The sequence below is a fragment of the Methyloversatilis discipulorum genome (assembly GCF_018780585.1).
In the GTDB taxonomy this organism is placed as follows: Bacteria; Pseudomonadota; Gammaproteobacteria; order Burkholderiales; family Rhodocyclaceae; genus Methyloversatilis; species Methyloversatilis discipulorum_B.
Genome location: NZ_JADMJL010000046.1, coordinates 1 through 57671, shown reverse-complemented (window position 1 = coordinate 57671; position 57671 = coordinate 1). Strand labels below are relative to the sequence as shown.

Here is a 57671-nt window from a genome sequence, read left to right as displayed (position 1 = left end):
ATCTCGTCCACGGTCACCATCCGCCCGGACGGCAAGATCACCGGCACCCTGTTCGAGGATCTGCCGGCTGCCGGCCGCGACCCCACGACGCTGGCGCGCGAGATCGAGCAGGTGCTGTCGAAGTACATCCGTGACCCCATCGTGACGGTCATCGTGGCCGGCGGCATCGGTCCCTACAGCGAGCAGATCCGCGTCATCGGCGAGGCGGCCAAGCCGCAGGCGCTGGCCTACAAGCAGAAGATGACGCTGCTGGACGTGATGATCGCGGTTGGCGGCATCACCGAATTCGCCGACGGCAACGCGGCCACCATCCTGCGCACTTCCGAGGGCGACAAGCAGTACAACGTGCGCCTCAAGGATCTGGTCCGCCGCGGCGACGTGACGGCCAATGTCGACGTCAAGCCGGGCGACATTCTCATCATTCCGCAGAGCTGGTTCTGAGCAGCTCAGTCATGAGGCGTCCGCCGGAAGGATCGTGTAGCTGTGGATGATTTTCTGCGCCAGTTTTCTGGCTATCTCAGGTCGGCGTGGGGCTATCGCTGGATAGGCCTGCTGGTCGCCTGGGTGGTCGGCATCATCGGCATGGGCGTGGTGCTCGTGCTGCCGGACCAGTACCAGGCGTCGGCGAAGATCTATGTCGACACCCAGTCCATCCTGCGTCCGCTGATGTCGGGTCTGGCCGTACAGCCCAATCTCGACCAGCAGATCAACATGCTGAGCCGCACGCTGATCAGCCGGCCGAACATCGAGAAGCTGATCCGCATGGCTGACCTCGATCTCGAGGCCAAGACCAAGACCGAGCGCGAAAAGCTGATCGACGATCTGATCGCCAGCGTGAAGCTCACCAGTTCCGGCCGCGACAACCTCTACATCGTGTCCTATCGCGATCAGAAGCCGGCGCGGGCTCAGAAGGTGGTGCAGGCCATGGTGACGCTGTTCGTCGAATCGGGCCTCGGCAGCAAGCGACAGGATGCGGACCAGGCGCGCAAGTTCATCGAGGAGCAGATCAAGGCCTACGAGGCCAAGCTTCTGGAGGCGGAAAACCGGCTGAAGGAGTTCAAGCTCAAGAACCTCGAACGACCGGGCGGTGGGCAGAAGGACTACTTCGGCAGCCTGGGCGAGGTGCAGGCCCAGCTCAACCAGGCGCAGCTCGACCTGCGCGAGGCGACCAATTCGCGCGACGCGCTGAAGCGCCAGCTGCTGGGCGAGGAACCGACCATCAGTGCCGACAGCTCGGCGATGACCTTCGCGCCGTCCGGCCCCGGTGGCCCGTCGACCGCCGAGATCGACATGCGCATCTCCGGCATGAAGAACGAGGTCGAAGGCTTGCTGCAGCGCTATACCGACAAGCACCCGGACATTCTCCAGCTGCGAGCGCGGATCCGTAACCTCGAGGAAGAGCGCAAGCAGATCATCGAGAAGCACGCGGCCGAAGCGGCCAAGGAGGCGGAAGGCAAGCCGGCGGATGCCAAGCCCGAGGCGAAGCCGGTGGCCGGCGGCGCGCAGATGCCCAATCCGGTCTACCAGCAGATCAAGGTCGCACTGGCATCGGCCGAGGCCTCGGTCGCGTCGCTGAGTGCGCGCGTCGGCGAGTATCAGACGCGTCTCGACGCATTGAAGCAGTCGTCGCGACTGGTGCCGGAACTGGAGGCGGAGTTCAGCCAGCTCAACCGCGACTACGAAGTGCATCGGACCAACTACAACAACCTGGTGTCGCGCCGCGAATCGGCCTCGATTTCGGAAGAGATGGACGCGACCGGGGTGGCGGAATTCCGTCTGATCGAGCCGCCGCGCGTCGATCCCAAGCCGGCGGCCCCCAATCGGCTCATCCTGCTGACCGTGGTGCTGGCAGCGGCCATCGTCGTCGGTGGTGCGGCATCGTTCGCCGTATCGCAACTGCGACCGGTGTTCCACGACGGCCGGATGCTGGCCGAAGTGGCCGGCGTACCGGTGCTGGGTTCGGTGTCCATGCTGCTCGCGAACGAGCGCAAGCGTTACGAGCGTCGCCGCAGCGTCGTGTTCTTCGGCGGTCTTGGCGGGCTGGTGGCCGCCTATGTGGCGATGCTGGCTTTCGTGTCGCTCGTGATGCGCAGCGCCTGAGGATAGATCATGAGCATCATCGAACAAGCAATCGAACGAATGGCCCACCTCAAGCGGGCGGGCGTCGATATCGGCGAGGAACCGGCAGCGGCGCCCGAGGCGCCGCCGGCGGCTGCGCCTGCTGTCGCGCCCGCGCCCGCGCCTGCTCCCGCGCCCGCGCCTGCGGCGGTACCTGTCGCCGCGGTGCCGCCGGCGGGTGAAGCCGCCGCGCCGGTGCAGGTGGTGGGCGGAGCCCCCATTGATTCATCCCGCTACGTCGAACTCGATCTGGCGCGACTCGACGGGATGGGTCTGGTCGTGCCGTCGGCACCGCGTTCGCAGATCGCCGAAGAATTCCGCGTGATCAAGCGCCCCATTTTGGCCAACGCCCACGGCAAGGGCGCGGCGCCGGTCGACAACGGCAACCTCATCATGGTGACCAGTTCGGTGCCGGGTGAGGGCAAGAGCTTCAATTCGATCAACCTCGCGATGAGCATCGCGATGGAACTTGACAACCGTGTCCTGCTGGTCGATGCCGACGTGGCACGCCCCTCCATCCTGAACCTGCTCGGCTTGCCGCCGGCCAAGGGGCTGATGGACGTGCTGCTCGACGAGGATGTCGGTCTGCCCGACGTCCTGCTCCGTACCAACGTCGAGAAACTCACGCTGCTGCCGGCCGGCATGCCGCACAAGAACGCCACCGAACTGCTGGCCAGCGGTGCGATGCGTTCGCTGCTGGTCGAACTGGCGCACCGCTATCCGGACCGCATCATCATTTTCGATTCGCCGCCGCTGATGGTGACGACCGAGGCGCCGGTGCTTGCGCAATCGATGGGGCAACTGGTCATGGTGGTCGAGGCCGGGCGCACCACGCACGCGATGGTGAAGCAGGCGCTGGCCAAGGTACAGGGCTGCCCGGTCAAGATGCTGGTGTTGAACAAGGCGCGCTATGCCCGTACCGATGGCTACTACGGTTACTACGGTTACGGTTACGGCTACGGCTCCGAAACCGGTTATCGCGACGCGGCCAAGGCGGGTTGAATGAGGACAGGACGACCGATGCTTCGCCCGATCTCCCTGGCCATCCTGGGCATCGCCAGCGGTTTCGGTTCGGCGCATGCCGAAGGCTGGCGCCTGTCGACCAGCGCGTCGGTACAGATGATCGTGTCCGACAACATCAACTTCTCGCCGGTTGCGCCGTCGAGCGACGTGCTGACCGAAGTCACGCCGACCGTCGATCTGCGACGCAGCAGTCCGCGCCTGAAGCTCAATGCCAATTACTCGCCGCGGATGATGTATTACGCGGACGACACCTTCCCGTCGCGCATCGCGAACAACATGAGCGCGAACGGGTCGTTCGAGGTCGTCGACGACCTCTTCTTCCTCGACGCCAAGGCGAGTCAGACGCAGCGTCGGCGATCGGTGTTCAACGCCCAGCCCAACCTGCTGAACAGCACGCTGGGCGATTCGACCGAGACGCGGGTGTTCTCGTTGTCGCCGTCGATGCGCGGCACGGTCCGGCTCGGCGACATCGCGACATGGAAATCCAGCTACACCATCGCGCGCAGTGAATCGTCGCGCCGCGAGGGCGCACTGACCACCCGCACGTTCTCCGGCACGCTGCAGGGCGCTCCGGCGACGCTGAGCTGGAAGGGCGTGCTCAGTTCGCGCGTGACCGACTCGGGCAATGCCAACAACAGCGAACGCGAGAGCATCGTCGGTTCGCTGATCTACAAACCGGATGTCCAGATCGAACTGACCGGCCGCTACGGCTACGAAAAGTCGACGATAGGCAATCGGCGGGACGGCGCCACCTATGGCGGCGGCCTGGACTGGCGTCCGTCGCAGCGCACGGCTCTGTCGCTCGATTACGACGAGCGGCCGTACGGCAGTACCGCCAACTACAAGCTGTCGCATCGTCTGCCCAGGACAGCTTTCAACGCGGCCTACACGCGCAACATCGTGAGCCGGATCGACACCTTGCTCGAAGGTTCGGGTCTGGAAGATCTTTACGAGACGCTGGCCTTCGTCGAGCCCTACGCGAGCATCGCCGATCCGGAAGAGCGGCGCGATGCGATCCGTGCCGATGCGCTGGCCGGGCGTATCCCGGGCTACGGTTCGCTCGATTCGCCCATCCTGACCGACCGCGAATACCGGCGCTCGCGCTGGTCGCTCGGCGTGGTGCATACCGGTGCCCGCAACACGCTGTCGTTCACGATGTACCAGTCGACCAACGACAGCGGAATCGGCTCCGTCGGCGGATCCCTGGTCGGCGATTTTGCCGAGGCTTCGGTCATTGTCCAGAAAGGCTGGACCATCGGTCTGTCGCACCGGCTCTCGCCAGTCAGCTCGCTGAACTTTTCGCTGACCTCGTTCGACACCAGTGGGCGTGTGACCTCCCGCACGACGACCGAGCGCAACGTCTTCAATGCGACTTATTCCACGGCGCTCGGTGCCTACACCAGCGGCTCCATTGGTCTGCGCATGATGCGTGGCACAGTCGCCGCCGGCGATGTAGACGAAAATGCACTGATCGCCACGGTGAGTACGCGCTTCTTCTGACGCGGGCGCCGTGATGCGCAGGCTGCCGAACCGTGCAGCGCCACCGAAGCCCTGAGGGGCGGGTACCCAACGATCGAGATCCATGTACGAGTCTTTCTACGGTCTTTCCGGCAAGCCTTTCCAGCTCAATCCCGATCCGTCGTTCTTCTTCGGCAGCAAGGGCCACCGGCGCGCGCTCGCCTACCTCGAGTACGGTCTGCATCAGAGCGAAGGCTTCATCGTCATCACCGGCGAGATCGGCGCCGGCAAGACCACGCTGGTGCGCAGCCTGCTGCAGAAGCTTGATTCGAAGAAGGTGGTGGCGGCGCAGCTGGTCAGCACCCACCTCGACGCCGAAGACACGCTGCGCCTGGTCGCTGCTGCCTTCGGCCTGCCGAACAAGCAGCTGAAGAAGGCCGACCTGCTGCTGTCGATCGAAATGTTCCTGCTGTCGCTGACGGCTGCTGGCAAGCGCGCACTGCTCATCGTCGATGAGGCGCAGAACCTGACACCGCGCGCGGTCGAGGAACTGCGCATGCTGTCGAACTTCCAGCTCGGCGAGCACGCGTTGCTGCAGAGCTTCCTGGTCGGTCAGCCGGAATTCCGTGAAACGATGCAGAGCCCGCACATGGAGCAGCTGCGTCAGCGGGTGATCGCGTCCTACCACCTCGGGCCGATGGACGCGGCCGAAACCGAGGCCTATATCGAGCACCGCCTGAAGCACGTTGGCTGGCGCGGGTCCCCCGCCTTCCAGGCGGGGGCGCACGAAGCGATCTTCAAGGCGACCGAGGGCGTGCCGCGACGCATCAATACGCTATGCGACCGCCTGATGCTGGCCGGCTTCCTCGGCGGAGCGACAGCCTTCACCGCGCAGGACGTCGCCGGCGTGGTCAGCGAAATCAAGGACGAAGCGGGCGACGCCGCGGCTGCCGCCGCGATGGCCAAGCGGCCGGACGGCCCGATGCCGTCCGACACGGCGGCGCACGCCGCTTTCAACGGCGCCGGGCTGCGCGGTTCGCCGGCGCTGTTCGATCTCGACATGTCGCAGTTCCGACTCGACGCCGACTCGGCGCAGCGGGTGCGCGACTACGTGAACGCGCATCAGGCGGGCAATCTCGAAGAACGCCTGTCACGGATGGAGCGTACGCTCGAACAGACACTGGCCCTGCTGTATGAAATCGCCGAGCGCTCGACCGAGCAGGCGGACAAGGAGGCGGAATGAGCGCTGCCCAGGTAATCGCTCCGGTGCTGTGCGTCGTCGGCGCGCGGCCGAACTACATGAAGATGGCGCCCATCCTGCGCGCCTTCGACGAGCACGTGCCGACGATTCCGTGGGTGCTGGTGCATACCGGCCAGCACTACGATCACGCGATGAACGAGCGACTGTTCAGCGGGCTTCGTCTGCCGACGCCACACCACAATCTCGAAGTCGGCTCCGGTACGCACGCGGTGCAGACCGCCGAGATCATGAAACGCTTCGAACCGCTGGTCGATGACCTCAAGCCGTCCTGCGTGCTGGTCGTGGGCGACGTCAATTCGACGCTGGCCTGCGCGCTGGTCGCGGTGAAAAAGCACGTGCCGGTGGTGCATGTCGAAGCCGGACTGCGTAGCGGCGACCGCGCGATGCCGGAGGAAATCAACCGCATCCTCGTCGATCGCATTTCCGACCGTCTGTACACGACCGAGCGCAGCGCGCTCGGCAATCTGACTGGCGAAGGCGTCGACGCCTCGTGGGTGCATTTCGCCGGCAACGTGATGATCGATTCGCTGCTGTCCAGCCGCGCGCTGGCGGTGCCGCCGGCGAAGACGCTGGCCGAGCACGACATCGACCCGGCGCTGATCGCCGACGGCCGCTACGGTGTCGTGACGCTGCATCGTCCGAGCAATGTGGACGATCCCGAACAACTGAAGCGTCTGGCCGCGATGCTGACGCAGGCGGCGGCACGGCTGCCGCTGCTGTTCGCGATCCATCCGCGCACGCGCGGCAATCTGGAGAAGTTCGGCCTCGGTGCGCTGCTCGACAATCCGCGCATCGCATTGCTGCCGCCGCTCGGCTATCTCGAAATGCTCGGCCTGATGAGTGGTGCGACCGTCATGATCACCGACTCCGGCGGTCTGCAGGAAGAGACGACGGCGCTGTCGGTGCCCTGCCTGACCTTGCGCGAGAACACCGAGCGGCCGATCACGGTGGAGCAGGGCACGAACACCGTCATCGGCGCCGACGAGGCGCTGTTCGTGCGCAGCCTCGACGACATCCTCGCCACCGGCGGCAAGCGCGGTCGCGTGCCCGAATACTGGGACGGCAATGCCGCACAGCGCATCGCCGCCGACCTGCACGACTGGCTGCTGCAGCGGAGCGCGCACTGACATGAGCGCCCGGACCGATATCCGCAACGCCTTCACCGTCGACGTCGAGGATTACTTCCAGGTGTCGGCGCTGGCGCCCTATATCGAGCGCAGCCGCTGGGATTCGATCGAATGCCGCGTCGAGCGCAATGTCGAGCGCATCCTTGCGCTGCTGGCTGACAGCGGCAACCGGGCCACCTTTTTCACGCTGGGCTGGATCGCCGAGCGTCATCCGGACATGGTCAGGCGCATCGCCGCTGCCGGGCACGAGATTGCCAGCCACGGCACCGCCCATCTGCGTGCGACCGAACAGTCGCCGGCCGAATTTCTCGACGACATTACGCGCGCCAAGAAGGTGCTGGAAGACATCACCGGTGTCGAGGTGCGCGGCTACCGTGCGCCCAGTTTCTCGATCGGCCACACCAATCCGTGGGCGCTCGACTGCGTCGCGCAGGCGGGCTACCGCTACAGCTCCAGCATCTATCCGGTCAAGCACGACCACTACGGCATGCCGGACGCGCCGCGTTTCCCGTTCGCGTCGCGCGACGGTCTGATGGAAGTGCCGGTCACCACCGTGCGCATGGGCAGCCGCAACCTGCCGGCCGGCGGCGGCGGCTACTTCCGCCTGCTGCCCTATGCCACCTCGCGCTGGCTGCTGAGCCAGGTGAACAAGCGCGACGGCAAGCCGGCGATGTTCTACTGCCATCCGTGGGAAATCGACGCCGACCAGCCCCGCGTGCAGGGCGTCGATGCCAAGTCGCGCTTCCGCCACTACATCAACCTGCACCGCACCGAAGGCCGTCTTGCCCGCCTGATGCGTGATTTCCGCTGGGGCCGGATGGACGAAGTGTTTCCGGAGATCGCCCGTGCGGCCTGAGGCGGAGTTCATGACTGCAGTCACCGTGCGCGCACCGGCTGACGCCGATCGCGCGAACTGGAATGCCTTCGTCGAAGCCTGCCCGACGGCGAGCTTCTTTCACCTGTTCGAGTGGCGCGACATCATGCGCGACGTGTTCGGTCACGCCACGCACTACCTGCTGGCTGAGCGTGGCGGTCGCATCTGCGGCGTGCTGCCGCTGGCCCAGGTGAAGAGCCGGCTGTTCGGCCACTCGCTGGTATCGCTGCCCTTCGGGGTCTATGGCGGTGTCGCGGCGGACGACGACGAAGCGGCGCTGGCGCTCGAAGCCGAAGCGCAGCGCATCGCGCAGTCGCTCGGCGTCGATCACCTCGAATTCCGCAACGTCGAGGCGCGCCATTCCGACTGGCCGACCGAAGACCTGTACGTCACCTTCCGCAAGCAGATTTCGCCGGACGTCGAAGAGAACATGAAAGCCATCCCGCGCAAGCAGCGCGCGATGGTGCGCAAGGGCATCAACAACGGCCTGAAGGCGGTGTTCGACGCCGACAACAGCCGTTTCTTCGAGCTGTATTCGGACAACGTGCATCGCCACGGCACGCCGGCGATGTCGCGCCGCTATTTCGACACGCTGCGCCGCACCTTCGGCGAGCGCTGTTCGGTCATGACGGTCGAAGGCCCGGACGGCGCGCTGCTCAGCAGCGTCATGAGCTTCTATTTCCGCGACGAAATCCTGCCCTACTACGCCGGCGATGCGGTGGCGGCGCGCGACCTCGCGGCAAACGACTTCAAGTACTGGGAACTGATGCGCCACGCCTGCGAGCGCGGCATCCGCGTGTTCGACTACGGCCGCAGCAAGCAGGGCACCGGTTCCTATTCGTTCAAGAAGAACTGGGGCTTCGAACCGACGCCGCTGCATTACGAGTACTGCCTGTACAAGCGCGACAGCCTGCCGCGCAACAACCCGTCGAACCCGAAGTACAGGCTGATGATCGAAGTGTGGCGCCGCATGCCGCGCAGCTTCGCGAACACGATCGGGCCCTTCATCGTCCGCAATCTGGGCTGACCGGCGTGGAGCCGCTGCTCTTCCTCGCCCATCGGCTGCCCTTTCCGCCCAACAAGGGCGACAAGATCCGCTCCTTCCACCTGCTGAAGCATCTGGCGCGTCGCCATGCGCTGCACGTCGGCACCTTCGTCGACGACCCGGCCGACCTGCCTCACCTGCCCGAACTGGCGGCGATGTGCGTGCAACTGCACACCGAAACCATCGCCCCGCGCAGCCGCAAACTGCTGTCGCTGCGCGCGCTGGCGACCGGCGAAGCGCTCAGCGTCGTCTACTACCGGTCGGCAGCGATGCAGCGCTGGGTCGATGACACCATCGCTCGTCACGACATCACCAAGGCCGTCGTGTTCTGCTCGACCATGGCGCAGTACCTCGACCGCCACCCGCATGTGCACCGTATCGTCGATCTGGTCGATGTCGATTCGGCCAAGTGGTCCGAGTACGCGCCGCGTCACCGCTGGCCCATGTCCTGGCTGTACCGGCGCGAAGCAGGCACGCTGCTCGATTTCGAAGCGGGCGTGGTTGCCGCCGCCGACCGCAGCCTGCTGGTCACGCCCGCCGAGGTGGCGCTGTTCGAATCGCTGGCGCCCACGCTGAAGGGGCGCGTCGAGGCGCTGCCCAACGGCGTCGATGTCGACTTCTTCAACCCGGCGAACGCCGGCGCGAACCCCTATGCCTCGGGCGTGAAGCCGGTCGTGTTCACCGGTGCGATGGATTACTGGCCCAATATCGACGCCGCCTGCTGGTTCGCCAATGAAGTGATGCCGCGTATCCGCGCCGTCGAACCGGCCGCGCATTTCTTCGTCGTCGGCATGAATCCGGCGCCTGCCGTGCGCGAACTGGAGAAGACCGGCTTCGTCACGGTGACCGGTCGGGTTGACGACGTGCGCCCCTGGGTCGCGCACGCCGCCTGCGCGGTGGCGCCGCTACGCGTAGCACGCGGCATCCAGAACAAGGTGCTGGAAGCGATGGCGCTGGCACGGCCGGTGGTTGTCTGGCATACGCTGTCGGCCAGCCTCGACGCACAGCCGGGGCGCGATTTCCTCGCCGCCGACGCGGCCAGCTACGCCGAGTGCGTGCTGGCATTGTTCGATCCTGCTTACGCGCAGGCGATCGGCCAGGCGGCGCGTGCCCGGATCGAACTGGTCTACCGCTGGGACAGCGCGCTGGCTGCGCTCGATGCCTGGCTCGATGCGCCTGCTCCGGCGCGTTCAACCCCACACGGAAGCACACCCGATGTACAACCCGACGTCCTCCATGCCCGCGGCTGATACCGGACGCAGTGCTGCGTCCTGGCGGACGGCCGGGCCGGTATTCCTGCTGCTGTTCGCACTGCTGCTGTGGCTCTACTGGGGCACCGCCGCGTCGATGGCGGAAATCTGGTGGCGTTCGGAAACCTTCGCGCACGGCCTCATCGTGCCGCCCATCTTCCTCTGGCTGGTGTGGCGCAAGCGGGCGGCGCTCGCGGCGCACGTGCCGCAACCCTGCGCGTGGGGGCTGGCCGCGCTGGCCGTTTCTCTGGCCGGCTGGCTGGTGGCCGACGTCGCCGGCGTGCAGGTGGTGCGCCAGCTGGCCTTCGTCGCCAGCATTCCGTCGCTGGTCGTCGCCGTGCTCGGCTGGCGCGTCGCCTGGGTCATCGCCTACCCGCTGGCCTTCCTTTTCCTCGGTGTACCGATGGGAGAGGGCCTGATGGTGCCGCTGATGAACTACACGGCCGACTTCACCGTCGCGTCGCTGCAACTGCTCGGCTTCCCGGTCTATCGCGAAGGCACTTTCTTCGAACTGCCGTCCGGCAGCTGGTCGGTGATCGAGGCCTGCAGCGGGCTGCGTTACCTGATCGCGTCGCTGACCGTCGGTGCCCTGTTCGCTTACCTGAGCTATCGCACGCTGTGGCGCCGTGCCGCCTTCATCCTTGCCTCCTTCGTCGTGCCCATCGTCGCCAATGGTTTCCGCGCGCTGATGATCGTGCTGCTCGCGCACTACTCGGACATGAAGCTGGCGACCGGTGTCGACCACATCATCTACGGCTGGGTGTTCTTCGGCGTCATCATGCTGCTGCTGTTCTGGGTCGGTTCGTTCTGGCAGGAGAAGGAAGCCGACGATGTCGCGCCCGGCGCCGGCTCGATCGCGTTGCGGCCGGTCCCGATGCTGCGCACCGCGCTGACGGCGGCTTCGGCGGCGCTCGTGTTGCTGCTGCCTCCGCTCTATGCGGCGCAACTGGCGCAGCGCGAACTGCCGGCATCACCACAACTGGCGCTGCCGGCCGAACCCGGCGACGGCTGGGCGCTCGATGCCGGACCGGCGCTGACCGACTGGCGGCCCACCTTCCAGAACCCGGACCGCGAGCGCACCGTGCAGTACCGTCGCGGCGACGAGGTCGTGGCCGTTCATCTGGCCTGGTACGGCCGCCAGCGACAGGACGCCGAACTGATCAATTCGCGCAACTTCATGATCCGGCAGGAGCACGACGTGTGGTCCAACGTCGGCGAGCGCGTGGTCGATACGCCGGCGCATCCGGTGCGGGAGACGCGCCTGCGCTCGACCGCGCTGCGCCTGCTCATTCACGACTGGTTCGTCGTCGGCGGTGAGCCCACCGTCAGCAGCGTGCGCGCCAAACTCATGTTCGCCCGATCGCTGCTGCTGGACGGCGAGGACAGCGGCTACGCCGTGGTGCTGTGGACGCCGCAGCAGGGTGAGGATCCGGCGGCACGCGCGCGACTGACGGCCTTCGCCGCCGTGATCGAACCGCACCTGGGCAAGGCGACTGCGCCGTGAAGCGCGTCGTTCACGTGGTGCATCACTTCGGCACCGGCGGCATGGAGAACGGGATGGTGAACCTGTTCAACAACTTTCCGCCGGGCGATTTCGAGCACCACGTGGTCTGTCTGCAGGGCCACTCGCACTTCGTCGAGCGCATCCGCGACGGCCGGGTCACCTTCCACGACGTGAAGAAGGCGCCGGGCAAGGACCCGGCGCACTACCTGCGACTGTGGAGGATGCTGCGCGCGCTGCGTCCCGACATCCTGCACACGCGCAATCTGTCGGCGCTGGAAGCGGTGCTGATCGGCTGGCTGGCCGGCGTGCCGGTGCGCATCCACGGCGAGCACGGGCGCGACGTGTTCGACCTCGACGGCAGCAATACGCGCTATAACCGGCTGCGCCGGCTGGTGCGCCCTTTCGTCCACCGCTATCTGACGGTCAGCCGCGACCTGCAGAACTGGTTGCGCGACGCCATCGGCGTCGATGCGGCGCGCGTCACGCAGATCTACAACGGCGTGGACAAGCAACGCTTCACGCCGCGGACCGACGCGAGCCGCAGCGTGCTGCCGGAGTCCTTCCGTGGCAACGCCTTCGTGATCGGAAGTGTCGGTCGCATGGTCGGTGTGAAGGATTACCCGACGCTGGTGCGCGCCTTCATTGACGCCGCGCGGCGGCCGGGCGGCGAGCGCCTGCGCCTGGTTATCGTCGGCGACGGCGGCGAACGCGCCGGCTGTCAGGCGCTGCTGGACGACGCCGGTCTGGCCGATCGCGCCTGGCTGACCGGCGAGCGCAAGGACATTCCCGAACTGATGCAGGCTTTCGATCTGTTCGTGCTGCCGTCGCTGGGCGAAGGTATTTCCAACACCATCCTCGAAGCGATGGCCTGCGGACTGCCCGTTGTGTCCACCGCGGTCGGCGGCACGCCGGAACTGGTGGACGATGGCATCAATGGAAGGCTGTTCATGCCCGGCGACGTCGCGGCGCTGTCGGCCTGCGTGCAGGAATACGCATCCGATGCGGCGCTGCGGGATGCGCACGGAAGTGCATCACGGCAGAAAATCGAGGCCTCCTTTAGCATCGAAGCCATGGTTGCCGCGTATCGCGACGCCTATCTTGCGCTGTCCGCGAAGCAAGGTCGCCCCGGCAGCTCCACCACCTGACAGGATTTCCCGCATGTGCGGTTTCGTTGGCATTTTCGACACGCGCAACCGGCGTGATGTAGGTCGCGACGTGCTGCACCGGATGAACGAGGCGCAGCATCACCGCGGTCCCGACGAGGGCGATCTGCACCTCGAACCCGGCGTCGGTCTCGGTCACCGCCGGCTGTCCATCATCGACGTGGCGAGCGGTCAGCAGCCGCTGGCCAATGAGGACGGTTCGGTCATCGTCGTGTTCAACGGCGAGATCTACAACTTCCAGTCGCTGATTCCGGAACTGACCGCGCTGGGCCACACCTTCCGCACGCGCAGCGATACCGAAGTGATCGTGCACGCCTGGGAGCAGTGGGGCGAAGCCTGCGTCGAGCGCTTCCGCGGCATGTTCGCGTTCGCCCTGTTCGATCGCAATCAGGACGTGCTTTTCCTGGCGCGCGACCGTCTGGGCGTGAAGCCGCTCTTCTATTCGCTGCTGCCCGACGGCCAGCTCATCTTCGGTTCCGAGCTGAAGGCGCTGACCGCGCACGGCGGCCTGAACCTCGATCTCGACCCGCTGGCGGTCGAAGAGTATTTCGCGCTTGGCTATGTGGCCGACCCGCGCACCATCTACCGCCACGCTTTCAAGCTGGAGCCGGCGCACAGCCTGCGCATCCGCCGCGGTGAAACACCGCCGGCGCCGCGTCGTTACTGGGACGTCGACTTCGGCCACGTCGAGGCGATCGACGAAGTGCAGGCCGAAGAGGAGCTGATTCGCCGGCTGCGCGAATCGGTCAGCCTGCGCATGATTTCCGAGGTGCCGCTGGGCGCCTTCCTGTCCGGCGGCGTCGATTCGTCGGCGGTGGTGGCGATGATGGCGCAGTCCTCCGACTCGCCGGTGAATACCTGTGCCATCGCCTTCGACGATCCGGCTTTCGACGAATCGAAGTTTGCGCAGCAGGTGGCCGACCGCTACCGCACCAACCACCGCGTCGAAATGGTGGCCTCCGACGATTTCGACCTGATCGATACGCTGGCCTGGCTGTACGACGAGCCCTACGCCGACAGCTCGGCGCTGCCGACTTACCGTGTGTGCCAGCTGGCGCGCAAGCACGTGACGGTGGCGCTGTCCGGTGACGGCGGCGACGAAAGCTTCGGCGGCTATCGCCGCTACCGCATGCACCTGATGGAAGAGCGTCTGCGGTCGCGCCTGCCGCTGGGCGTGCGCAAGCCGCTGTTCGGTACGCTGGGCCAGATCTACCCGAAGGCCGACTGGGCGCCGCGAGTGTTCCGCGCCAAGAGCACGTTCGAATCGCTGGCGCGCACCTCGGTGGAAGCCTATTTCCACTCGGTGTCCATCCTGCGCGACCCGATGCGCGCCCAGTTGTTCAGCCCGCGGATGAAGGCCGCACTGGGCGGCTACAACGCGGTCGAGGTGTTCCACCGCCACGCCGCACGCCATACCTCGGACGAGCCGCTGTCGCTGGTGCAGTACCTCGACCTGAACACCTATCTGGTCGGCGACATCAACACCAAGGTCGATCGCGCCAGCATGGCGCACTCGCTGGAAGTGCGCGAACCGCTGATGGACCACCCGCTGGTCGAGTGGCTGGCCACGTTGCCGGCCTCGCTGAAGATACGCGGGCAGGAAGGCAAGTACCTGCTGAAGAAATCGCTCGAACCGCATCTGCCGCACGACATCATGTACCGGCCGAAGATGGGCTTTTCGGTGCCGCTGGCGCGCTGGTTCCGCGGCCCGCTGAAGCAGCGCGTGCGTGACGCGGTGCTCGGCAGCCGTCTGGCCGACACCGGCTGGTTCAACCGCCCCTATCTCGAACACCTGGTCGACGCGCACCAGTCCGGCCTGCGCGACTACAGCGCGTCGCTGTGGACCCTGCTCATGTTCGACGCCTTCCTGCGCAACCAGGAAGCGTCGGCCATCCGTGCCGCCGCCTGAAAGAGACACCGATACCGATGCGCATCCTGCACGTACTGGATCACTCGATTCCGCTGCACAGCGGCTACACCTTCCGCACCGCCGCCATCCTGCGCGAGCAGCGCAAGCTCGGCTGGGACACGCACCACGTCACCAGCGTCAAGCACACCGCGCCCGGCCCGCTGGTCGAGGAGGTCGATGGCCTCACCTTCCACCGCACGCGGTGGACGCCCGGCACCATCGACCGCGTACCGGTGCTGCGCGAGCGGGCGCAGATGCGTGCGCTCGAAGCGCGACTGTTCGAGGTCGCGCGCGAGCTGAAGCCGGACGTGCTGCACGCGCATTCGCCGGTGCTGAACGCCTTTCCAGCGCTGAACGTCGGGCGCCGGCTGGGCATTCCCGTCGTCTACGAAATCCGTGCCTTCTGGGAGGACGCCGCAGTCGATCACGGCACCACCACCGAAGGCAGCCTGCGCTACCGCGCCACCCGCGCGATGGAAACGCGCGCGGTACAGCAGGTCGATGCCGTCACCACGATCTGCGAAGGTCTGCGTCGCGATCTGGTGGCGCGCGGCGTGCCGGAGTCCAAGATCACCGTCATCCCCAACGCAGTCGACATCGACAACTTCGCTTTCGGCGTCCCCGGCGACGACGCGCTGCGCGCCGAACTGGGGCTGACCGGCAAGCGGGTACTCGGCTTCATCGGCTCCTTCTACGCCTACGAGGGTCTGGACCTGCTGCTGCGCGCGCTGCCGGCCATCCTGCAGCAGGCGCCGGACATCGCGCTGCTGCTGACCGGCGGTGGGCCGCAGGAGGAGAACCTGAAGAAGCTGACGCAGGAACTCGGCCTGCAGGCGCACGTGAAGTTCACGGGTCGCGTGCCGCACGCGCACGTGCAGCGCTACTACAGCCTGGTCGACGTGCTGGTCTATCCGCGTCATTCGATGCGGCTGACCGATCTGGTGACGCCGCTCAAGCCGCTGGAAGCGATGGCGCAGGGCCTGCTGCTGGTCGCGTCCGACGTCGGTGGTCACAAGGAGCTGATCCGCGACGGCGAGACCGGCATGCTGTTCCGTGCCGGCGACGCCGAAGATCTGGCGCGCAGCGTGCTGCGCCTGCTGGCCATGCAGGACCGCTGGCCGCAACTGCGCGAAGCGGGGCGGCGCTATGTCGAAACCGAGCGCAACTGGACGAACTCTGTCGCGCGCTATCGCGACGTCTATGGCCGGCTGACCGGCCGCGCGGCTGCATGACGCAGCGTGGGCCGCACATCGTCGTATTCTCGACGTTGTTCCCGAACGGTGCGCAGCCGCAGGCCGGCGTGTTCATCCGCGAGCGCATGTTCCGTGTCGGCGCCGAACTGCCGATGACCGTGGTTGCACCGGTGCCCTGGTTTCCGTTCCAGTCGCTGCTGCGCCTGATCCGGCCGCACTTCCGTCCGGACGTCCCGCGCGTCGAGGTGCAGCAGGGCGTGACCGTGCTGCATCCGCGTTTCCTGTCGGTGCCCGGACTGTTCAAGCGTCTCGACGGCGTACTGCTGGCGCTCGGCGCACGCGGCACGCTGGCGCGCCTGAAGCGTGAGGGCCGTCTGGACGTGCTCGACGCCCACTTCGCCTATCCCGACGGCTATGCGGCCAGTCTGCTGGCGCGCTGGCTGCAGGTGCCGTTCACGATCACGCTGCGCGGCACCGAAGCCCGCCACGCGCGCACGCCCGGCCTGCGCGAACGTCTGCTCGCTGCACTTGAACGGGCCGATCGCGTGTTTTCGGTGTCCTCTTCGCTGGCCGACATCGCCGCCGGCCTCGGCATCGCCCGCGACAAGCTGCAGGTCGTGGGCAATGGCGTCGATACGCGCAAGTTCCATCCGGTCGACCGTGACGCGGCGCGGCGCGCGCTGGACATTCCGGCCGACGCCACGGTGCTGATCAGCGTCGGCGGCCTGACCGAGCGCAAGGGCTTTCACCGCGTGATCGAACTGCTGCCGGTGCTGCGCCACGAAGTGCCGGAGCTCCTGTTCCTGATCGTCGGCGGCGCCAGCGCCGAAGGGGACTGGGGGCCGCAGCTCAGGCAACAGGTGCGCGAACTCGGGCTGGAGGACTGCGTGCGCTTTCTCGGCACCCTGCCGCCGGAGGCGCTCAAGCAGCCGCTGTCGGCGGCCGATGTGTTCGTACTGGCGACGCGCAACGAAGGCTGGGCCAATGTTTTTCTCGAAGCGATGGCCTGCCGGCTGCCGGTCGTGACGACCGATGTCGGCGGCAACCGCGAAGTCGTCTGCCGCGACGAGCTGGGTACCGTCGTACCGTTCGGCGACGCCGCCGCGCTGCAGACGGCGCTGTCCGCCGCGCTCGCGCGCGACTGGGACCGGGATGCCATCCTGGCCTACGCGCGGGACAATGAATGGGATGGACGCGTGGCCGCACTGGTCACCGCGTTCAGGGCGCTGGGCCGCAGCGGAGCGGTCGCCGCCACCGAAGAAGGAGTCAGACGAGTTGGCTGAAGCATCGAAATGGGCGCATGTGCGCGAGCAGATCGAGTACCGGACCCTGCTCGCGTCCAAGTGGTGCGTGCAGCGCCTGCCGCGTGCCGCAGGGGCACGCCGTCACGTGTTTGTCGCCGGCATGCAGCGTTCGGGCACCAATATGCTGATGGACCTGATCGAGCGCAGCATGCTGACCGACGTCTACCACGAGCGCGACCCGCGCGCCTTCGACAACTACATGATGCGCGAGCTGCCGGTGATCCGCCGGCTGGTGGAACAGTCGCGTGCGCCGCACTTCGTCATCAAGTGCCTGTGCGAACTCGATCGCCTGCCGGCGCTGATGAGCGAGTTCCAGCCGTCGAAGGCGCTGTGGATCGTGCGCGAGTACCGCGATGCGGTGAATTCCGCGCTGGTGTCCTTCGGCCGCTTCTCGCAGCAGATCGACCGCATCGTGCGTGGCAAGGCCGATGGCGAGTGGTTTGCTGGCGGCATGTCCGACGACACGCTGCGCCTGGTGCGCGAACTGTGGCGGCCGGACATGAACGAGGCGACCGCTGCCGCGCTGATCTGGTATTTCCGCAACCTGCTGTTCTTCCAGATGAAGCTGGATCGTAATCCGCGGGTGAAGCTGCTGTCCTACGAATCGCTGGTGACCCACCCGGTCGAGGAGTGCGAAGCGGCCTTCCGCTTCATCGACCTGCCGTTCACGCCCTTCATCACGCGCAAGGTGTTCGCCAGCTCGATCAGCAAGAAGGCGCCGCCGCCGGTCGAACCGGCGGTTGCGCAGCTGTGCGACGAACTGATGGCGCGCTTCGCCGCCGTGCGGGGGACGCATGCCTGATCTGCGTACCCGTCTGGTATCCGGCCTTGTCTTTCCGTTGCAGGAGCGGCTGAAGAAGCACAGCACGGTGGCCGACCGGCGTGCGATGGAGGACAGCCAGTGGTGGCCGCGCGAGCGGCTGGAAGCGCTGCGCGTGCAGCGGCTGCGTGCGTTGCTGACGCATGCGGCGGCACACGTTCCGTACTACCGCGATCTGTTCGCGCGCATCGGCTTCGATCCGGCTGCAGTGTCCAGCCTGACCGACCTGCAGCGGCTGCCCTTCCTCGACAAGCCGCTGATCCGCGCCCACACCGACGCATTGAAGGCGGATGATGCACGCGGGCTGGCGCGCTTCAACACCGGCGGGTCGAGCGGTGTGCCGCTCATCTTCTACATCGGCCTCGAACGCGTCAGTCGTGACGTTGCCGCCAAGTGGCGTGCCACCCGCTGGTGGGGCGTCGATATCGGCGATCCGGAGATCGTGCTGTGGGGCAGCCCGATCGAACTGGGTGCGCAGGACCGCGTGCGCCTGCTGCGCGATCGCCTGATGCGCACCCGGCTGCTGCCGGCTTTCGAAATGTCCGACGCGAAGGTCGACAGTTTCATCGACGAAATCCGTGCGCTGCGGCCGAAGATGCTGTTCGGCTACCCGTCGGCGTTCGCCCACATCGCCCGCCATGCGCAGCGGCAGGGCGTGCGCATGGACGACCTCGGCATCAAGGTGGTGTTCGTCACGTCCGAACGTCTGTACGACCACCAGCGCACGCTGATCGAACAGAGTTTCGGTGCACCGGTCGCCAACGGTTATGGCGGGCGCGACGCCGGTTTCATCGCGCACCAGTGCCCGTCTGGCTCGCTGCACATCACCGCCGAGGACGTGATCGTCGAAATCGTCGATCGCGAAGGTCGGGTGCTGCCGCCGGGAGAGTCCGGCGAGATTGTCGTCACCCATCTGGCCACCCGTGACTTCCCCTTCGTGCGCTACCGCACCGGCGACGTCGGCGTCGTGGCGGCGCCGGACGACGCGCCCTGCGCCTGCGGTCGCACGCTGCCGGTGCTGAAGGAAGTGCAGGGCCGCAGCACCGATTTCATCGTCGCCCGGGATGGCACGGTGATGCACGGCCTGGCGCTGATCTACATCGTGCGCGACATGCCCGGCGTGGCCGGCTTCCGCATCGAGCAGGAAAGCCTGGATCTCACCCGGGTCAAGGTGATGACCGAGCCCGGCTTCCCGGCCGACGGCGATGCACGCATCCGCGCCGGCATGAAGGCGCGCCTCGGCGAATCGGTCGAGATCGTGGTCGAGCACGTCGCGCAGATCGCGGCCGAAGGCTCGGGCAAGTTCCGCTACGTCGTCAGCAAGGTGGCTGCATGATCGAGGTGACGCGTCGTGCGTGACATCGTCGTCACCATCGCCGTATTCGGCATGTTGCCCTTCATCCTGCGTACGCCCTGGATAGGCATCCTGGTGTTCACCTGGCTCAGCCTGATGAACCCGCACCGGCTGGCCTACGGTTTTTCGCTGAGCTTTCCGTTCGCGATGATCGTTGCGCTGACCACGCTGGTGGCGCTGCTGTTCTCGAAGGAGATCAAGAAGATCATCTGGACGCGCGAGAGCATCATCCTTGCGCTGTTCGTGATCTGGATGTGCATAACGACGACACAGGCGATCTACCCGGCCGACGCGCAGATCCAGCTGGACAAGGTGCTGAAGATCCAGCTGATGATTTTCGTGGCCCTGATGATCATGCGCAGTTTCGACCGCATCGAGGCGCTCCTCTGGGTGTCGGCCGCGTCGATCGGCTTCTACGGCTTCAAGGGCGGCATCTTCACCATCCTGCGCGGCGGTGTGTTCCGCGTGCAGGGACCGCCCGGCACCTTCATCGGTGGCAATAACGAGATCGGTCTGGCGCTGGCGATGACTGTTCCGCTGCTTTACTTCATGCGGTCGCGGGCGGCCAATCCGCTGCTCAGGCTCTTCCTGACCACCTGGGTGGTGCTGACCGCCTTTGCGGCGATCGGTACGCAGTCGCGGGGCGCAATGCTGGGCATGGCATCGATGACCGTGTTCATCTGGCTTAACAGTCGCAAGAAGATACAAACCGCCATCCTGCTCGCGGTGACCGGCTACGCGATCGCCAACTTCATGCCGCAGTCCTGGTACGACCGCATGAGTACCATCGAGACGCACGAGGAGGACAAGTCCGCTCAGGGGCGCGTCAATGCCTGGTGGACCAGCTTCAACATGGCGAACGACCGCATCTTCGGCGGCGGGTTCGAGTGCTGGAAGCGTCAGGTATTCGCGATGTATGCACCCGATCCGACAAACGTGCGCGACGTGCACAGCGTCGTGTTCGAAGTACTCGGCGAACACGGTTACATCGGGCTCGGCCTGTTCTTTGCCCTCGGCCTGTGCACCTGGCTCAGCGCTGGCTGGAGCGCCCGCCGGGCGCGCAAGATGCCCGACATCGCCTGGGTGGCGGACATGATGCGCATGGTCCAGGTGAGCCTCATCGCCTACGCGACCGCTGGCCTTTTCCTCGGGCTGGCCTATTTCGACTACTACTACACGCTGATCGTAGTCGTTGTCGCGACGACCTGGCTGATCCGCCAGCGCATCGCAGGCCTGCCGGACGCCGACTGGGCCCGCGCGCGGCCGGCCGGTCTGTTCGCCGGTGGCCGCATTCCACGACTGTGGCCCTGGAAGCCCAGACCGCAACCGGCCCAGCCCGCGGCTCCTGGGTGAGAACGGGAGACCTGGCATGGATTTGATGGAGGCATGGCGCACCCTGCGCCGACGTCTGAACAGACGCGCGATCGGAGAAGCGCAGCTGACGAAGCGCTATCAGAAGGTGCACGGTCGTCCCTTCGACCCGGCACGCGTCGAGCGCTTCACCGAAAAGGTGCTGCAGCGAATGCTCGCCGTGAACAGGCGCGGCAATGCACTTTATTCACGCCTCAGCGACAAGTACGCGGTGCGCGACTATGTGCGCGAGAAGGTTGGCGAAGCGCATCTGGTCGATCTGATCTGGTCGGGCACCGACCCGCGGCGCATTCCTTTCGACCGACTGCCGCCGAAGTGCGTCATCAAGACGAACAATGGCTCCGGCGGCAACATCCTGATCGACGGCGCATTCGACCGCGATGAGGTCATCGCGCGGCTGACGGAGTGGCTGGGCAAGGACTACTACTGGATCGACCACGAATATCACTACGCGAAGATCAAGCCGCGCGTCGTGATCGAGGCCTATCTCGACGATGGTCAGGAGAACGGCCCGCTGGATTACAAGCTGTGGTGTTTCGACGGCGTGCCGCAGCTCGTGCAGGTCGACGACTGCCGGCACGGCATCAACGCCTTCTACGATCGCGACTGGACATTGCTGCCCTTCCGCTACCGCGACAACCAGAAGGATTTCGACATGCCGCGCCCGGCCAATCTCGACCGGCTACTCGAAGTCGGCGCCCGTCTGTCCGAGGGCTTCGATTTCGTCCGCGTCGATCTGTACAACGTGCACGGACAGGTCTATTTCGGCGAAATGACCTTCACGCCCTTGGGCGGGCGCATGCGCTTCCGCCCGGACGAATGGGACCTGACCGTCGGGCGCTTCTGGCAACAGGCGAACTAATCAGCGGCGCAGTATCAGCGTCTCAATATCAGCGTTTAAGGTCGTGCGTATGCTCGACCGTCTGCCGCATCACCGCCGCCCACGAGAAATCCCGATGTGCCCGCGTTTCCGCACGGGCGGCGCAGGCCGCGCCGAAACCGGTCGACGGATCGAGCAGCGTGAACAGCGCTTCGGTCACCGCAGGCAGTGAATTGCCGTCGCAGCGCAGTCCGGTTTCGCCGTCGAGCACGGCCGAGCCGGTGCCGCCGGCCATGCCGGTCAGCGAGGTGCGGCCGCAGGCCGCCGCCTCGATATAGACCATGCCGAAACCTTCGGTGTCGGCGCCGATGTCGCGGTTGGGCATCGCGAACAGATCGCTCGCCGCGTACCACAGCGGCAGATCGTCGGCGCTGACGCCGCCGAGCAGGTGGATGCGTTCCGGCATTTCCGACGCGGCACGGATGCCGGCCAGGTACTCCGCGTCCTCACCCTTGCCGATCACCGCGTGGTGCACGTCCAGCCCGCGGCGCACCAGCTCCGGCACCGACTGCATCACGTAATCGAAACCCTTGCGCCGCGACAGCCGGCCGACCGACAGGATGAGCTTGGCCTCCGGCTTCACGCCGAGCGAGGCGCGCAGCTTCGAGCCATCCAGTCCCGGGCGGAAGCGCTCGGTGTCCACGCCGGGATTGATGATGACCACACGTTCCGGCTGCACGCCCATGTCGAGCAGCAGACCGCGCGTGAATTCGCTGTTGGCGATCACCAGCTGCGCGCCGCAATAGGCCTCGCGCATCGCCTTGACCCGACGCGGCTGGCGCCACGTCGTGATTTCCTCGCCGTGCGCGTAGATGACGACAGGCAGGCGCAGCAATCGGCCGGCGCGCACGGCGACCAGGCCTTCGGGCAGCACGCGGCCGGCGTGGATCTGGGTCACCGGATGGCGCCAGCCCACGCTCAGCGTCTTCAGGAAGAACTCGAGATAGACCGGCAGCGACTCCGGACGCAGCCATGGATAGCGCTTGAGCCCGAGACGATGGATGGTGTTCGGGCTGGCGCGGTCGTGCTCTTCGGCACCCGGCACGTCGGCGGTCAGGATGTGCGTGCCGGCGCCGCCCATGCGGCGGTACACCTCGTCGAACCACACCGCCGTCCCGCCCTTGGTGGGCTGGAACAGTTCGGTGATGACCAGGAATCGGGCGTCGGGCGTGTTCATCGCCTCACCCGTCCAGTCGCGCATTCGGATGCGCGGCCAGCCAGTGTTCGAGCATCATCAGCACCCAGATCATCACGCCATAGTAGGAGGCGTGTTCGCTGCGGTGGCGCTCCAGCAGATGCTTGACGAAATCGGGCTGCACGACGCCGCGCTGCGCCAGCGCGTCGAGCGCGTCGTGTGCCATGCGGCTGAGCTGCGGGTCCTGCTGCATCCACAGGCCGAAGGGCAGGCCGAAGCCGTGCTTGGACTTGGTGATCGTCGCCTGCGGCAGAAAGTCCTTCAGTGCGTCCTTGAAGAACCAGCGCAGCTGGCCATCGCGCACCTTGTAGTCGGCCGGCAGCATGGCCGAGAAGTCCATCAGCCGCTCGTCGAGAAGCGGGTAATGAACCTCGATGTCGGCCAGTTCACACATGCGCGACACCTTGCGCAGGTCGCTGTCGGCGAGCGTCTGCTTCAGGTCCAGATGCATCATGCGGTTGACCATGGCCTGCGACCGCGTGCGCCCGTACACCTCGCGCGCGATCGCGCGCGGGTGATCCGGGTCGATGCCGCGCAGCAGCCGCTCGGGCAGGATGCGCGATGCGCCCTCACGTTCGACGTGGTTGAACACCTCCATCCGGTCCGGCAGCGGAATGCTCGCGCGCTGCACGTAGTTGCGGCCCTTGCGCAGCACGCCGACCGCCAGCGCATCGGGCAGCTGGCCGAGCACGCCGTTCAGTACTGCGCGCAGCGGTGCCGGCACACGGCCGTAGCGCTCGAACACTTCCTGATCGGCATAGCGCGCGTTGCCGCCGAAGATTTCGTCCCCCCCGTCGCCGGCCAGCATCAGCGTGCGGCCGTCGGCGCGCGCCATGCGGGCGCAGAAATAGGTCGGCACCGCCGAGGCGTTACCGAAGGGTTCGTCGTAGATGGCTGCGATCTTCGGGATCGCTTCGGCAACATCGGCCGGGGTGACGTAGTACTCGTGGGCGGTGCAGCCGAAATGACCGGCGGCGATGCGCGCGAACTCCATTTCGTCGAAGCCGTCTGCGTCGAAGCCGATGGAATAGGTGTCGGGGCCGCGACCGGTCACACGGGCCATCATGCCGGCGACGGTCGAGCTGTCGGTGCCGCCGCTGAGGAAGGCGCCGACGCTGTCGCGGGTGGTCGCGTCGCGCACCGACGATTCGAGCAGCTCGCGGAACTGCGCCGCGTAGCGGGAATAGTCGTCGGGCGTATCGTCGGCGTAGGGCATGCTCCAGTAGAAGCCGGTGCGCAGTGCGCCGTCGCGCAGATGCACGTATTGCGCCGGCAGCAGCTTGAATACGTCGCGGTAGATGGTGGCCGGTGCCGGCACCATGTGGCAGTAGAGGTAGTCGTACAGCGACTGCGGATCGATCGCCGGGCGCACTGCCGGGTGCGCGGTCACCGCGTCGGTGGTCGCGCCGAACACCAGCGTGCTGCCGCGCAGCGCGTAGCACAGCTCCTGCGCGCCGACGCGATCGATGGCGAGCAGTGCTTCGTGCCGTGCGCCGTCGACCAGGGCGAGCGAGAAGCGTCCGCGCAGCGATTCGAGCAATGCCGGGCCGCGCTCGCGCCAGGCCTGCAGCAGCGACTGCGCCATGCCGGTGTGTGCGGCGCGCTCGGCCAGGTCGGCGTCCGTCCACGACGGCTTGCCGGCCAGTGCCAGCAGCAGGTCTCCGTCCTTGCATACTTCCGTATCGCCGGGGCGGGCGCGCACCGCCACCGCGGCGCGGCCACCGAGACGGAACTGCACGCCGGCATCGGACAGGCCGCCAAGCCGCTCGGCCATGTTGCCGATCAGCCCGGTGCGATCGTCGAGTGGTGCATTGGGCGGATTCGGGCCGTCAAGCCAGCCGCAGATCTTGCTCATCGTTCTTCCTTTTCAGTGCGGACGCACTCGCTGGTGCCCCTTGCGCGGTACGTCTTCATCGTTGTGCTCCAACCAGGCGGTCGTACAGCCGGCTGTAGCCCTGTGCGACGCTGTGCAGCGAGAACTGCTCCTCGGCGATGCGCCGGCCGTTCTCGCCCAGCGCGCGTCCGGCCGGTGACAGGCCGCTGCACACGGCCAGTGCCAGCGCCTGCGGGTCGTCCGGCGAATACGTATAGCCGGTGCGGCCGTGCTGCACCAGATCGCGGGTGCCGCTCACGTCGGCCGCGACGCAGGGCAGACCGCTGGCCATCGCCTCCAGCACCACGTTGGGCAGGCCTTCGCGGTGCGAAGGCAGCACCAGAAGGTCGGCTGCGCGCAGATAGCGCTCCACGTCGGCACTGCGCGGCCGCAGCATGAAACGCTGTGGCGCCTGCCGGCCGAGCGCGTTCAGGCGGGCGATCAGTTCGCCGTTCGGGTCCTCGCGACTCTGCGGGCCGACGGCGACCAGCAGGGCGCCGGTGCCGAAGGCGTCCTGATGCACCCACTGTGTGGCCAGCCATTCGATATTCTTGCGCGCGTCCATTACACCGGCGTACAGCGCCACCGGCACGTCGGCCGGCAGTCCGAGTTCACTGCGCAGCGCCGCGCGGGCGGCGGCGTCGGCGGGGTGAAAGAGCGCGGTATCGACACCATTCGGCAGATAGTGGATGCGTTCGGCCGGCAGTCCGCAGTCGTTGAACTCGCGCACCAGATCGCGGCTGATCGCGACGCAGGCGTCGACCTGGCGCAGTAGCGCACGGTGCAGCCGACCGCTCAGCGTGCGGCCGATGTCGTGCAGGTCGTCGTTGGCCAGGCTGGCCTTGACGATGGACTTCAGACCGGCGGCGCGTGCCAGCGGTCCGACGATGGCATTCGTGTAATAGGCGCCGTGGCTGTGCAGCACGTCGAAGTCGTGACGGCGCCGCCAGACGTAGGCGCACAGATTGGCCCACAGCCGCAGTTCGCGATGCTTGGCACCGCGTCCGGCGTAAAGACGCGTGACCGGAAAGCCATCCACCGTGTCGTGCTCGGGCAGATCGCGCCAGCGCACCGTCACGAATTCGACATGATGGCCGAGCCTCCGCAACTGTCGCGCCAGCATCAGCGCCTGCTGCGCAGCGCCACTGAACTCGGGCGGGAAATAGGTCGAGTACATGAGCACGCGCAGCGGCCGCGCCGCAGCCAGACTGGCGGGCGTGAGGTCCTGCTGGGACGGTGTGCTCGATGCGCTGTGCAGGCTCATGCGGGCCGGAGGCGGTCGGGTGCGTAATGGGCGACTACTGTAGCCGAGCCTGCGCCCCTGCGACGAGGGAAGATGCCGCACTGCAGGGTGTTCGCCCGGTCAGCTGTCGTGCCGCGCCCGCCACGCCGCGAGGTTGATCAGCCCCCATACGCGGTGGGCAGCGCGCGTGTCTCCGGCGATGAAGCGATCTCGCCAGCGGACCACTTCCGCCGGATCGAGACCGGTTCGCTCGATGGCGGCAGTGTCGCCCAGGTGGCGTCGCACCAGTCTATGGTCGTGGCCGCGCAACAGCGCGACGAGGTCGATATTGAAGCCGCGCTTCGGTGTATCCCAGATGGCTTCGGGCACATGCCGCGCCAGCAGGTCGCGCAGCAGGCGCTTTTCGCGTCCGGCCTGCCAGCACCACGCTTCCGGCATCGCCTGCAGCAGGCGGCTGACGTCGGCGGCGCCAAAAGGGTGTTCGATGCGCAAGCCGGTCGCCAGCGCGGCCTGGCGGATGCGGTCGTCCGGCTGCGCCTCGCCCTGCAGCACCGACAGGCGCTGCAGATGCGAACGGCCGGCCAGCGCCGCGTGCTCACGATAAAAGCGGGTGCCCGACAGATCGGCTGCGCGACCGGTCAGGCGGGCGATGTCGGTGGCGTTGAAGCCGTTCCAGCGGATGAACAGGTCCTGCGCCACGTCGAAGCGGAACATCCGCGCGTAGCCGCCGATCAGCGGCAGTGCCTGCAAGGTGCCGGCGATGGCGCGGCGCAGCGGCGCCGGGATGCGGGCCACGTGATCGTGCGCGATGCGCCGCCAGCGCGCCGGCATCAGTCCGGCCAGCGCCTCGGCACCCGTGCCGTCCAGCGCGCGGTCGGACTGCTGCGCGCACGCCTCGTACAGCAGCCGCGTCGGCATGCCGGCCGGGTCGCAGTAGGGCTGTTCGGCGTGCGCGTGCGCCCGCTCGAACACGGCTTCCAGCGCGTCGAGATCGGGGCGCAGCACATGGTGGCGCAGGCCGAGGTGGGCGGCGATGCGCGCCGCGGTGGCGGATTCGTCCAGTGTCGCGTCGTCGAAGCCGACCGACCACGCTTCGATCGCGTGACCGCCGTCCTTCGCCAGCGCACACAGCAGGGCCGAATCGACGCCGCCGCTGAGGAAGGCGGCCGGCGCGTGCGCGCCGTCCAGCCGGCGCGCGATGGCGGCCAGCAGGCGGGCATGGACTTCGTCGCAGGCTGCGTCATAGTCGGCCGGCAAGGGCGGCGCTGCCGCATGCGGCAGCGCACGCACGCCGCTGCTGTCGAACACCAGCGCGGCGCCGGCTTCGAGCGCGTAAACGCCGTCGTGGATGGTGTTCGGTGCAGCGATGTCGAGGAAGCGCAGGAACTCGTCGAGCCCGCGTGCCGAGATGCCGGGCCGGGTCGGCAACTGTGCGAGCAGGGTGTCGAGCCCCGTGGCGAAATGCAGGCAGCCCTGCGCGTCGCGGTGCCAGAACAGCGATACCGAGCCGGCCGGGTCGCGCGCCAGCAGCAGGCGGCGTTGCGCGCTGTCGCAGGCGGCCAGCGCGTAGCGGCCATCGGCGTCCGGCGCGACGCCGTCACGCAGCGGGTCGTTCAGCGTTTCGCCGCGGAACAGCTCGCCGGCGAGATGCAGATCGGCCGCTGCCGCTGGCGGCCGGAACCATCCCGGCGATAGCGTCAGTTGGCCGCTGCGTGGATCGAAATGTCCGTGCGCCGTCGCGTTCATGTCGATACCGCCCTGAGCCACTGACGCAGCGCGGTCAGCGGGTGACCGGCAGACAGGGATTGCCGCGCCAGCGAGCGCAGTTCGCGCCGGCGCAGCGCGTCGATGCGCGCCGCAAGGTGCTGCGCCTGGGGCCACTGCGCGAGGCGGCCAAGCACGTCGATGTAGGCGCGCTGCATCGCCGTGGTGTCGCGCGACAGATTGCTGTCATGACGGCGGCGCAGCAGCGCCAGGCCCGGATGCCACAGCAGCGGAAAACGCGCGGCGCAGCGCAGCCACAGGTCGAGATCCTCGACCAGTGCGAGCGAGGTGTCGAAACCGCGAAGTGCCTCGAAGGCGTCGCGACGCATCACGACGCCGCCGGTGGTGACGAAGTCGGCATCGAGCAGCTTGTCCAGCGGATCGACGACGCGATTGGCGTCGCCGAAGAAGTCCGCACCCAGGCCGCCCTGTTCGAACAGCGTTCGTGCGTGCGGCCGAGTCGTGCCGTCGCCGACGTCGTCGAACTGACGGCAATCGCCGAACACCATCGCCGCATCGGGCGTCGCCTCCAGCAGCGCGAGCCGCGCGGGCAGACTGTTGGCCGGCCACAGGTCGTCGGCGTCGAGGAAGGCGATGAATTCGCCGCGGCCCGCGGCCACACCGGCATTGCGCGCGGCGGCGGGTCCGGGCGCCGGGCTGTCGATGACGCGCGCGCCGGCCGCGCGGGCGATGTCCGCGGTGTCGTCGCTGCAGTGGTTGGCGACGACGACGATGTCCGGTGCCGACGAGAGTGGCTGGGACTGCACGCTGGCGATCGCGTCGGCGATCCAGCGGGCCGCGTTGTGCGCCGGGATGACGACGCTCAGCATCGCTGCGTCAGACCGGGCGGCCGGTCAGCATGGCCAGCGCCAATGACAGGATGAGGCGGCCGCGCGCCAGCGGCGCCAGCGCGAAGGCCTGCGCAAGATCGCGCAGCGCGGCCGCGCGCTCACCGTCGCGGTAGCGCCACTTGGCGTAGTCGGCCAGCACGCCGGCCATGGCGGTGCGCCAGAACGCGCCACGGTCCGGGGGTGGCAGCAGATCTCGGTTCTTGTTCATCACCTGCAGCGCGCTGTTGCGCATCACTTCGCGATTGCGACTCATGCTGCCCGGTGCCCGCAGGATGCACACCTGTGCCTCACGCACGCAGCCGAAACGGGTGATGGCGGCGAGGCGCATCCACATGTCAATGTCTTCGAGGCTGCGCAAGGTGGTGTCGAAACCTCCGGTCTGCGCGAACAGCGTGCGCCGCGCCATCACGGCGGAGCCGCTGCCGGCGACGGTGGCGTTGGTGGCGAAGATGTCGCGCAGGATGTCGCCGTACGCGCCGCTGTCTTCCCAGGTGCCGACCTGCCTGCCTTCTGGATCGACGATCAGCGCCGCGGTTGAGCAGAAACCGATGTCGGTCTGCGCGTCGACCAAGTCCAGCTGCGCGGCGAGCTTGCCCGGTAGCCACCAGTCGTCGGCGTCGAGAAAGGCCACCCAGTCGCCGGTCGCGGCGGCGATGCCGGCGTTGCGCGCGGCGGACAGCCCGGCGTTCTGCTGTGTCACGACGCGGATGCGATCGCCGTAGCTGGCCAGTACTGCAGCGGTGTCGTCGGTCGAGCCGTCATTGACGACAATCAGCTCGAAGTCACGAGCGGTCTGCGCCAGCACCGAGTCGATGGCGCGGGCGACACACCAGGCCGCGTTGTACGCGGGGACAACGACGCTGACGCGCGGGCCGCTCATGCGCCGGTGTCGTAGCCGAGACGGGTCTGCATCGGCGCGATGCGGTCGAGGATGCGCTCGATCAGTTCCGGGTTCTGCTGCTTCCACTTTGCCTTCGCCGGCTTGCCCTTGACGATGCTGGTCGGGCGCTGGTCCAGCGTGCGGCAGCGCTGTTCGATGTCCGGCGTGAAGTCGAGGTCGAGCCGCGCATAGACGTCGCGGAACATGTCGACCGGCCGCTCGAACAGGTCCTCGTAGCGCAGGTGTATCCAGCGGTCGGCCGGCAGCGCGGCGGCGGCGTCGAGCGCCAGCTGGTTGGCGCTGATCCACTGGAAGGCGCACACCTCCTCGATCGGCGCGTGGTTGTAGGCCTGCCAGCCGGGGGCGAGGAAGAAGGCCCAGTCGGTGTACTCGCCGCCGTTGATCGCCACCGGCTCCGGGAAGTCGCCGAGGAACTGCGACAGATGGAAGTCGCCGTCGGTGCGGCCGAGGCGCCAGCCGTCGATCATCGAACTGATGTTGTCGCGGCCGTCGCGCTGGATGAAGACGAACTTCGCCTCCGGGAACAGCGCGTGCAGATAGCCGATGCGCATCACGTTGATGCAGGTCTTGTCGAGCACGCGGCCGCCGCCGAGCCGGCGGTAGAAGAAGCGCAGCGCGGCGTCGCGGTGTTCCGGCTTCGCGTGTTCGGCGCCGGCGGCTTCCGAATGCCAGCCGTTGTTGAGCGGACCGTACAGCTCGTTCCAGAACTGCGGGATTTCGAAACCGAGGTTCACCAGCTGTTTCGACGCGCCGATGGTTTCGAAGGTGACCGTGGTGCCGGAACGCGAACAGCCGACCAGGAAGACCGGCGGCTGCGGCGTCGGGCGGGTCAGATCCCACCACAGGCCGCGCGCATCACGCTGCAGTTCGACGATGTTCTTGGCGACGATGTCCGGATCGCGCAGCTTGGCCAGTTTGTTCAGCATCGAGGTCCGTTCAGCGATTCTTCAGTGCGCCGTGCAGCTCGCCCAGGGAGGCGGCCAGGCGCACGAGGTAGTGGCGGCGGCGGTTGGCCGTCAGCGACGTGGCGGCCGAGCCGAAATAGCCGAGGGCCTTGCGCACCATGTAGGCGGCCGGGCGCACGCCATCGACCTGGGCGACCGAGGACGAGCGGATGAAAGCCTTGCGCACGACGTAGCCGGTGCGCAGCCGTGCGCCATCGACGAAGTGATACTGCACCATGTCGGGTGCGTAGATCAGGCGTGCGCCGAGAGCGAGGCCGCGCTTGACCCATTCGATGTCCTCTGCGCCGCCGAGGTTGTGCCCCTGCGGGCCCAGTTCGGTCGAGAAGCTGCCGATGCGTGCGAGCCAGGCGCTGCGTACGGCGAGATTGCCGCCGCCGGGAATCGCCTTGCCGATGGGGACTTCGATACAGTCGTCGCCGAGATCGAAGCGCGGCACCGGCAACGGATAGACACGGTAGGGACCGGTGTCACGCGCCCAGTCCGGCTCGCTGCCATCCCAGTCGGGCAGGATGCGGCCGCACAGCAGGTCCGCTTCCGGGTGGCGGTCGAAGGCGGCGCAGACGGCTTCGATATACCCGGCGTCCACCCGGTGGTCGTCGTCGACGAAGGTGACGCAGTCGGTGGTGATGCCGGGCAGTGCGCGGTTCAGTGCATTCGACTTTCCCGGGCGGGGCTCGTGGTCGAAGTCCAGTGGGATGCCGTGTTGACGCTTTGCCAGCCAGTCCAGGGTGTCGTCGGAACAGGCGTTGGCCATGACGCGTATGCGCACGTCCCAGTTCGCCGGGAGGCGGCAGGCATCGAGCGACGCCAGTGCCCGCGACAGCAGTTCACGCCTGTCGTGGGTGCAGATCAGTACCGTCAGCGTGTGCATTGCAATGGCGGGCAGGTCAGGCGACCGCGCCCGGCGCCGTCGTCGCGCTGCGGCCACGCCGGCGGTAACCGCGCAGCGCGCCAAAGGTGTGGGCCACATTCATGCCCTGGCGCAGCGTGCCGCGCTGACCGGTCAGCATCATCTTCAGCCATTGGCCGGTATGCGACACCAGCTGACGCACGAGGAAGGGCGGCACGCCGAGCAGCTCGCGCCCGGCACGCGGCATCCGGTGCTCGCCGAAGCGCAGGCCGCCACGGTAGTGCAGGCGCATGAAGTAACTGCGCTTCAGGCGCCAGGTCTCGACGAAATGGTCGACCACCATGTCCGGCCGGTAGCGCAGCCTGAGTTTACGTTCGAGCAGGGCGCGGAACATGATGGCGTCCGAGCCGCCACCGATCACGTTGCCGATCCGGTCGAAGCGCTTGTCGAAGCGCAGCGTCGGGTCGTCACGGAAGATGCGCATGTCGTAGGCAACGTTGGCGGTCCACACCGGTGTCGTATCGTCCTTGATCCAGAACGCGTCCGGGCCATGGTTCACTTCTGCCAGAAAGCCGAGCAGGTCGTCCTCAAGCCAGTGCGGACGCTGCCCCGGCGCGAAGCTCACCTCGACGCGGCCGCCTGCGCACTGCGCACCTTCGACGGCGATTGCATGGTGAGCCGCAGCGACCAGCCCCGGATGCGGCAGTTCGTCGTCGTCCATGAAGATGAGGATGTTGCTGTCCATCGCTTCGGCGAGTGCGCGGTTGCGCGCAGGCACGATGCCCTGCGTCGATTCGGTCACGTAGCGCAAGGGCGCACCGGGCTGGGCTGCCAGCTTCTCCAGCACGGCCAGCGTGTCGTCGCTGCTGTTGTTGTTCACCACCAGGATTTCGAACGGAACGTCTGCCTGCTGGGCGCGCATCGCGGCGACCAGCGCATCGAGGCGATCGGCGCGGTTGTAGGTGCAGAAGGCGAAGCTGATCATGCAGTCATCCCTGTTGTTTGCCCGCCCGGTCGCCGCGCATGGCGCGCAGCAGCGCGCGATGCAGGGGCAGCGGCAGCAGCGCCGGCAGCATGTAGAGCCAGTCCTTCGGGCGGCCGTAGCCGCTGGCCATGACTGCCCTGAACAACGAGCGGGCAGTCTCCGTGTCGCCCTTCCAGTAACTGACGTAGCCGCGGTGCAGCAGCTCGCCGCTGGTCAAGGCCCGGACGCGCCGTCGGCCGAGCCGTTGCGCGATGTCCGGGTGCGCAGCGAGAAACTTGCGCTGCGCACGCAGGTGGTTGAAGGCGATGCGCGAGCGGTTCTTGGTGATCTGCTCGCCGTCGTGGAAGTGGTAGAAGGCCAGCACCTCCGGCACACGGACCAGAGGCATTACGCTGCCCAGGCGCAGCCAAAGGTCGTAATCCATGCACGAACTGAGCGCGGTGTCGAAGGCGCCGTGGCGGCGGATGGCCGCCATGCCGAGCATGGCGCCATGGATGGGCCAGCGGCAGCCGCCGAGCAGTTTCTCGATCTTGTCCGGCGTTTCGTATTCGGGCGGCACGAAGGGCTTGCTGCCCTCGCGGCCGACGCCGATGTTCTGCCAGCCGCAGTAGGCGAGCGCTTCGTCCTCGCGGCCGGCCAGCGCAGCCGACATGCGTTCGAGAAATTCCGGGCGCCAGGTGTCGTCGGAATCGAGAAAGGCCAGCAGACGGCCGCGCGCCTGCGCCAGCCCGGTATTGCGCGCCGCGGCGGCGCCGGCGTTTGCCTGTTGCAGCGGCACGATGCGCGGGTCGGCGGCGGCCAGCGCCTGCATCAGCTGCCAGGAGTCGTCGCGCGAGCCGTCGTCGACGATGATCAGTTCCCAGTCGCCGCGCGTCTGCGCCTGTACGCTGGCCACGCTCTGCGCGAGGTGGCGGGCGCCGTTGTAGCACGGCATGACGATGGAGATGGCAGGCGTCACGCCGCGTTGCTCCGCAGGACTGGAGGCGGCAGGGTTGCGGAAGGGGCGAAGGACGGTCGGACGGCGGCGGTCACGGTAGGTGGGCGGATGCGCGAAACTCTTGAGCGTCCCGGAATGCTAGCAGCGCTTGCCGATAACGGCTCTGGTATACGTCACGGCCCGCGGCGGTGACGTCGACGCCCCAGGCAGGCGCCCGGTCCGACATCAGTTGTGCCGCCATGTCCCGATTCACCGCCACCGCATAGTGCGAACCGTCGTAGGTGTTGTCGGTTCGCGCCGTCTGCTCGCCGGGCAGCGAGAAGTCGATCAGGCGCGGGAAGTGCCGGGCGGTCGCGTACAGCGCGTCGAGATAGCCGTCGAGCAGGCCGTGGCGCTCCATTTCGTCGATGCGCCAGGCACTGACCGGCGGCACGTAGGCGAGTACGCGGGCGTCCGGAAAGCGCTTCGTCAGTTCGCCATACAGACGCGCGTTGGCGCTGTCGAACGGAATCGACTGGCGGCGCCGGGCGTCGTTGCGCTGCAGGCCTTCCGCGCTGCGGAAGCGCGCCGGGTCGAAGGCGGGGGCGTCGGCGCGGATGACACAGTCGAAGTTGCGGTCGTAATAGCGCGGCGTGCCGGGCTGGGTCAGCGCCTGCCAGGACAGCGCAAGGCTGCCGGCCGACAGGTAGTCCACCAGCACGCCGGGCGGTGGGCGCAACTCACGGACGAAGTCCGGAATCGACGGCGGATCGCGCCCTTCGCGCAGGAAGTTGAAGCCATCGACGCCAACAACCACCAGTTTCGGTCGCATGCCGAGGTGGCGCAGGTAGTCGGCGTAGGCGACGAATTCCTCGATCTGCCCGCTGGCGAAGGACAGGTTGAAGCAGCGGTGCGGCGCGAAGGCGTCACCCGGCATCAGCGTGCCGCGCGAACTGCCGAAGATCACGCAGTCGTAATCGGCCATCCGGCGCTGCAGCAGGTTGATCTTGGACAGGCGCTCGTTGAAGTGCGGATTGACGCCGCTGAAGCGGTTGCCGCCGAAATGCCACAGCGGATCGACCACTGCGTTGACCGCGAAAGCGATGGCGCAGACCGCCGCCGCACTGAGTGCCGTCAGGGCCATGTAGCGGCGGAAGGAGACGACCGGTCGGCTCATGTGCGTCAGAACTGGAAGTAGAGAAACTCGCTGACGCGGTTCAGATGCAGCAGCGCGAAACCGAAGGCGCAGCCGGCGCAGATCGCCGTCAGCCGGGTCGGTCGCCAGGCCAGCCTCGACGCCTGTACGCGTTCGAGCGCGGGCTCGAAGCGCGCCATGATCTGCTGCGAATTCGGTGCCAGCCAGACGATGGCAAGCAGGCCGGCGATCCAGAGAGGCGCGCGACCGGACGGGTCGAAGGCGGTGACCGGCACCCCCTGTGTCGCGCTCAGACCGACCGCGTTCAGCGCGGCGGTGACTTGCCAGGCCAGCGGCCAGTTGGCCGGCACCTGCAATGCGGCCTGGCCGCGCATCGCGTCGATCAGCCGCCAGGCGGCGTCGAAGTCGCTGGCGCGGAAGAACACCCAGGCCAGCACCACGGCGACGAAGGTGAGCGCCGCGCCGGCGAGGCGCTCGGCGCTGCCGGCCGGGCGCACAACGACGCGCGCACGCAGCGCGCGCCAGCCATGGTTCACGCACAGATAGGCCCCGTGCAGCGCACCCCAGACGACGAAGGTCCAGCCGGCCCCGTGCCACAGGCCGCCCAGCACCATGGTGAGCAGCAGGTTGATGTAGCGGCGCAGCGGCCCGCGCCGGTTGCCGCCCAGCGCGAAGTACAGGTAATCGCGCAGGAAGCGCGACAGCGTCATGTGCCAGCGCCGCCAGAACTCGATCATGTTGGCCGCCTTGTAAGGCGAATCGAAATTCAGCGGCAGGCGCACGCCGAACATGCGCGACAGGCCGATCGCCATGTCGGAGTATCCGGAAAAGTCGAAGTAGAGCTGCAGCGTGTAGGCCAGTGCACCACACCAGGCCTCGATGATGCCGGGCTGCACGCCATTGCCAGCGGCCGAGAACACAGGAGCGACGAAGACCGCGACGCCGTCGGCCAGCACCACCTTCTTGAACAGCCCGATGACGAACATCGTGCCGCCGACGGCGACGTTCTCCCAGCTGAAGCGGTAGGTCGCCGCGGCGGCGAACTGCGGCATCATTTCCTTGTGATGCAGCACCGGCCCGGCGATCAGGTGCGGGAACCAGGTCACGAACAGGCCGTAGTGGATCGGGTTGCGTTCCTTCACTTCGCCGCGGAAGGCGTCGACCAGGAAGGCGATCTGAGTGAAGGTGAAGAAGGACACGCCCAGCGGCAGCACGATGTGTTCGAGCTGCCAGCCGAAGTCGCCGACCGCGTTCGCGCTGTTCACGACGAAGTTCGCGTACTTGAACCAGCCCAGCAGCGCCAGGTCGGCGACGATGCCCAGCCACAGCAGACGCTTTGCGCGTGCCAACGCGCCGGCCGCGTGCGCCGACGAAATCGCTGAACCGACCGTGAAATTGAAGGCGATCGAGGCGAGCAGCAGCAGGACGTGTATCGGCTCCCACCAGCCGTAGAAGGCGAGCGAGGCGATGAACAGCCAGCCCGCGGCGATGCGGCGGTTTGCGCGTGCAAGCAGGAAGAAATCGGAGAAGCTCAACGGCAGGAACACAAGCAGGAATTCCCACGCGTTGAACAGCATCCCGGCTCAGCCTTTTCTATGCAGAAGCCGGCGCATCGTCGCCGGCCAGCCTACGTCGTTGGCGCCGGCCGCCAGCTTGCGCATGAAGCTGCCGCTGTTGTCCGAGTTGTACAGCGTCAGGCGGCGCAGGCTGTAGGGGTCGCCGTCGCGCAGCGCCCAGCCGGTGCGCGTGGTGCAGGCGCCGGCATAACCCGCGTCGCGTACGGCCGCGGCACAGCGTGCGTCCCAGGCGCCGTAGGGGTAGGCGAAGCTGCGCACCTGCGCGCCGGTGATGTCTTCCAGCGCTGCGCGTGAATTGCGCAACTCGTTCGCCAATGCGTCGTCGTCGAGCGCCGGCAGGCGGACGTGATTCACCGTGTGCGAGCCGATCTCGATGCCCGATTCCGCGAGAGCACGCAATTGCGCGCGGTCGAGCAGCGTCAGCGGAGGGCGGTTCGTCGAGCTCCAGCCTGGCGCTTCACCGATCGAACCGGTCACGATGAAGCAGGTGGCACGCATCTGCCGTTCGCGCAGCAGATCGAAGGCGGCCAGATTGTCCGCATAGCCGTCGTCGAAGGTGATGACGGCGACCCGGCCCTGCCAGCGCAATGGCTCGGCCAGCAGTTCGCCCATGGTCGGCGTCGCCCAGCCACCTGCCTGCAGGATGTCCATCTGCGCGCGGAACTGCTGCATCGACACCGCCCACGGCCAGTCCGGCCGGCCGCTTCCCGCAGCCACCGAGTGGTACATCAGCATGACGGGGCCGTGCCCGCCGGCCCGGCGCAGCAGCAGGCGCGAGACCGGATCGCTCATTTGCGCGGCTCCGCACGCAGGAAGGGGATCTTCGCCTTCCATTTCTGCCGCTCGCCGGCAAGCGCTCCGATCGGCAGGAAGAGAAAGCACAAGCCGTAGACGGCCGCGCTGCAGCCGCCGACGACGATCAGGTGCAGCAGTTCCGGCAGATTGCGCGCGTAGTGCTCGAGCGGCAGTGCAACGGCGACCATCAGGACGGCCAGCAGCAGCGCCGGCGTCAGCGCGCCGAACAGTTCGCGCCAGCGGGTGCCGAGGCAGCGCGAAGCCAGCCAGTACATATGCGTGGCGTTATAGACGGCGACCGCGATCAGCGCCGCCGCGACGCCGTTCAGTCCGTACTCGAGGCCAGCCAGCGTGGCGCCGCCGGTCAGCAGCAGCAGCGCGATCTGCACCTTCAGTTCGCGGTGCAGCCAGTTGCGTGCGGCCAGTACCGCCCCGCACAGGTTGGCGATCATCAGGAAGGGGCTGGCGATGGCCAGCAGCGACAGCGGCCCGGCGGCTTCGATCCAGCGCGCGCCGTACAGCACGTTCATCATCGGCGCCGACAGCAGGTGCAGCAGCACATAGAACGGCGCCGCGTACACGGCGACCAGCCGGATGCTGTGCAGGAACATGTGACGCGACTTCGCGTCGTCGTGCTGCTCCCGCGCCAGAGCGCGGAACAGCACCTGATAGACCGAGCCGACGATGAACATATTGGGCATGCGCACCAGGCTGTCGGACTTGTTGAACAGACCGACCGCGCTCATGCCGAGCGTGCGGCCGAGCACGAAGTTCGACGCCTGGTTGCGCAGATACACGACGATGTCGTTCACCGACACCAGAAAACCGTAGCGCGCCAGTTCTCGACCGCGTGCGAACTCGAAGCTCAGGCCGGGCCGCCAGCGCGCAATGAATGCCAGGGCGGTGGCATTGGCGATCGATCCCGCCATGCCGCCGAGCACCAGGCTCCACACGCTCCAGCCGGCAAAGGCCAGCCCGATGCTGGTGCCACTGGCCACGAACAGCGTGATGACGCGGGCGACGGTCTGCGCCTTGAAGCGCATTTCCCGGTGCAGGATGCTGTTCGGCAGATTGACCAGCGGTCGCGTGATGAAGGTGAGCGCCGACACGCGCAGCAGCTGCTCGTACAGCGGCGTGTCGTACCAGCGGGCGAACCATGGGGCGGCGCAGAAGAACACCGCGTAGATGGCGATACCGATCAGCAGCTGCAGCGTGAACACCACGTCGTAGTCGTGCTTCGTGGCCTCCTTGGCGCGCACCAGCGCCTGACCCATGCCGCCGCCGGAGACGAAGCCGGCCAGACCGGTAAACACCTGTATCGTCACCAGCATGCCGAATTCGGCCGGCGCGAGCAGGCGCGCCAGCACGATGCCGAAGGCGAAGGTGAGTATCTGGATGCTGGTGTTGCCCAGGAAGAGCCAACCGACGCTGTGTCTGAAGCTGTGACTGGCGGCCATGCGGGCGAATGAAGGGGCAGGTTCCGGAAGATCCGCCTCTGCGGCGGGAGTGATCGCGAAAGTATCGCATCAGACAGGGCCGATGCCTTGCACACCCTGTCACGCCGTGGCGCAGGCCAGCGTTGCCGGTCTGAAGCCAAGCGTTAGCTGCGTCGCTGTTCGCGGGACGCTTCGCGTGCTCTACTGTTCGACCTTCTGACCCACCGGAGAGACCTTGCATGCTTTCGTCGATCCTGCGATCCCCATCCTCCCGCAGCAGGCACCTCCTCGTCTGCATGCTCCCGCTGTTCGTGTTCGCTGCAGATGTCTCAGCGCGCAGAAATGAGACCACCAACTGGACGGAGCAGGACTTTGCGCTGTATCCGCCGTTCTGTCGCGCACGCATCGAACGCGAGCCGAAGGAACTTGTGGATTACTGGACGCAGCGACTGGGCCCCAAGAACTACCTGCACATCCACCACTTCTGTTTCGGGCTGAAGGCGCTGAATCTGGCTTACGCGAATCTGAACAACAAGCAGCAGCGCGAGTTCATGGCCAATGCGGTGGTCGGCAACTTCAACTACATCATCGACAGCACGGAAAGAACCTTCTATCTGCGACCGGACGCCTACGTGAATCTCGGCCGCGGCCACCAGCTCCGCGGGGAGTACGACATTGCACGGCAGAAGTTCTACGAGGCGCTCAAGCTCAATCCCAAGCTGGTCGACGCCTGGGTCGCGATGAGCGACATGTACTACCAGGCGGGCAAGAAGTCGGATGCGCTGTCGGTGCTCATGCAGGCGAGTGAGTACTGCGGCGAGAACAAGAAGATAGACCTGCGCATCGCCGAGATGCGTGCCGCGGGAATCAAGCCGGCGGCGATCGAGGTGGTGCCCGTTCCCAAGCCCAAGCCGGCGGAAGCGCCGCCGGCCGCAGAGGGCGCAGCGGCTCCGGAAGCGGCGCCGGCCGCCGAGTCGGCGTCCGCAGCGGAGCCGGGCGCGACGACGACTGCTCCCGCGGCTGAGCCGGCGCCTGCAGCAGCCGAGTAAGCGTTCTCAGTCGGCGCGCAGCCGCCTGAGCAGCAGCGCCAGATGGCCTGCCCGCGGTGCCAGGCGCAGCGAACGGAGGAAATCTCGCCAGAATCCGGGCGCGGCACCCTGCGTCGCCCAGCAGCGGTCGAACAGGGCGTTGCCCAGCGCACGCCCGAGCAGCCGGCGATGTTCGGCTTGCAACACCGGCTGCAGCCGCTCGAACAGCGCGCGTTTCATTTCCACGTCGTGCTCGTGCATGCGGCTGGCCAGCGCGGCCTGTGAGAAATAGCTCTGACCGTCACGCCGCCACTGGTAGAGCGGCCGATCGACCAGCACGCAGCGCAGCCCACGTGCTGCCGCCTCGAGCGCCCAGGCCGATTCGGGCCAGTGGTCGTTGCACATTGGGCTGACCGCATCCAGGGCGGTGCGCCGGAAAACCGGATGCTGGAATGCAGCCGGCACGCCGAGCAGCAGCGCCGCAAACAAGCGACCATCGAAGGTGATGACGCATTCGTCGTCTCCGGCGCGGGCGCTCGCGAGGCGCAGCGTTCGTCGTGTCGCGCTCCGCTGTCGCAGATTGACGTCTTCTGCCTCGTCGCCGAACGCGTCTACGCCGATAAAGGCCACGTCGGCGTTGCGCAGCGCCTGTGTGGCGGCGGACAGGGCTTCCGGCGCCAGCCTGTCGTCGTCGTCCAGCTGGGCGATCAGTTCTCCGCGGGCAGCGGCGAAGCCGCTGTTGCGCGCAGCAGCGACGCCGCGCGGCTGGTCGTGGCGGACCAGACGCAGCCGCCCGTTGACGACGGCTTCCAGCGCAGAGGCATCGATCGGCGGTGTCGAGCCGTCGTCGACCACCACCACCTCCCAGTCAGTGCAGGTCTGCGCGGCGATCGAGGCGAGCGCTTCGCACAGCAGCGCGGGCCGGTTGTGCGTCGGCACCACCACCGACACGCGCGGTGCCGTGCTGTCCGTGATCGCGCTCATGTCCGCCAGGCCGCGACACGATGGCGCAGCGCCTGCCGCCACTCGCCACGCTGTCGCGCCAGCATCGCGGTGCCGATGTAGGCGTCGCGCAGGGCACGCCGGGCGGCCGGCAGTGCCCCGGTCATGTCTGCTGCGCGCAGATGGGCGCACAGTTCCTGCAGCGCCTGGATGTCGCCGCGCGCCTGCTCGTAGCGGTCGCCCGAGGTGTTGTTGGCGTGCTGGCGGTAGCTCACCAGCGTTTCCGCCTGATAGAGGATGGGGGCGTGTGCGGCCGTGCGCAGCCACAGGCTGTAGTCGTCGGCCCAGAAGCCGCGCTGTGGCAGGAAGCCGCCGGCCGCCTCGTAGGCGCTGCGGCGGACCATCACCAGCGAGGCACTGAGAATGAAGTTGCCGCGCAGCAGCCCGTCGAGGATGCGGCCGCTGCCGCGCAGGCCGTAGCCCGAGCCGGTGGCGGCCAGCAGCTTGCCGTCGGCGTCGATGCGCCGGTGATCGCAGTAGGTGGCGCCGGCTTCCGGAAAGCGCTGCATCAGGTCGACCTGGCGCGCCAGCTTGTCGACGTCCCACACGTCGTCCTGGTCGATGAAGGCGATCAGTTCGCCGCCGGCAGCGTTGGCGCCGGTGCGACGTGCGTGCGCCTGGCCGTGATTGGTCTGCGACACGAGCGTGATCCGGTCGCCGTAGCGCTGCAGCAGCGCAGCGCTGCCATCGGTCGAGCCGTCATCGACGACGACGACGCGCGCAGGCGGCAAAGTCTGGGCGAGCACCGAATCGAGGGCTTCGGCCAGATGTGCTGCGCCGTTGAACACCGGCATGACGACGCTGATCGACGGCGCAGCCATGGTGGCTCAGCGTTGCGGTCGCGCCACGAAGGCGAACTGCTGCGGCTTGAATTCGGCCAGCCAGCGATCGAACAGGCGGAAGGCGAGGCGGCGCAGCGGTGACGGCGACCACCACGATTCGTTGATGCCTTCGACCGCGTCGATCCGGTAGCCGCAGTCCTCGATCATGCGCAGCGCGCTCTTGCGGGTGAAAAAGCGCAGGTGGGTGCGGTCGCGCACGCCGCGGCCTTCGTAGCGGAAGTCGCGTTCGAGCAGCATGTGCGCGACGTTATCGACGTGCAGCAGATTGGGCAACGAAATGATGACGACGCCGTCCGGCGCCAGCCAGCGCTGCGCCAGTTCCAGCGTCTGCCACGGCGCTTCCATGTGCTCGAGCACGTCGTTGAACACGATGGCGTCGAAGTGGGCGTCCGGCAGCGCGCAGCCGGCCGCCATCGGCTCGACGAGCACACGGTCGAGCCGGGTCGCTGCCAGCGCCGCGGCGTCGGCGGCCGGCTCGATGCCCCATACCTCGATGTCGCGCACCTGTTTCAGCGCGTGGCCGAAGGCGCCGGTGTGGCAGCCGACGTCGAGCAGCCGGCGCGCGCCGGCGGGCACGAAGCGCTGCATTTCGCTGCGCGGGGAATCGGGGTAGCGCTGGATGTCGCTCACGGATCAGAAGTCGAAATAGATGAAACGCTGCGTACTGCCGCCGAAAATTACCACACACAGTATCGCGGCCGCATAGACGCCACCGCGCAGCAGCGGGGTCACCCGCGACCAGCGGTCGAGGCCGCTGGCGCAGGCGCTGACGATGCGCGACTCCAGCAGCACCAGCACGCAGGTGAGCGCGGTCAGCAGCCAGACATAGCTGCGCACCACCGGCGGACTGGCGTCGCTGCCGGCCAGCCCGGCCATGCGCGCGCAGATGTCGAAGGCTTGTGTGGTCGATGCGGCGCGGAAGAACACCCAGGTGACCCAGACCACGGCCATGCTGCAGCCCCAGGCGAGCACGGCGTAGGCGATCTGCCCGGCCGGCGCCCGCGGCTTCGGCAGCCAGGGCTGGACGACGCGGTGCGCCACCAGCCAGGCGCCGTGCAGGAAACCCCAGATCACGAAGGTCCAGGCGGCACCGTGCCACAGGCCGCCGAGCACCATGGTGATCATCAGGTTGGCCAGCGTGCGTGCGTAGCCGGCGCGGTTGCCGCCGAGCGACACATAGAGGTAGTCGCGCAGCCAGCGCGACAGCGTGATGTGCCAGCGCTGCCAGAATTCCTGCGGGCTGCGGCTGATGTAGGGGTAGCGGAAATTGCGCGGCAGATCGACGCCGAAGCCGCGCGCCAGACCGATCGCCATTTCGCTGTAGCCGGAGAAGTCGAAGTAGATCTGCAGCGCGAAGGCGGTCACCGCCAGCCAGGCGGTAGCGGTATCCAGCCGCGATGGATCGGCCCACAGTTCGTCGGCGAGGCCGGCGAAGTTGTCGGCAAATAGGATCTTCTTGATCAGCCCGCCCATGAAGATGAGCGCACCGACCTTGAGGTCACGCGCCTGCAGCGGCCCGAGGCGCTCCAGCTGCTCGACCAGTTCGGAGGCGCGCAGGATGGGACCGGCCACCATGTGCGGGAAGAAGCTGATGTAAAGCCACCACGAGCGGAAGGAAATGCGCGTGGTCCATTCGCCGCGGTACACGTCGATCATCACCGACAGCATGTGGAAGGTATAGAAGCTGATGCCCAGCGGCAGCGCCCAGTGCGTCCAGCCGCTGTCCAGCCCGGTGTCGGCGTGGCCGGCGAAGGTGGCGACGGCGATCGCCGTGTCGATCAGCATGCCCAGGTACTTGATGCCGCCGAGCAGCGCCAGATTGAGCACCAGCGCGATCACCAGCGTGCGCTTGCTGCGCGTGCGCGACAGCGCGCTGTAGAACAGGTAGTTGATGCTGACCGACAGTACCAGCAGGATGAGGTAGGCCGGCTTCCACGAGGCATAGAAGATGAGGCTGCCGGCCAGCAGCACGACCGCGCGTTGCGGCTGCGTGCGGCACAGGCCGTAGATCGCCAGCAGCGCAGCGAGGAAGACGAAGAAGACGGGTTGGCTGAAGATCATCGTGCAGCGTCCTTGCGCCAGGCTTGGCCCAGAGCGGCGCTGTACAGCCGGGCGCCGCCGTCGTTCAGGTGACCGGGGTCGGCGAAGTGGTCGGGTTCGAGTGCGGGTACATCGACCTGGAGCCAGCGCGCGCCGAGCGCTTCCAGCGCCGGTGTGACGCTGGCGTAGGGGCCGGCTGCGGCGCCGGGGCCGAAGGCCGATTCGCGGCCGAACAGCGGCGTGGCGATCAGGTGTACGCGCACGCCTGCCTTGACCAGGCGATCGACCAGCCTGTGCATCGCATCGACCATGCGCGGATCGGGTGGCGCACGCGTGCCCGCCTCCTGCGCCATCAGCTGTTCGCGGTTCTGGAAGCGGCCCTTGAAGCCGGCGCGGTAACCCATGGTCTGCGCGGCGCTGCCGCCCACCGGTTCGACTTCGCCGACCGTCGCCTCGGCGAAACGCAGCAGTTTGTCCGGTTCGCGCAGTTGCCGCAGATTGCCGCTGTAATACCAGGTGCGCAGCAGCGAGCCGAACAGTTCGGCATGGAAGCCACCGTCGAGCAGTGCTTCGCGCTCGGCGAGAAAGCCGTAGTAGCCGAGCGAGTCCTCGTGCTGGAACAGCGTTTCGTCCAGCGTGATCAGTACGTCACTGGGTCGGGCGCCGGCTTCGAGCAGGCGGTCGGCCACGCCGTGCAGCACCAGTGCGTTGGCCCCCGGCATGCCGAGGTTGAAGGCGCGCACACCGCTCGGCGATCCGGCCGCGGCGAGCAGGGCGTCGGGCGCGATGCCGTTGTCGGCGCGGCTGTTGCCGAGCACCAGCAGCGACGGCCGGGCGTGCTCGACAAAATCGATCTTGTCGGTGGCGCGACCGACCGCGAACACGGCGCGGTAGCGTTGCAGTACCGCGTCGCTGTGCAGCGCCAGTTCGAAGCAGGCCAGCAGGGCCAGTGCAATCCATGCCGCCGGACCGAGCGCGGCCGTCCATCCTCTGTTCATCGGGATACCCAGGCGCGAAGTTGATCTATCCATCCAGCGGCCGGCGCGCGCGTGCCTTCGCCCTCGACGGTGAGTGTGCGGCGGCTGCCGTCAGTCAGCGTGACGGTCGCCTCGACCGCCAGTCGGTCGTGCGGGTAACGCAGCGCCAGCCGGCGGCCGGGCAGCGTGATGTCGGCGACGATGCCGTCCGGCTGTTCGACCACCGTGGCGTCCATCGGCGGCAGTGCGCCCAGACCCGGGCGCAGCACGACCAGGAAGCGGTCTTCGAGTGCCGGCGCGGCGGGCGAGATTTCCAGCCGCCAGGCGCCCGGTTCGAGGTCGGACGGGCCGCGCGCGATATTGGCGGCCAGCGTGCCGTTCTCGTCGAAATTGCGGCCGTCGACGAAGAACTCGAAGCCCTTGCCGCCGATCGGCACGATGCGCGCGTCGCGCGGGTAGAGCACCTCGCCCTCCAGCCGCGGCAGGCCGGCGACCTGCATCACCGGCGCGCGTTCGATCACGAAGCGCCGGCCGTCGATGCGTGGCGCCTCGGCGCTGTGCAGCAGCCAGCGCTTGGCGAATTCGGCGCGCGTCGATTCCAGCGTGTCCTGCACCACCAGCATGTCGGCCGCGCGGTCATAGACGAAGATGCGCCAGGCACGCTCGACCCGCCGCGTGCGGTGATGGAAGCTGTGGGCGCCGGTCTGCGCGCTGGTGTAGGCGGCGGTGATGTCGGCCAGCGCGATCAGCAGGCCGTCCTGCTCGACTACACGCACCATGCGTCCGGTGTGGAAGTCGTCGTACTTGCCGCGCCAGTCTTCGATATCCATCGGCGCGGCGTGCAGGTCCCAGCCGGAACCGACGCGGCGCTGGCCGCCGTCGTTGGCGATGGTGCGCGGCTTCTTGTTCTGGCGCGCCGGCATCGGCAGCGTGTCGGCCGGATCGGTCACCGTCAGCGTGTTGTGGGCGATGGTCTGGTAGTGGTAGTTCAGATGGTGGTCGGTGCCGTAGCCGCAGTAGCAGCCGCTGTCCAGGGCCAGCGGCGCGCCTTTGTAGAGCGTGAAGCTGCCCTGGTCGAGATGGCTGTGCGACCAGTAGTTGTCGCCCGCCTTGAAGCTCAGATGGGTGGCGTCGTCGCGCCAACTGCTGCGGATGAGCAGCCAGCCCAGGCCGTCAGCGTAATGGGTGAGCGGCTGTGCCTGCACGGCGACCGGCGAGTACAGCGTGGGGTCGGTGAGTGGACCCCAGGGCCAGGAGGTCGGGGCCGGCTTGCGATCGGGCTTGCCGTACAGCGTGTAGGCGGCGGCGTGGCGGTATTCGAGTGCCAGCGCCAGCGCGTCGTCCACTGCGCGGCGGCCGAAACGGCCGTCGCCGATCTTGACGCTGCTGCCGTCCGGCAGCTGGCGCATGACCAGGAAATCGAGGAAGCCGCGCAGCGCCGGCTCCTGCCGGAACAGATCCTCGCCGGTGGCCGATCGCCACATGGCCGGCACCTGGTAGATGGCCTGACCGATGCCGATGCCGACGTATTCGTTGCCTTCGTGCCAGCCGCCGTTGCGTCCGCCGATCTGTCGCCACACCGGCAGCACGCGGTTGATCCAGTAGTCGTAGGTGAAGGCCATCACCGGCGCCGCGCGCGGATCGTCGCCGTGGATGGACAGCGCGCAGGCCATCAGCGCCTGGAAGGGCGCGTTGTACAGATAGACGTTGTACGGCGACAGCGCCTCCAGGCGGATGACGCGGATCTGGTGATTGCAGGCCTCGATCACCTTGTCCTTCAGCTTCGGCATCAGATCGGGCGGTACGCGGTCGTGTAGCCAGTCGTAGACCTGGGCGATCGGCTTGGTCTGCGCGTGGCCGCGCCAGTTGGGCTTCATCCGTACGACGCGCTCGACGATGACACGCACATCCTGGGTCTCCGGCGCCAGCACCGCCGCCTCTATCGCTGCGCTCAGATCGCCGCTGCCGCCCTTTGCGCGCTTGACGAGCTGAGCGATGTAGTCCGGATTGTCGGCGCGCAGGCGGGCGATATCGCCGAACGACGGGTAGGGCAGGCGCGGATGCGCGTGACGGAAGCCGGGCAGGGCGGGCACCTGCAGTTCCTCGGGCAGCGGCAGCGTCGGTTTGCTGCGCGCGGAGGCGAGTACGGTCGGCGGCGGCGTGCGTGCGAGCGACCACACCGCGCTGGCGCTGCTCAGCAGCAGTGCGGCGACCAGCGTGAACGCCAGTCGCGGGCGCACCGGTGAGCGCGGCCGCGGCGCTTCACCGGCAGCCGGCGCCAGATGCCGGACCGTCAGCACCGCGCCGGCCAGCGCCATCGCCACCGTGGTGATGTCGGGCGTGCGGCCGGGCACGTACTGCTGCATCCATTCCAGCCCTAAGGCAAGGCCGCCGCAGGTGAGCACGATGCCTGCGGCGGCGCCGCGTCCGCCGCCGGACAGTCGGTGCAGCGCCGCGGCCAGCGCGACATAGGGCCAGAAGGTGTCGATCAGCACACTCAGCCCCTGCATCGGGTTGTTCAGGTGGGCGACGAAGGGCGTCCAGTTCAGCTGCCGCAAGGCGCCGGGCTCCGGTGTCAGTTCGACGATGGACAGCGCCAGCACCATGGCCAGCGCCGCCAGCGCCGGGCGCGCCGGTTTGAGACGGCGCGGCAGTGCCAGCCCGCACAGCAGGCCGGCCGCCGCGCCGGCCAGCGCTTCGGCCGAAAGCTGGCGACTGATCACCGCCACCTTGAGCAGCAGCACTGCCAGCACGAACAGCCACAGAAAGCGCGTCAGCGACGCCGAGCGCTGGCGGGCGTCGCGCGCCAGCAGCGCGAGGGCGAACAGTGCCAGCGCGTAGCCGGCCATGCGCGCGAAATCGAAGCTGGCCGGATCGCCCAGCGTGGCTGCCAGCGGTGCGAGGCCGTTGCGCAGAGTGCCGAGGTCGAGCGAGGGCACGAAGGGCGACAGCTGCGACAGGGCCCAGCCGGCAATGGACGCGAGGGCCAGATCGGCGTCGCGCGTCGGCTGGAAGCTGCGCGCGCGCCAGGCCTGCAGGCGCGCAACCAGGCGCCAGCGCGGCGTCAGCAGTGCGGCGATCGTGGCGCCGACCAGCCCGCCGGCGGTGTTCAGGATGAAGTCGGCCAGCGAGGGCACCCGCTGCGGCAGATGCGCCTGCGCAGCTTCGACCCCGAAACTGAGGGCGGCGGCGAAGGCCGTCGCCAGCGCGATCGACAGCAACGCCGGCCAGCTTCGCGTCAGCCAGCGCAGTCCGATGCCCAGCGGTATGTATATGAGGGCATTGACGACCAGATCGGGCGCCGACAGCGCCTTCGTGTTCCACACGCCGAGAAAGGCCAGCGCGTCGGCGGTCGGTCGCCAGCCGGTGAACGGGTAGAGGCTGCCCCACAGGATCAGCGCGGTATAGACGACGCATGCCGCGAGGACGTTCCGGGTGTGGCGCGCTTCGAAGGGCATGGACGGAGGCGAGGGGGCTGGCTGACGGAGGACGTGCGCGGCGATTATCCGGACCGGCACCGGCGGCCGATAGGGGGTGGCGGCGGCTTGTCGCTGCCGGAAGTGCCATCAGTCACGATCGGCGGCGGGCCGGAACGGGAGTCGGCGACCGGTCTGTGCGAAAGTGCGCACCCGGAGGAGGGGACGATGTACGGGCTTTACGGGGCATTGTTGCTGTGGGCGCTGGCGCTTTACTGCGTCAGGCGCGATCTTGCGCGCGCCTGGGCCGAGCCCTGCCTGCGCCACCCGGTCATGGTGTTCGAAGGCGACGACTGGGGTTACGGCCCGCTGGAACAGGCCGACGCGCTGCGCGACATCGCGCGCGTGCTGTCGGCGCATGCCGATGCCCAGGGCCGTCACCCGGTGATGACGCTGGGCGTCATTCTGGCCGGCCCGGACGAGGCGCGGCCGGACGAGGCCGAGGCCTGCGTCACGCTGGACGACGCCCGGCTGGCGCCGGTGCTGGCGGAAATGCGCGCCGGCGTGGCGCGCGGCGTGTTCTCGCTGCAGCTGCACGGCATGCAGCACTATCACCCGGCGGTGCTGGACAAGGCCTGCGCGCAGGATCCGGCGCTGCAGGCGTGGCGACGCCAGCCCTTCCCGGCCACCGAAGACCTGCCGTCGCCCTTGCAGAGCCGCTGGACCGACGCCTCCAGCCTGCCGTCGCGGGCGCTGGACGGGACCGACATCGTCAGTCGCGCGACGGCCGAGGTATCGACTTTCGCCCGCATCTTCGGCGTGATGCCGGCGGTGGCGGTGCCGCCGACCTTCGTCTGGAACGATGCAGTCGAGACCGCCTGGGCGGCGGCCGGCGTGCGCGCGCTGGTCACGCCGGGCGAGCGCTACGAGCGGCGCGGCGCCGACGGCCTGCCGCTCGATAGCGGCCGGCTCTACCGGAACGGCCAGCGCTGTGCTTCCGGGCTGACGGCGCTGGTGCGCGACGATTATTACGAACCGGTGCGCGGCCACCGTGCCGGCCGCGGGCTGGAGGCGCTGGCGCGCAAGTGGGCGCAGCGACGCCCGCTGCTGCTGGAAACGCACCGCTCGAACTTCGTCGGTCGGCAGGCCCGGCACCAGGACAGTCTGGCGGCGATTGACAGCCTGGTTGCCGAGGCCCGAAAGCGCTACCCGACGCTGTGTTTCGTGTCGGTAGAGGCGCTGGCCGACGCCTACGCGACCGGCGGATTGGCGCTGCTCGACCACGGCCTGCCGGCCCGGCTCCGGGCCCTGCCGTCGCGTCTGCTCACCACGGGGCGCCGGCGCAAGGTCCTGCTGTTGCTCTGTGTCCTGACGGTGTTTGCGGTCGCGCTGACGGTCTGAAGCCGCCGCCGGGCGCCGGAATGCGCTTTTCCATTGTGGAAATTTGTGTCTCCCGGCCGCGCCGGTAGCCCTGAAACGGCGTCGCAACGTGCGTTAGTTATCACCGCCCCTGTGCGCCGCGGCTTCTTGTGACCAGATTCACGCGTGATCCCCGGTTCAGCCCATATCGTTCGCGCTCAACAAGCCGGCGCCCCCGCGTCGGGACAATATTTGCGGCTGGTCCGAAGCATCGTCCGGGCGGCCGAAAAGGGGTTGATTGTGGTCAGACTGTTCAGTCACTACGTACCTTCCGTCACGCTCATGAGACTTATCGCCGAGGCGATCGTGCTGTTGATCGCCGGTTTCGGCGCCGCCTGGATCAGCGCGCCCGCCAGCATGGAATCGTTGCTGCCCGCACTGCTGCCGGCTTCGGTGTTCGCCATCCTGATGACGCTGCTGATGAGCGCGCTGGGCCTGTACCAGCGGGAACAGCCGCGCAACCTGTCGGAACTGGTCGGGCGCGTGCTGTTCGCCTTCCTGCTCGGCCTGCCGGTTGCCTACATGGTGTTCCGCCTGCTGCCGCAGGGCAGCGTCGCGATGCCGGCACTCGATGTGTCGCTGTGCATGGGTTTCGGCGGCATCCTGCTGCTGCGCGCGGCGTCCTTCCTGCAGGCCGACGGCGCCGGCATGTTCACGCGGCGCATCCTGGTCGTCGGTACCGGCGCCGAAGCGGCTTCCGTCTGGGCCAGCGTATCGACCTCGGCCAGCGCCACACACACCATCGTCGGTTTCGTGCCGGTCGGTGCCGAAGAGGCGGTCGAAGTGCCGGCCACGCTGGTGATGCCGGAAGGCAGCTGCGTGATGCAGCTGGCGCGCGATCACCGCGCCAACGAAATCGTCGTGGCAGTGCGCGAGCGCCGCGGTGGCGTGTTGCCGCTGCGCGAACTGCTGGACTGCAAGCTGGCGGGCGTCACGGTGAATGACCTGTCGAGCTTCTTCGAGCGCATGCGCGGCCAGGTCCGTCTGGACACGCTGCGTGCCAGCTGGCTCATCTACGGCGACGGCTTCCGCCAGGGCTTTGCCCGCAGCGCGGTCAAGCGCGTGTTCGACATCGTCGCCGCCAGCGTGCTGCTGGTCGTGACCGCGCCCATCATGCTGCTGGCGGCCATCGCCATCGCGATCGAATCCGGCTTCCCGGTCATCTACCGCCAGGAGCGGGTCGGTCAGGGCGGCCGTACCTTCAAGGTGCTCAAGTTCCGCAGCATGCGTCTGGACGCCGAAGCCGACGGCAAGCCGCGCTGGGCCGGCAGCAACGACGACCGCATCACCCGCGTCGGCCATTTCATCCGCAAGACCCGCATCGACGAACTGCCGCAGATCTTCAACGTGCTGCATGGCGACATGAGTTTCGTCGGCCCGCGCCCGGAGCGTCCCTTCTTCGTCGATCAGCTGACTGACCAGATCCCGTTCTACGCCGCCCGTCACAGCGTCAAGCCGGGCATCACCGGCTGGGCCCAGGTGCGCTACAGCTACGGCGCTTCGGTCGACGACGCGGTGCAGAAGCTGCAGTACGACCTCTACTACGTGAAGAATCACACCCTCTTCCTCGACATCCTGGTGCTGCTGCAGACCGTGCGTGTCGTGCTGACCGGCGACGGCGCCCGCTGATCGTCGCCCCCGTGACCCGCCGGCCGCGCGCTGCGCGCCCGGCGGGTCACGGGCACAATGCGGTTCATTGCAACACTTCTGACGCCGCGTCCTGATGGATTCCCTTCCCGCCGCCTTTGCGCTTTACGCATACGCTGCGGCCGCGCTCGGATTCGCCGCCTTCTGCCTGCAGCTCTTCATGAGCGCCAGCCGGTCTCCGCGCGCCCGCCTGCTCGGATGGTGCATGGTGAGCGGCGCCCTGTGGTGTGCCGCCATGACGGGCTTCGTGTGGCGACCCCATCCGCTGTGGTGGACGCTGGCGCACGCGGCCGACGCGTTCCACTATCTGCTTTTCCTGTTCTTTCTTGCCGCCTGCGTGGTCGACCCGGATGGACGCCAGCCCTTGCGCGGACTGGTGCGCCGGCCTTCGTGGCTGATACGGCTGGCCCTGATCACGGTCCTGCCCTGTGCGCTGGCCTATGCCGTGCTGTCCTGGGTGTTGCCGCGCGACGCGGGCGCGCTGGTCTGGCTGATGGGATGTGGCCTGGGGTTGAGCCTGCTGGGCGCGGTGATGACCGAGCAGTTCTACCGCAACACGCCGCAGCAGTGGCGCTGGGGCGTCAAGCCGATGACGCTGGGTCTCGGCTTCACGCTGGTGTTCGACCTGTATTTCTTCTCCGAAGCGCTGATGTTCCGCGAGCTGGACCCGACCCTGTGGGCAGTGCGCGGTCTGGTGCACGCCATCGCCATCCCGCTGTTCGCCGCGTCGTCGGCGCGCATCCGCGAGTGGTCGATCCGGCTCAATGTGTCGCGCGAAGCGGTATTCCATACCTCGGCGCTGGTGATCACCGGCGCGGCGCTGCTCATCATCGCGCTGGCCGGCTACTACGTCCGCTTCTTTGGTGGCGAGTGGGGCGCGGCACTGCAGACCGTGGTGCTGGCCGCCGGTGCGCTGGGGCTGGTGGCGTCGATCGCTTCGGGCAGCGTGCGCGCCTGGCTGCGCGTATTCGTGAACAAGCACTTCTTCAGCCTGCGCTATGACTACCGTGCGGAGTGGCTGAAACTGGCCGACACGCTGTACAGCGCCTCCAACGTCGACACCCTGCGCGAAGCGTCGATACGGGTGATGGCCGATCTGGTCGAAAGCCCGGGCGGCATGCTGTGGCTGCGCAACGAGCAGGGCGTGTACGCGCCGGCGGCACGACTCAACCTGCCGGCCATCGACGCGCGCGAGCCGGCCGACAGTCCGTTGATCGCGCTGCTGCTCGGTCGCATGTGGGTGGTCAATATCGAGGAGCATCGATCGCGCCCCGGCGTGTACGGCCACATGCGCCTGCCGGAATGGGTGGCGCAGATTCCCGAGGCCTGGCTGATCTGCCCGCTCGGCAGCGAGGACATGCCGCTCGGCTTCGTCGTGCTGTGCCGCCCGCGCGCCCTGGTCGACCTGAACTGGGAGGTGCGCGACCTGCTGAAGACGGCCGGCCGCCAGGTGGCTGGCGTGCTGAACCAGACGCAGGCGATGGAAGCGTTGATCGAGGCGAAGAAGTTCGAAGCCTTCTCGAAGATGAGCGCCTTCGTCGTACACGACCTGAAGAACCTCATTGCCCAGCTCACGCTGCTGCTGCGCAACGCGCAGAAGCACCGCGACAACCCGGAATTCCAGCAGGACATGCTGGACACCATCGAGCATGCGGTCGGCCGCATGAACAGCATGCTGCTGCAGCTGCGTTCCGGCACCCAGCCGATCGAGCAGGCAGCGCCGGTGTCGCTGACGCCGCTGCTCGAAAGGCTGCACCGGTCGCGCGCGCGCAGTGGCTGTGCGCTGGCGCTCGAAGTCGAGAGTGGACTGGTGATCCGCGCTCATGAAGACCGGATAGAGCGGGTTGTGGGGCATCTTGTGCAGAATGCACTGGATGCCACGCCGCAAAACGGTAAAGTCAGCATCAGGGCGCGCAGTGGGCAGGAGGGCGTCGTGGTCGAGGTCGAGGACAACGGCTGCGGCATGACCGAAGAGTTCGTGCGCGAGCGCCTGTTCAAGCCGTTCCAGTCCACCAAGGCGAACGGCATGGGCATCGGCGCCTATGAAAGTTTCCGCTACATCCAGGATCTGGGTGGACGCATCGAAGTAATCAGCGAGCCGGGGCGGGGCAGCCTGTTCCGGCTCGTGTTTCCTCAGCAGACGGCCGCGGTGGCCGTCGCCTGACCGGGAGTGACATGGCTGACAAGGGTCGTACGCTGTTGATCGTCGAGGACGATCCTGCGCTGCAGAAGCAGATGCGCTGGAGCTTCGACGATTACGAAGTGGTGCTTGCCAGTGACCGCGAATCGGCGCTGGCCCAGATACGGCGCCACGAACCGGCGGTCATCACGATGGACCTGGGTCTGCCGCCGGCGCCGGACGATGTGACCGAAGGCATGGCCCTGCTCGGCGAGATCATGGCGCTGGCACCGCAGTCCAAGGTGATCGTGCTGACCGGACAGAACGACCGCGCCAACGCCTTGCGCGCGATCGGCATGGGCGCCTACGACTTCTACGCCAAGCCCTTCGAACCCGAACTGCTCGCGCTGCTGATCGAGCGCGCCTTCCGCCTGCACGATTTGCAGGCCGAGAACACACGCCTGGCCAATCAGAACCTCGGTGTCGAAGGCCGCTTCATCACGCGCGACGCCAACATGCTTCGCGTGCTGCGCACCATCGAGAAGGTGTCGGCGACGCGCGCCACCGTGCTGCTGCTGGGCGAAAGCGGCACCGGCAAGGAGGTACTGGCGAAGACGCTGCACGACCGTTCGGAGCGTGCCGGCGAACGATTCGTCGCGATCAATTGCGCGGCCATTCCCGACAACCTGCTCGAAAGCGAACTGTTCGGCTACGAGAAAGGCGCCTTCACCGGCGCCACCAAGCAGACGCCGGGCAAGATCGAAGTGGCCAACAAGGGCACGCTTTTCCTCGACGAGATCGGCGACCTGCCGGGCCCGCTGCAGGCCAAGCTGCTGCGTTTCCTGCAGGAGCGGGTGATCGAGCGGCTGGGCGGCCGCGACGAGATTCCGATCGACGTGCGCGTGGTGTGCGCCACCCACCAGAACCTGCAGACGCTGATCGGCGAAAGCCGCTTCCGCGAGGATCTGTATTACCGCCTGGCGGAAATCGTCGTCACCATCCCGCCGCTGCGCGAGCGCGAGGGCGACGCCGCGCTGCTGGCGCATTCCTTCGTCAAGCGCTTCGCCGGCGAGCAGGGGCGCAGTTCGATGTCGCTGTCGCGCGAGGCGGTGGCGGCGATCGAGGCGCACAAGTGGCCGGGCAATGTGCGCGAGCTGGAGAACTGCATCAAGCGCGCCACCATCATGGCCGATGGCAACCAGATCATGGTGCCTGACCTGGGCCTGAAGCCGGCGGAAGAGAACGGCAGCTTCTTCAATCTGCGCCAGATCCGCGAGGAAGCCGAGCGCAAGGCCGTCGTCAGCGTGCTGGCGCGCGTCGACGGCAATATGGTCAAGGCCGCCGAAATGCTCGGCGTGAGCCGGCCGACCCTTTACGACCTGATGAATCGTTTCGGCCTGCGCTGAAACCGACCTGGAGCATCGCTCTTGAACCCCACATTCCCGACCCTCCCGCGAGTCAGCCGACTGCTCGCCATACTCCTCTGCGCATCGGCGCTGGCTGCGTGCGACCGCAGCAAGCCGCCCGAGGAGTTGCTGGCGGAGGCGCGTTCGGCGTTCGAGCGCAATGATTTGCAGACGACGGCGATCCAGCTGAAGAATCTGCTGCAGAGGGATCCTTCGAACGCCGCCGCCCGTTACGAGTTGGGACGTCTCCACATGCTGACCGGCGATGCGCCGTCGGCGGTGAAGGAACTGACCCGTGCGCTCGATGCCGGGCATCCGGCGGAACAGGTGGCCCCCCTGCTGGCGCGCGCCATGGTCGAGGCCGGCGAGAGCAAGCAGGCGATCGAACGTCTGGGCACGACCAAGCTGTCGACGCCGGCCGCCAATGCCGAGCTCAGGGCCGCGATCGGTCATGCGCAGCTCGCGGTGGGCAACAAGGACGGCGCGAAAGTGGCATTCGACGAGGTGCTCTCGGTCGATCCCAACCATCTCTATGCTGCACTGGGCAAGGCGCGCCTGCTCGGTACGCAGCGTGAATTCGCCAGTGCCCACGCGCTGCTCGACAAGGTGCTGGCTGCAGATCCGAAGAGTGCCGAGGCCTGGTTCCTCGATGCCGAGATGAGATCGGCGCAGGGGCAGTTCGAGCAGTCGATGGCGTCCTATCGCAAGGTCTACGACGTCAAGCCGAGCAACGTCACGGCGCGCTTCGTCGTCGTGTCGGCGCTGGCGAACGAAGGCAAGATCGAAGAAGCGCGCAAGGAGCTGGCGGCGCTGCGCAAGGTGTCGCCCAAGGCGCCGGAAGCCAACTATCTCGACGGCCTGCTGCTGGTGAAGGAGCGCAAGTTTGTCGAGGCGCGGGACCGTCTGAACAAGACGCTCGCTGTTGCGCCGAACTACGTGCCGGCGCTCGGACTGGCCGCGCTGACCGAATTCGAGCTGCAATCATATGCACTGGCCGAACAGCACGCCGAAAAGGTGATCGCGCACGGCGGTGACTCCCTGTTCATCCGCAAGGTGCTGGTCGGCGCCTATCTGAGGACCGGCCGGCTGGACAAGGCGAGACAGGCGCTGGCTCCGCTGCTCAAGTCCAGCCCCGGGAATCCGGAAGTGCAGGCGCTCGCCGGTCAGGTCTATCTGACGGGTGGCGACGCCAAGGGCGCCGAGGCGGCGTTCGAGATCGCCGCGAAGAAGCAGACCGAAGACGCCGACGCGCAATCACGGCTGGGCTTGAGCCGGCTGGCGGCCGGCGATCGCGAGGGTGGTATCGCGGCGCTGGAAGAGGCGGTCAGGCTGGATGCGGCGAGCGGTCGGCCGGACCTCGTGCTGATCGTTGCGCATCTGCGCAACCGCGACGCCGACCGCGCGCTGGCGGCGATCGATGCGCTGGAAAAGAAGCGCCAGATCGACCCCATCAGCATCAATCTGCGCGGCACCGCCTATCTGCTGAAGAACGACCCCGACCGCGCGCGCGCCGAGTTCAAGCGTGCGCTTGAACTCGATCCCGCATATTTCAGCGCGGCCAACAACCTCGCCCGCATGTACGTGACCGAGGACAAGATCGCCGACGCGGAAGCGGTGCTGCAGCAGTTCGTCGCCAAGTCCCCGAAGAACGCCGATGCGCTGATGGCGCTCGCCGGTCTCAAGGCACGCACGCCGGACGGCACGCCGGAGTCGCTCAAGCTGCTGCGGCAGGCCATCGACGCCCATCCGAAGCAGGTGAATCCGCGGCTTGCGCTGATCGAGCTGCACCAGCTTTCGGGCGACCGTGGCAAGGCGCTGGCGGCCGCAAACGAGGCGCTCAACGCACTGCCGGACGAACCGCGAGTGCTCGACGCGCTGGCGCTGGCGCAGGCACGGGCCGGCGAACTGGAAGCATCGGTCGCCACGCGTACCAAGCTGGTCGAGCGCGACCCGACCTCGGTCCGCGCCCAACTGAATCTGGCGGCTACCCAGGTTGCAGCGAAGCGGGACGCCGAGGCGATCCAGACGCTGCGCAAGGTGCTGGCGCTGCAGCCGGAAACGGTCGAGGCGCAGAACATGCTGATCACCATCCACCGCAGCCGGAACGCGGTCGACGAAGCGCTCCGCGTGGCGCGCGACGTCCAGCGTCAGCGGCCCAAGGCGGCGCTGGGTTACGTGATGGAAGGCGAGCTGATGATGTCCTCGTCGAAGGCGGACCAGGCAATCAAGGCGTATCGCGAGGCCTTGAGCCGTGAGCGCACGGCCACCAACGTCACCCGCCTGCACGCGGCCCTCGAACGGGACGACAAGGCGGCCGACGCGCGCGCGCTGGTCGATGGCTGGCTCAAGGACAATCCGAAGGACGTCGAGGTGCTGCTCTACCTGGGCGACGTCGCGCTGGTCCGCAAGGCGCTCGATGACGCTCGGATGCGTTACGAGGCCGCGCTCGCGCGATCGGCGAACAATGTGATCGCGCTGAACAACCTGGCCTGGATCGCCGCCCAGCAGAAGGATGCGCGGGCCCGCAGCTATGCGGAAAAGGCCTACGCACTGGCACCGCGCAACCCTGCCGTGCTCGACACCTACGGCGGCATTCTGCTCGCCGCCGGCGACGCTGATCGGGGCCTGCAGATGATGCGTCAGGCGGTCGCGGCGGCGCCGTTCGCCAACGATCTGCGCCTGAATCTGGCGCGTGGGCTTGCCGGAGCCGGGCGCAAGGGCGACGCGCGCAAGGAACTGGAGCCGCTGGTTGCGCTGGGCAGCAAGTACGAACGTGCCGCCGAGGTGGCCGATCTGATGAAAACTCTTTGAACTGAATCCGGATAGAAAACCATGACCAAAGTTGCTGTGATCGGCCTCGGCTACGTCGGCCTGCCCCTGGCTGTCGAATTCGGCAAGAAGATGCCGACCATCGGTGTGGACATGTCGGCCGCCAAGGTGGCCGCCTACCGCGAATTCGTCGATCCGACCGGCGAGGTGAGCAGCGAGGACCTGCGCGCCGCCACCCAGCTGACGGTGACCACCGACGGCGCGGCGCTGGCCGAAGCGGACTACATCATCGTTGCCGTGCCGACGCCGGTCGATGACGCGCACCAGCCGGATTTCTCGCCGCTGGTCGGCGCTTCGGAAACCTGCGGCAAGCACATGAAGCGCGGCGCCATCGTGGTGTTCGAATCGACCGTCTATCCGGGCGCCACCGAAGAGGTGTGCATTCCGGTGATCGAGAAGTTCTCCGGCATGAAGTGGCTGCAGGACTTCAACGTCGGCTATTCGCCGGAGCGCATCAACCCGGGTGACAAGGAGCGCACGGTCACCAAGATCCTGAAGGTGGTGTCGGGCGACACGCCGGATACGCTGAAGAAGGTGTCCGACCTGTACAAGGCGGTCATCACCGCTGGCGTCTATGAAGCGTCCAGCATCAAGGTGGCGGAAGCGGCCAAGGTGATCGAGAACACGCAGCGCGACCTGAACATCGCCTTCGTGAACGAACTGGCCATCATCTTCGGCAAGATCGGCATCGATACCGAAGAGGTGCTGAAGGCGGCGGGCACCAAGTGGAACTTCCTGCCCTTCCGTCCGGGCCTGGTCGGCGGCCACTGCATCGGCGTCGATCC

45 protein-coding genes (1 of these 45 running past the window's edge) are annotated in these 57671 nt (G+C 67.4%); 25 read left to right on the top strand and 20 right to left on the bottom strand.

Features of this window, described 5'->3' with window-relative positions:
- From IV112_RS18105 to IV112_RS18020, 18 genes are all read left to right on the top strand, one after another.
- Window positions 1–441: the 3' portion of an XrtA/PEP-CTERM system exopolysaccharide export protein gene (locus IV112_RS18105; RefSeq protein ID WP_019916726.1), read on the top strand. 186 nt of this gene lie to the left of the window's left edge; 441 of the gene's 627 nt are visible here — the last part of the coding sequence; its start codon lies off the left edge, out of view; its stop codon occupies window positions 439–441.
- A gap of 42 nt (window positions 442–483) precedes the next feature.
- On the top strand, window positions 484–2100 hold the full coding sequence (locus IV112_RS18100; protein WP_304005852.1) for an XrtA system polysaccharide chain length determinant: 1617 nt from the start codon (window positions 484–486) through the stop codon (window positions 2098–2100).
- A gap of 9 nt (window positions 2101–2109) precedes the next feature.
- The gene (locus IV112_RS18095; RefSeq protein ID WP_304005850.1) at window positions 2110–3120 is read left to right on the top strand and encodes an XrtA-associated tyrosine autokinase; all 1011 of its coding nucleotides are present in this window, start codon (window positions 2110–2112) and stop codon (window positions 3118–3120) included.
- 18 nt (window positions 3121–3138) lie between these two features.
- Window positions 3139–4641, top strand: coding sequence for a TIGR03016 family PEP-CTERM system-associated outer membrane protein (locus tag IV112_RS18090; RefSeq protein WP_304005848.1), 1503 nt, complete (start codon window positions 3139–3141; stop codon window positions 4639–4641).
- Between the two features lie 82 nt (window positions 4642–4723).
- Window positions 4724–5842 (top strand): XrtA/PEP-CTERM system-associated ATPase, encoded by a 1119-nt coding sequence (locus tag IV112_RS18085; RefSeq protein WP_020165894.1) that lies wholly within the window; start codon window positions 4724–4726, stop codon window positions 5840–5842.
- Entirely contained in the window at window positions 5839–6987 is a 1149-nt protein-coding gene (gene wecB, locus IV112_RS18080; RefSeq protein WP_304005846.1) for a non-hydrolyzing UDP-N-acetylglucosamine 2-epimerase, read from the top strand. Before IV112_RS18085 ends, wecB begins: the two co-directional genes overlap by 4 nt.
- 1 nt (window position 6988) lies before the next feature.
- Window positions 6989–7843, top strand: a complete 855-nt coding sequence (locus tag IV112_RS18075) for an XrtA system polysaccharide deacetylase (RefSeq protein ID WP_020165892.1) — start codon at window positions 6989–6991, stop codon at window positions 7841–7843.
- The gene (locus IV112_RS18070) at window positions 7833–8888 is read left to right on the top strand and encodes a FemAB family XrtA/PEP-CTERM system-associated protein (protein ID WP_296813225.1); all 1056 of its coding nucleotides are present in this window, start codon (window positions 7833–7835) and stop codon (window positions 8886–8888) included. Before IV112_RS18075 ends, IV112_RS18070 begins: the two co-directional genes overlap by 11 nt.
- 5 nt (window positions 8889–8893) lie before the next feature.
- Window positions 8894–10156 (top strand): TIGR03087 family PEP-CTERM/XrtA system glycosyltransferase, encoded by a 1263-nt coding sequence (locus IV112_RS18065; RefSeq protein WP_304005844.1) that lies wholly within the window; start codon window positions 8894–8896, stop codon window positions 10154–10156.
- On the top strand, window positions 10143–11660 hold the full coding sequence (gene xrtA / locus IV112_RS18060; protein WP_304005842.1) for an exosortase A: 1518 nt from the start codon (window positions 10143–10145) through the stop codon (window positions 11658–11660). The genes IV112_RS18065 and xrtA overlap by 14 nt, the downstream gene beginning before the upstream one ends.
- Window positions 11657–12805, top strand: coding sequence for a TIGR03088 family PEP-CTERM/XrtA system glycosyltransferase (locus IV112_RS18055; protein WP_304005840.1), 1149 nt, complete (start codon window positions 11657–11659; stop codon window positions 12803–12805). Before xrtA ends, IV112_RS18055 begins: the two co-directional genes overlap by 4 nt.
- Before the next feature lie 13 nt (window positions 12806–12818).
- Window positions 12819–14732: an XrtA/PEP-CTERM system amidotransferase gene (locus IV112_RS18050; protein ID WP_304005838.1), complete on the top strand. Its 1914-nt coding sequence runs from the start codon at window positions 12819–12821 to the stop codon at window positions 14730–14732.
- 17 nt (window positions 14733–14749) lie between these two features.
- Window positions 14750–15964 (top strand): TIGR04063 family PEP-CTERM/XrtA system glycosyltransferase, encoded by a 1215-nt coding sequence (locus IV112_RS18045; protein WP_304005837.1) that lies wholly within the window; start codon window positions 14750–14752, stop codon window positions 15962–15964.
- Window positions 15961–17208 (top strand): glycosyltransferase, encoded by a 1248-nt coding sequence (locus IV112_RS18040; protein ID WP_304005835.1) that lies wholly within the window; start codon window positions 15961–15963, stop codon window positions 17206–17208. Before IV112_RS18045 ends, IV112_RS18040 begins: the two co-directional genes overlap by 4 nt.
- Entirely contained in the window at window positions 17201–18031 is an 831-nt protein-coding gene (locus tag IV112_RS18035; RefSeq protein WP_304005833.1) for a sulfotransferase domain-containing protein, read from the top strand. The genes IV112_RS18040 and IV112_RS18035 overlap by 8 nt, the downstream gene beginning before the upstream one ends.
- Window positions 18024–19385, top strand: coding sequence for a phenylacetate--CoA ligase family protein (locus tag IV112_RS18030; RefSeq protein ID WP_304005831.1), 1362 nt, complete (start codon window positions 18024–18026; stop codon window positions 19383–19385). The genes IV112_RS18035 and IV112_RS18030 overlap by 8 nt, the downstream gene beginning before the upstream one ends.
- A 15-nt stretch (window positions 19386–19400) precedes the next feature.
- Entirely contained in the window at window positions 19401–20756 is a 1356-nt protein-coding gene (locus IV112_RS18025; RefSeq protein WP_304005829.1) for a putative O-glycosylation ligase, exosortase A system-associated, read from the top strand.
- A gap of 16 nt (window positions 20757–20772) precedes the next feature.
- Window positions 20773–21636: an ATP-grasp fold amidoligase family protein gene (locus tag IV112_RS18020; protein WP_304005827.1), complete on the top strand. Its 864-nt coding sequence runs from the start codon at window positions 20773–20775 to the stop codon at window positions 21634–21636.
- Window positions 21637–21664: 28 nt separating this feature from the next.
- On the opposite strand, the gene IV112_RS18015 is transcribed toward IV112_RS18020, so the two are convergent.
- From IV112_RS18015 to IV112_RS17950, 14 genes are all read right to left on the bottom strand, one after another.
- Window positions 21665–22855 carry a glycosyltransferase family 4 protein gene (locus IV112_RS18015; protein ID WP_438362258.1) on the bottom strand — a complete coding sequence of 397 codons (1191 nt, stop codon included), beginning with the start codon at window positions 22853–22855 and terminating at the stop codon, window positions 21665–21667.
- Window positions 22836–24704, bottom strand: coding sequence for an asparagine synthetase B family protein (locus IV112_RS18010; RefSeq protein ID WP_304005823.1), 1869 nt, complete (start codon window positions 24702–24704; stop codon window positions 22836–22838). The genes IV112_RS18015 and IV112_RS18010 overlap by 20 nt, the downstream gene beginning before the upstream one ends.
- 55 nt (window positions 24705–24759) lie before the next feature.
- Entirely contained in the window at window positions 24760–25986 is a 1227-nt protein-coding gene (locus tag IV112_RS18005; protein ID WP_304005821.1) for a glycosyltransferase family 4 protein, read from the bottom strand.
- A gap of 99 nt (window positions 25987–26085) precedes the next feature.
- A complete protein-coding gene (locus IV112_RS18000; protein ID WP_304005819.1) occupies window positions 26086–27711 on the bottom strand; it encodes an asparagine synthetase B family protein in 1626 nt (541 codons plus the stop codon).
- Window positions 27708–28559 (bottom strand): glycosyltransferase family 2 protein, encoded by an 852-nt coding sequence (locus tag IV112_RS17995; RefSeq protein ID WP_304005818.1) that lies wholly within the window; start codon window positions 28557–28559, stop codon window positions 27708–27710. The genes IV112_RS18000 and IV112_RS17995 overlap by 4 nt, the downstream gene beginning before the upstream one ends.
- A gap of 7 nt (window positions 28560–28566) precedes the next feature.
- The gene (locus IV112_RS17990) at window positions 28567–29460 is read right to left on the bottom strand and encodes a glycosyltransferase family 2 protein (RefSeq protein WP_304005816.1); all 894 of its coding nucleotides are present in this window, start codon (window positions 29458–29460) and stop codon (window positions 28567–28569) included.
- Window positions 29457–30407, bottom strand: a complete 951-nt coding sequence (locus tag IV112_RS17985) for a sulfotransferase family protein (RefSeq protein ID WP_304005815.1) — start codon at window positions 30405–30407, stop codon at window positions 29457–29459. The genes IV112_RS17990 and IV112_RS17985 overlap by 4 nt, the downstream gene beginning before the upstream one ends.
- 10 nt (window positions 30408–30417) lie before the next feature.
- Window positions 30418–31317: a glycosyltransferase family 2 protein gene (locus IV112_RS17980; RefSeq protein ID WP_304005813.1), complete on the bottom strand. Its 900-nt coding sequence runs from the start codon at window positions 31315–31317 to the stop codon at window positions 30418–30420.
- 16 nt (window positions 31318–31333) lie between these two features.
- Window positions 31334–32281 (bottom strand): glycosyltransferase family A protein, encoded by a 948-nt coding sequence (locus IV112_RS17975; RefSeq protein ID WP_304005811.1) that lies wholly within the window; start codon window positions 32279–32281, stop codon window positions 31334–31336.
- A 4-nt stretch (window positions 32282–32285) separates the two neighbouring features.
- Entirely contained in the window at window positions 32286–33239 is a 954-nt protein-coding gene (locus tag IV112_RS17970; RefSeq protein WP_304005810.1) for a glycosyltransferase family 2 protein, read from the bottom strand.
- 70 nt (window positions 33240–33309) lie between these two features.
- Window positions 33310–34374: a hypothetical protein gene (locus IV112_RS17965; protein ID WP_304005808.1), complete on the bottom strand. Its 1065-nt coding sequence runs from the start codon at window positions 34372–34374 to the stop codon at window positions 33310–33312.
- A 5-nt stretch (window positions 34375–34379) separates the two neighbouring features.
- Window positions 34380–35930 carry an MBOAT family O-acyltransferase gene (locus IV112_RS17960; protein WP_304005807.1) on the bottom strand — a complete coding sequence of 517 codons (1551 nt, stop codon included), beginning with the start codon at window positions 35928–35930 and terminating at the stop codon, window positions 34380–34382.
- 6 nt (window positions 35931–35936) lie between these two features.
- Window positions 35937–36722, bottom strand: a complete 786-nt coding sequence (locus IV112_RS17955; RefSeq protein WP_304005805.1) for a polysaccharide deacetylase family protein — start codon at window positions 36720–36722, stop codon at window positions 35937–35939.
- The gene (locus IV112_RS17950) at window positions 36719–38182 is read right to left on the bottom strand and encodes a lipopolysaccharide biosynthesis protein (RefSeq protein ID WP_304005803.1); all 1464 of its coding nucleotides are present in this window, start codon (window positions 38180–38182) and stop codon (window positions 36719–36721) included. The genes IV112_RS17955 and IV112_RS17950 overlap by 4 nt, the downstream gene beginning before the upstream one ends.
- Before the next feature lie 275 nt (window positions 38183–38457).
- Here IV112_RS17950 and IV112_RS17945 point away from each other — a divergent pair, with 275 nt between their 5' ends.
- Window positions 38458–39210 (top strand): tetratricopeptide repeat protein, encoded by a 753-nt coding sequence (locus IV112_RS17945; protein WP_304005801.1) that lies wholly within the window; start codon window positions 38458–38460, stop codon window positions 39208–39210.
- A 6-nt stretch (window positions 39211–39216) separates the two neighbouring features.
- Here the strand turns inward: IV112_RS17945 and IV112_RS17940 are convergent, their stop codons facing one another.
- From IV112_RS17940 to IV112_RS17915, 6 genes are read right to left on the bottom strand one after another with little or no spacing between them, the layout of a single operon-like run.
- Window positions 39217–40173, bottom strand: coding sequence for a glycosyltransferase family 2 protein (locus tag IV112_RS17940; RefSeq protein ID WP_304005799.1), 957 nt, complete (start codon window positions 40171–40173; stop codon window positions 39217–39219).
- A complete protein-coding gene (locus IV112_RS17935) occupies window positions 40170–41012 on the bottom strand; it encodes a glycosyltransferase (protein ID WP_304005798.1) in 843 nt (280 codons plus the stop codon). The genes IV112_RS17940 and IV112_RS17935 overlap by 4 nt, the downstream gene beginning before the upstream one ends.
- Window positions 41013–41018: 6 nt before the next feature.
- On the bottom strand, window positions 41019–41663 hold the full coding sequence (locus IV112_RS17930; RefSeq protein ID WP_304005796.1) for a class I SAM-dependent methyltransferase: 645 nt from the start codon (window positions 41661–41663) through the stop codon (window positions 41019–41021).
- A gap of 3 nt (window positions 41664–41666) precedes the next feature.
- On the bottom strand, window positions 41667–43094 hold the full coding sequence (locus IV112_RS17925) for an MBOAT family O-acyltransferase (RefSeq protein WP_304005794.1): 1428 nt from the start codon (window positions 43092–43094) through the stop codon (window positions 41667–41669).
- Complete coding sequence (locus IV112_RS17920) at window positions 43091–44071, bottom strand: hypothetical protein (RefSeq protein WP_304005792.1); 981 nt, start codon at window positions 44069–44071, stop codon at window positions 43091–43093. Before IV112_RS17920 ends, IV112_RS17925 begins: the two co-directional genes overlap by 4 nt.
- A complete protein-coding gene (locus IV112_RS17915) occupies window positions 44068–47508 on the bottom strand; it encodes a VanZ family protein (protein WP_304005790.1) in 3441 nt (1146 codons plus the stop codon). Before IV112_RS17915 ends, IV112_RS17920 begins: the two co-directional genes overlap by 4 nt.
- Before the next feature lie 186 nt (window positions 47509–47694).
- Here IV112_RS17915 and IV112_RS17910 point away from each other — a divergent pair, with 186 nt between their 5' ends.
- The 6 genes from IV112_RS17910 to IV112_RS17885 all read left to right on the top strand — a co-directional run.
- Window positions 47695–48867 (top strand): hypothetical protein, encoded by a 1173-nt coding sequence (locus IV112_RS17910; RefSeq protein ID WP_304005788.1) that lies wholly within the window; start codon window positions 47695–47697, stop codon window positions 48865–48867.
- Window positions 48868–49167: 300 nt separating this feature from the next.
- The gene (locus IV112_RS17905) at window positions 49168–50514 is read left to right on the top strand and encodes a TIGR03013 family XrtA/PEP-CTERM system glycosyltransferase (protein WP_081629131.1); all 1347 of its coding nucleotides are present in this window, start codon (window positions 49168–49170) and stop codon (window positions 50512–50514) included.
- A gap of 94 nt (window positions 50515–50608) precedes the next feature.
- Window positions 50609–52696, top strand: coding sequence for an XrtA/PEP-CTERM system histidine kinase PrsK (prsK, locus tag IV112_RS17900; RefSeq protein WP_304005785.1), 2088 nt, complete (start codon window positions 50609–50611; stop codon window positions 52694–52696).
- 11 nt (window positions 52697–52707) lie between these two features.
- Window positions 52708–54057: a PEP-CTERM-box response regulator transcription factor gene (gene prsR / locus IV112_RS17895; RefSeq protein WP_019916780.1), complete on the top strand. Its 1350-nt coding sequence runs from the start codon at window positions 52708–52710 to the stop codon at window positions 54055–54057.
- 21 nt (window positions 54058–54078) lie between these two features.
- Entirely contained in the window at window positions 54079–56868 is a 2790-nt protein-coding gene (gene prsT, locus IV112_RS17890; RefSeq protein WP_304005782.1) for an XrtA/PEP-CTERM system TPR-repeat protein PrsT, read from the top strand.
- 21 nt (window positions 56869–56889) lie between these two features.
- Window positions 56890–57671, top strand: a 782-nt coding sequence (locus tag IV112_RS17885) for a nucleotide sugar dehydrogenase (RefSeq protein ID WP_304005780.1), incomplete at its 3' end; no start/stop codon positions are given.

Excerpts from the sequence above, each read along its gene's own strand:
- IV112_RS17965 (WP_304005808.1), bottom strand. The coding sequence starts at position 34,374 with ATGAGCCGACCGGTCGTCTCCTTCCGCCGCTACATGGCCCTGACGGCA.
- wecB (WP_304005846.1), top strand. The coding sequence starts at position 5,839 with ATGAGCGCTGCCCAGGTAATCGCTCCGGTGCTGTGCGTCGTCGGCGCG.
- IV112_RS18030 (WP_304005831.1), top strand. The coding sequence starts at position 18,024 with ATGCCTGATCTGCGTACCCGTCTGGTATCCGGCCTTGTCTTTCCGTTG.
- IV112_RS18045 (WP_304005837.1), top strand. The coding sequence starts at position 14,750 with ATGCGCATCCTGCACGTACTGGATCACTCGATTCCGCTGCACAGCGGC.
- IV112_RS17940 (WP_304005799.1), bottom strand. The coding sequence starts at position 40,173 with ATGAGCGCGATCACGGACAGCACGGCACCGCGCGTGTCGGTGGTGGTG.
- IV112_RS17955 (WP_304005805.1), bottom strand. The coding sequence starts at position 36,722 with ATGAGCGATCCGGTCTCGCGCCTGCTGCTGCGCCGGGCCGGCGGGCAC.
- IV112_RS17925 (WP_304005794.1), bottom strand. The coding sequence starts at position 43,094 with ATGATCTTCAGCCAACCCGTCTTCTTCGTCTTCCTCGCTGCGCTGCTG.
- xrtA (WP_304005842.1), top strand. The coding sequence starts at position 10,143 with ATGCCCGCGGCTGATACCGGACGCAGTGCTGCGTCCTGGCGGACGGCC.
- IV112_RS17905 (WP_081629131.1), top strand. The coding sequence starts at position 49,168 with ATGAGACTTATCGCCGAGGCGATCGTGCTGTTGATCGCCGGTTTCGGC.
- IV112_RS17920 (WP_304005792.1), bottom strand. The coding sequence starts at position 44,071 with ATGAACAGAGGATGGACGGCCGCGCTCGGTCCGGCGGCATGGATTGCA.
- IV112_RS17915 (WP_304005790.1), bottom strand. The coding sequence starts at position 47,508 with ATGCCCTTCGAAGCGCGCCACACCCGGAACGTCCTCGCGGCATGCGTC.
- IV112_RS18085 (WP_020165894.1), top strand. The coding sequence starts at position 4,724 with ATGTACGAGTCTTTCTACGGTCTTTCCGGCAAGCCTTTCCAGCTCAAT.
- IV112_RS18040 (WP_304005835.1), top strand. The coding sequence starts at position 15,961 with ATGACGCAGCGTGGGCCGCACATCGTCGTATTCTCGACGTTGTTCCCG.
- IV112_RS17945 (WP_304005801.1), top strand. The coding sequence starts at position 38,458 with ATGCTCCCGCTGTTCGTGTTCGCTGCAGATGTCTCAGCGCGCAGAAAT.
- prsK (WP_304005785.1), top strand. The coding sequence starts at position 50,609 with ATGGATTCCCTTCCCGCCGCCTTTGCGCTTTACGCATACGCTGCGGCC.
- IV112_RS17980 (WP_304005813.1), bottom strand. The coding sequence starts at position 31,317 with ATGCACACGCTGACGGTACTGATCTGCACCCACGACAGGCGTGAACTG.
- IV112_RS17960 (WP_304005807.1), bottom strand. The coding sequence starts at position 35,930 with ATGCTGTTCAACGCGTGGGAATTCCTGCTTGTGTTCCTGCCGTTGAGC.
- IV112_RS18005 (WP_304005821.1), bottom strand. The coding sequence starts at position 25,986 with ATGAGCCTGCACAGCGCATCGAGCACACCGTCCCAGCAGGACCTCACG.
- prsR (WP_019916780.1), top strand. The coding sequence starts at position 52,708 with ATGGCTGACAAGGGTCGTACGCTGTTGATCGTCGAGGACGATCCTGCG.
- IV112_RS18000 (WP_304005819.1), bottom strand. The coding sequence starts at position 27,711 with ATGAACGCGACGGCGCACGGACATTTCGATCCACGCAGCGGCCAACTG.
- IV112_RS17990 (WP_304005816.1), bottom strand. The coding sequence starts at position 29,460 with ATGAGCGGCCCGCGCGTCAGCGTCGTTGTCCCCGCGTACAACGCGGCC.
- IV112_RS17935 (WP_304005798.1), bottom strand. The coding sequence starts at position 41,012 with ATGGCTGCGCCGTCGATCAGCGTCGTCATGCCGGTGTTCAACGGCGCA.
- IV112_RS18015 (WP_438362258.1), bottom strand. The coding sequence starts at position 22,855 with ATGCGCGACTGGACGGGTGAGGCGATGAACACGCCCGACGCCCGATTC.
- IV112_RS17985 (WP_304005815.1), bottom strand. The coding sequence starts at position 30,407 with ATGCTGAACAAACTGGCCAAGCTGCGCGATCCGGACATCGTCGCCAAG.
- IV112_RS18020 (WP_304005827.1), top strand. The coding sequence starts at position 20,773 with ATGGATTTGATGGAGGCATGGCGCACCCTGCGCCGACGTCTGAACAGA.
- IV112_RS18090 (WP_304005848.1), top strand. The coding sequence starts at position 3,139 with ATGCTTCGCCCGATCTCCCTGGCCATCCTGGGCATCGCCAGCGGTTTC.
- IV112_RS18075 (WP_020165892.1), top strand. The coding sequence starts at position 6,989 with ATGAGCGCCCGGACCGATATCCGCAACGCCTTCACCGTCGACGTCGAG.
- IV112_RS18095 (WP_304005850.1), top strand. The coding sequence starts at position 2,110 with ATGAGCATCATCGAACAAGCAATCGAACGAATGGCCCACCTCAAGCGG.
- IV112_RS17950 (WP_304005803.1), bottom strand. The coding sequence starts at position 38,182 with ATGGCCGCCAGTCACAGCTTCAGACACAGCGTCGGTTGGCTCTTCCTG.
- IV112_RS18010 (WP_304005823.1), bottom strand. The coding sequence starts at position 24,704 with ATGAGCAAGATCTGCGGCTGGCTTGACGGCCCGAATCCGCCCAATGCA.
- IV112_RS17995 (WP_304005818.1), bottom strand. The coding sequence starts at position 28,559 with ATGCTGAGCGTCGTCATCCCGGCGCACAACGCGGCCCGCTGGATCGCC.
- IV112_RS18050 (WP_304005838.1), top strand. The coding sequence starts at position 12,819 with ATGTGCGGTTTCGTTGGCATTTTCGACACGCGCAACCGGCGTGATGTA.
- IV112_RS17975 (WP_304005811.1), bottom strand. The coding sequence starts at position 32,281 with ATGATCAGCTTCGCCTTCTGCACCTACAACCGCGCCGATCGCCTCGAT.
- IV112_RS17910 (WP_304005788.1), top strand. The coding sequence starts at position 47,695 with ATGTACGGGCTTTACGGGGCATTGTTGCTGTGGGCGCTGGCGCTTTAC.